Source organism: Streptomyces sp. CC208A (assembly GCF_030010625.1).
Classification (GTDB): domain Bacteria; phylum Actinomycetota; class Actinomycetes; order Streptomycetales; family Streptomycetaceae; genus Streptomyces.
In genome coordinates this window covers 1-56,485 of the sequence record NZ_JASCXN010000029.1, presented here as the reverse complement: position 1 = coordinate 56,485, position 56,485 = coordinate 1, and the positions used below count along the sequence as shown (strand labels likewise).

52 protein-coding genes and 1 pseudogene (1 of these 53 cut by a window edge) are annotated in these 56,485 nt (G+C 73.2%); 34 read left to right on the top strand and 19 right to left on the bottom strand.

The genetic code is table 11. The annotated features are described in order from the left end of the window. Window positions 1-470: the beginning of an ATP-binding cassette domain-containing protein gene (locus tag QK442_RS27035; protein WP_282696686.1), read on the bottom strand. It extends 559 nt beyond the left edge of the window; 470 of the gene's 1,029 nt are visible here — the first part of the coding sequence; its start codon is at window positions 468-470; its stop codon lies beyond the left edge, outside the window. 173 nt (window positions 471-643) lie between these two features. On the opposite strand from QK442_RS27035, the gene QK442_RS27030 reads away from it, so the two are divergent. The 5 genes from QK442_RS27030 to QK442_RS27010 all read left to right on the top strand — a co-directional run bounded on the left by QK442_RS27030 (window position 644) and on the right by QK442_RS27010 (window position 4,877). Then, a complete protein-coding gene (locus QK442_RS27030) occupies window positions 644-1,330 on the top strand; it encodes an ABC transporter permease (RefSeq protein ID WP_282696685.1) in 687 nt (228 codons plus the stop codon). A 1-nt stretch (window position 1,331) separates the two neighbouring features. Then, window positions 1,332-2,000 carry an ABC transporter permease gene (locus QK442_RS27025; protein ID WP_282696684.1) on the top strand — a complete coding sequence of 223 codons (669 nt, stop codon included), beginning with the start codon at window positions 1,332-1,334 and terminating at the stop codon, window positions 1,998-2,000. Window positions 2,001-2,101: 101 nt separating this feature from the next. Next, window positions 2,102-3,076, top strand: coding sequence for an ABC transporter substrate-binding protein (locus QK442_RS27020; RefSeq protein ID WP_282696683.1), 975 nt, complete (start codon window positions 2,102-2,104; stop codon window positions 3,074-3,076). Between the two features lie 131 nt (window positions 3,077-3,207). Next, window positions 3,208-4,380 (top strand): hypothetical protein, encoded by a 1,173-nt coding sequence (locus QK442_RS27015; protein WP_282696682.1) that lies wholly within the window; start codon window positions 3,208-3,210, stop codon window positions 4,378-4,380. A gap of 11 nt (window positions 4,381-4,391) precedes the next feature. Then, on the top strand, window positions 4,392-4,877 hold the full coding sequence (locus tag QK442_RS27010; RefSeq protein ID WP_282696681.1) for a GNAT family N-acetyltransferase: 486 nt from the start codon (window positions 4,392-4,394) through the stop codon (window positions 4,875-4,877). Between the two features lie 19 nt (window positions 4,878-4,896). On the opposite strand, the gene QK442_RS27005 is transcribed toward QK442_RS27010, so the two are convergent. Together QK442_RS27005 and QK442_RS27000 are read right to left on the bottom strand one after the other, a co-directional pair. Continuing rightward, the gene (locus QK442_RS27005; RefSeq protein WP_282696680.1) at window positions 4,897-6,039 is read right to left on the bottom strand and encodes an NADH-quinone oxidoreductase subunit D; all 1,143 of its coding nucleotides are present in this window, start codon (window positions 6,037-6,039) and stop codon (window positions 4,897-4,899) included. Between the two features lie 91 nt (window positions 6,040-6,130). Then, window positions 6,131-7,129, bottom strand: a complete 999-nt coding sequence (locus QK442_RS27000; protein ID WP_282696734.1) for an SAM-dependent methyltransferase — start codon at window positions 7,127-7,129, stop codon at window positions 6,131-6,133. A gap of 108 nt (window positions 7,130-7,237) precedes the next feature. Here QK442_RS27000 and QK442_RS26995 point away from each other — a divergent pair, with 108 nt between their 5' ends. The 3 genes from QK442_RS26995 to QK442_RS26985 are packed head-to-tail and all read left to right on the top strand — an operon-like array spanning window position 7,238 to window position 9,750. Continuing rightward, on the top strand, window positions 7,238-8,440 hold the full coding sequence (locus QK442_RS26995) for a sensor histidine kinase (RefSeq protein ID WP_282696679.1): 1,203 nt from the start codon (window positions 7,238-7,240) through the stop codon (window positions 8,438-8,440). 31 nt (window positions 8,441-8,471) lie between these two features. Next, a complete protein-coding gene (locus tag QK442_RS26990) occupies window positions 8,472-9,140 on the top strand; it encodes a response regulator transcription factor (protein WP_282696678.1) in 669 nt (222 codons plus the stop codon). Window position 9,141: 1 nt separating this feature from the next. Next, a complete protein-coding gene (locus QK442_RS26985; RefSeq protein WP_282696677.1) occupies window positions 9,142-9,750 on the top strand; it encodes an AAA family ATPase in 609 nt (202 codons plus the stop codon). A 20-nt stretch (window positions 9,751-9,770) separates the two neighbouring features. Here the strand turns inward: QK442_RS26985 and QK442_RS26980 are convergent, their stop codons facing one another. Continuing rightward, window positions 9,771-10,856 carry a DUF5937 family protein gene (locus QK442_RS26980; RefSeq protein WP_282696676.1) on the bottom strand — a complete coding sequence of 362 codons (1,086 nt, stop codon included), beginning with the start codon at window positions 10,854-10,856 and terminating at the stop codon, window positions 9,771-9,773. A gap of 98 nt (window positions 10,857-10,954) precedes the next feature. Between QK442_RS26980 and QK442_RS26975 the strand changes: the two genes are divergently transcribed. Further along, window positions 10,955-11,194, top strand: coding sequence for a hypothetical protein (locus tag QK442_RS26975; protein WP_282696675.1), 240 nt, complete (start codon window positions 10,955-10,957; stop codon window positions 11,192-11,194). Here the strand turns inward: QK442_RS26975 and QK442_RS26970 are convergent. After that, window positions 11,142-12,314: a beta-eliminating lyase-related protein gene (locus tag QK442_RS26970; RefSeq protein WP_282696674.1), complete on the bottom strand. Its 1,173-nt coding sequence runs from the start codon at window positions 12,312-12,314 to the stop codon at window positions 11,142-11,144. The two genes, QK442_RS26975 and QK442_RS26970, sit on opposite strands and share 53 nt — an antisense overlap. 126 nt (window positions 12,315-12,440) lie before the next feature. Here QK442_RS26970 and QK442_RS26965 point away from each other — a divergent pair, with 126 nt between their 5' ends. From QK442_RS26965 to QK442_RS26920, 10 genes are all read left to right on the top strand, one after another. Further along, on the top strand, window positions 12,441-13,418 hold the full coding sequence (locus tag QK442_RS26965) for a DUF2520 domain-containing protein (RefSeq protein WP_282696733.1): 978 nt from the start codon (window positions 12,441-12,443) through the stop codon (window positions 13,416-13,418). Next, entirely contained in the window at window positions 13,415-14,485 is a 1,071-nt protein-coding gene (gene panC / locus QK442_RS26960) for a pantoate--beta-alanine ligase (protein WP_282696673.1), read from the top strand. Before QK442_RS26965 ends, panC begins: the two co-directional genes overlap by 4 nt. Beyond that, entirely contained in the window at window positions 14,482-16,182 is a 1,701-nt protein-coding gene (locus QK442_RS26955) for an L-aspartate oxidase (RefSeq protein WP_282696672.1), read from the top strand. The genes panC and QK442_RS26955 overlap by 4 nt, the downstream gene beginning before the upstream one ends. Then, window positions 16,179-17,204, top strand: a complete 1,026-nt coding sequence (nadC, locus tag QK442_RS26950; RefSeq protein ID WP_282696671.1) for a carboxylating nicotinate-nucleotide diphosphorylase — start codon at window positions 16,179-16,181, stop codon at window positions 17,202-17,204. The genes QK442_RS26955 and nadC overlap by 4 nt, the downstream gene beginning before the upstream one ends. Then, a complete protein-coding gene (locus tag QK442_RS26945; protein ID WP_282696670.1) occupies window positions 17,204-18,010 on the top strand; it encodes a type III pantothenate kinase in 807 nt (268 codons plus the stop codon). The genes nadC and QK442_RS26945 overlap by 1 nt, the downstream gene beginning before the upstream one ends. A gap of 187 nt (window positions 18,011-18,197) precedes the next feature. After that, window positions 18,198-18,773 (top strand): hypothetical protein, encoded by a 576-nt coding sequence (locus QK442_RS26940; protein ID WP_282696732.1) that lies wholly within the window; start codon window positions 18,198-18,200, stop codon window positions 18,771-18,773. A gap of 14 nt (window positions 18,774-18,787) precedes the next feature. Further along, the gene (locus QK442_RS26935; protein WP_282696669.1) at window positions 18,788-18,964 is read left to right on the top strand and encodes a hypothetical protein; all 177 of its coding nucleotides are present in this window, start codon (window positions 18,788-18,790) and stop codon (window positions 18,962-18,964) included. A gap of 124 nt (window positions 18,965-19,088) precedes the next feature. Then, window positions 19,089-19,502 carry a BlaI/MecI/CopY family transcriptional regulator gene (locus QK442_RS26930; protein ID WP_282696668.1) on the top strand — a complete coding sequence of 138 codons (414 nt, stop codon included), beginning with the start codon at window positions 19,089-19,091 and terminating at the stop codon, window positions 19,500-19,502. A 15-nt stretch (window positions 19,503-19,517) separates the two neighbouring features. Beyond that, window positions 19,518-20,027 (top strand): amino-acid N-acetyltransferase, encoded by a 510-nt coding sequence (locus tag QK442_RS26925; protein WP_282696667.1) that lies wholly within the window; start codon window positions 19,518-19,520, stop codon window positions 20,025-20,027. 156 nt (window positions 20,028-20,183) lie between these two features. Further along, a complete protein-coding gene (locus QK442_RS26920; RefSeq protein WP_282696666.1) occupies window positions 20,184-20,519 on the top strand; it encodes an Lsr2 family protein in 336 nt (111 codons plus the stop codon). Here QK442_RS26920 and QK442_RS26915 read toward each other — a convergent pair. Then, complete coding sequence (locus QK442_RS26915; RefSeq protein ID WP_282696665.1) at window positions 20,498-21,091, bottom strand: SCO3374 family protein; 594 nt, start codon at window positions 21,089-21,091, stop codon at window positions 20,498-20,500. The two genes, QK442_RS26920 and QK442_RS26915, sit on opposite strands and share 22 nt — an antisense overlap. A 473-nt stretch (window positions 21,092-21,564) precedes the next feature. Between QK442_RS26915 and QK442_RS26910 the strand changes: the two genes are divergently transcribed. After that, window positions 21,565-24,084 (top strand): ATP-dependent Clp protease ATP-binding subunit, encoded by a 2,520-nt coding sequence (locus tag QK442_RS26910; protein WP_282696664.1) that lies wholly within the window; start codon window positions 21,565-21,567, stop codon window positions 24,082-24,084. Window positions 24,085-24,157: 73 nt separating this feature from the next. Here QK442_RS26910 and QK442_RS26905 read toward each other — a convergent pair whose 3' ends face one another. Continuing rightward, a complete protein-coding gene (locus QK442_RS26905) occupies window positions 24,158-27,085 on the bottom strand; it encodes an NACHT domain-containing protein (RefSeq protein ID WP_282696663.1) in 2,928 nt (975 codons plus the stop codon). Window positions 27,086-27,572: 487 nt separating this feature from the next. Between QK442_RS26905 and QK442_RS26900 the strand changes: the two genes are divergently transcribed. Further along, window positions 27,573-28,301, top strand: a complete 729-nt coding sequence (locus QK442_RS26900; protein WP_282696662.1) for a M23 family metallopeptidase — start codon at window positions 27,573-27,575, stop codon at window positions 28,299-28,301. Between the two features lie 32 nt (window positions 28,302-28,333). Here QK442_RS26900 and QK442_RS26895 read toward each other — a convergent pair whose 3' ends face one another. Beyond that, complete coding sequence (locus tag QK442_RS26895; RefSeq protein ID WP_282696661.1) at window positions 28,334-28,888, bottom strand: helix-turn-helix domain-containing protein; 555 nt, start codon at window positions 28,886-28,888, stop codon at window positions 28,334-28,336. Between the two features lie 106 nt (window positions 28,889-28,994). On the opposite strand from QK442_RS26895, the gene QK442_RS26890 reads away from it, so the two are divergent. Beyond that, window positions 28,995-30,599, top strand: coding sequence for an MDR family MFS transporter (locus tag QK442_RS26890; protein WP_282696660.1), 1,605 nt, complete (start codon window positions 28,995-28,997; stop codon window positions 30,597-30,599). A gap of 174 nt (window positions 30,600-30,773) precedes the next feature. Next, window positions 30,774-30,923 (top strand): annotated as a pseudogene (locus QK442_RS26885) (VOC family protein); the annotation flags it as partial. A gap of 137 nt (window positions 30,924-31,060) precedes the next feature. On the opposite strand, the gene cseC reads toward QK442_RS26885, so the two are convergent. From cseC to QK442_RS26855, 6 genes are all read right to left on the bottom strand, one after another. Then, window positions 31,061-32,377, bottom strand: coding sequence for a two-component system sensor histidine kinase CseC (cseC, locus tag QK442_RS26880; protein WP_282696659.1), 1,317 nt, complete (start codon window positions 32,375-32,377; stop codon window positions 31,061-31,063). A 3-nt stretch (window positions 32,378-32,380) separates the two neighbouring features. Beyond that, on the bottom strand, window positions 32,381-33,091 hold the full coding sequence (gene cseB / locus QK442_RS26875; RefSeq protein WP_282696658.1) for a two-component system response regulator CseB: 711 nt from the start codon (window positions 33,089-33,091) through the stop codon (window positions 32,381-32,383). A gap of 70 nt (window positions 33,092-33,161) precedes the next feature. Next, window positions 33,162-33,989 carry a hypothetical protein gene (locus QK442_RS26870; protein WP_282696657.1) on the bottom strand — a complete coding sequence of 276 codons (828 nt, stop codon included), beginning with the start codon at window positions 33,987-33,989 and terminating at the stop codon, window positions 33,162-33,164. Continuing rightward, window positions 33,977-34,573 carry a SigE family RNA polymerase sigma factor gene (locus tag QK442_RS26865; RefSeq protein ID WP_282696656.1) on the bottom strand — a complete coding sequence of 199 codons (597 nt, stop codon included), beginning with the start codon at window positions 34,571-34,573 and terminating at the stop codon, window positions 33,977-33,979. The genes QK442_RS26870 and QK442_RS26865 overlap by 13 nt, the downstream gene beginning before the upstream one ends. 304 nt (window positions 34,574-34,877) lie before the next feature. Further along, window positions 34,878-35,885, bottom strand: a complete 1,008-nt coding sequence (locus tag QK442_RS26860; protein WP_282696655.1) for an A/G-specific adenine glycosylase — start codon at window positions 35,883-35,885, stop codon at window positions 34,878-34,880. Window positions 35,886-35,918: 33 nt separating this feature from the next. Beyond that, the gene (locus QK442_RS26855; protein WP_282696654.1) at window positions 35,919-36,596 is read right to left on the bottom strand and encodes a phosphatase PAP2 family protein; all 678 of its coding nucleotides are present in this window, start codon (window positions 36,594-36,596) and stop codon (window positions 35,919-35,921) included. Window positions 36,597-36,822: 226 nt separating this feature from the next. Between QK442_RS26855 and QK442_RS26850 the strand changes: the two genes are divergently transcribed. Then, a complete protein-coding gene (locus QK442_RS26850; RefSeq protein ID WP_282696653.1) occupies window positions 36,823-37,746 on the top strand; it encodes a hypothetical protein in 924 nt (307 codons plus the stop codon). Window positions 37,747-37,824: 78 nt separating this feature from the next. Here the strand turns inward: QK442_RS26850 and disA are convergent, their stop codons facing one another. Then, window positions 37,825-38,949 carry a DNA integrity scanning diadenylate cyclase DisA gene (gene disA, locus QK442_RS26845; protein WP_282696652.1) on the bottom strand — a complete coding sequence of 375 codons (1,125 nt, stop codon included), beginning with the start codon at window positions 38,947-38,949 and terminating at the stop codon, window positions 37,825-37,827. Window positions 38,950-39,448: 499 nt separating this feature from the next. Next, window positions 39,449-40,855 (bottom strand): DNA repair protein RadA, encoded by a 1,407-nt coding sequence (radA, locus tag QK442_RS26840; protein ID WP_282696651.1) that lies wholly within the window; start codon window positions 40,853-40,855, stop codon window positions 39,449-39,451. A 205-nt stretch (window positions 40,856-41,060) separates the two neighbouring features. Here radA and QK442_RS26835 point away from each other — a divergent pair, with 205 nt between their 5' ends. Further along, a complete protein-coding gene (locus tag QK442_RS26835; protein ID WP_282696650.1) occupies window positions 41,061-42,905 on the top strand; it encodes a hypothetical protein in 1,845 nt (614 codons plus the stop codon). Between the two features lie 20 nt (window positions 42,906-42,925). Here QK442_RS26835 and QK442_RS26830 read toward each other — a convergent pair whose 3' ends face one another. Further along, complete coding sequence (locus tag QK442_RS26830; protein WP_282696731.1) at window positions 42,926-43,732, bottom strand: hypothetical protein; 807 nt, start codon at window positions 43,730-43,732, stop codon at window positions 42,926-42,928. 137 nt (window positions 43,733-43,869) lie between these two features. On the opposite strand from QK442_RS26830, the gene QK442_RS26825 reads away from it, so the two are divergent. The 4 genes from QK442_RS26825 to ilvD all read left to right on the top strand — a co-directional run bounded on the left by QK442_RS26825 (window position 43,870) and on the right by ilvD (window position 48,602). After that, complete coding sequence (locus QK442_RS26825) at window positions 43,870-44,811, top strand: Ppx/GppA phosphatase family protein (protein WP_282696649.1); 942 nt, start codon at window positions 43,870-43,872, stop codon at window positions 44,809-44,811. A gap of 238 nt (window positions 44,812-45,049) precedes the next feature. Next, on the top strand, window positions 45,050-45,874 hold the full coding sequence (locus QK442_RS26820; protein WP_282696648.1) for a sugar phosphate isomerase/epimerase: 825 nt from the start codon (window positions 45,050-45,052) through the stop codon (window positions 45,872-45,874). Next, window positions 45,871-46,479, top strand: a complete 609-nt coding sequence (locus tag QK442_RS26815; protein WP_282696647.1) for a TetR family transcriptional regulator — start codon at window positions 45,871-45,873, stop codon at window positions 46,477-46,479. Before QK442_RS26820 ends, QK442_RS26815 begins: the two co-directional genes overlap by 4 nt. 269 nt (window positions 46,480-46,748) lie before the next feature. Continuing rightward, window positions 46,749-48,602: a dihydroxy-acid dehydratase gene (gene ilvD / locus QK442_RS26810; RefSeq protein WP_282696646.1), complete on the top strand. Its 1,854-nt coding sequence runs from the start codon at window positions 46,749-46,751 to the stop codon at window positions 48,600-48,602. Between the two features lie 150 nt (window positions 48,603-48,752). Here ilvD and QK442_RS26805 read toward each other — a convergent pair whose 3' ends face one another. Continuing rightward, window positions 48,753-50,984 carry a serine/threonine-protein kinase gene (locus QK442_RS26805; RefSeq protein ID WP_282696645.1) on the bottom strand — a complete coding sequence of 744 codons (2,232 nt, stop codon included), beginning with the start codon at window positions 50,982-50,984 and terminating at the stop codon, window positions 48,753-48,755. A 363-nt stretch (window positions 50,985-51,347) separates the two neighbouring features. Between QK442_RS26805 and QK442_RS26800 the strand changes: the two genes are divergently transcribed. From QK442_RS26800 to proC, 5 genes are all read left to right on the top strand, one after another. Continuing rightward, window positions 51,348-51,602 carry an SH3 domain-containing protein gene (locus QK442_RS26800; protein ID WP_282696644.1) on the top strand — a complete coding sequence of 85 codons (255 nt, stop codon included), beginning with the start codon at window positions 51,348-51,350 and terminating at the stop codon, window positions 51,600-51,602. A gap of 49 nt (window positions 51,603-51,651) precedes the next feature. After that, window positions 51,652-52,158, top strand: a complete 507-nt coding sequence (locus tag QK442_RS26795; RefSeq protein ID WP_282696643.1) for a hypothetical protein — start codon at window positions 51,652-51,654, stop codon at window positions 52,156-52,158. A 95-nt stretch (window positions 52,159-52,253) separates the two neighbouring features. Further along, window positions 52,254-53,057 carry an ABC transporter ATP-binding protein gene (locus QK442_RS26790; RefSeq protein WP_282696642.1) on the top strand — a complete coding sequence of 268 codons (804 nt, stop codon included), beginning with the start codon at window positions 52,254-52,256 and terminating at the stop codon, window positions 53,055-53,057. Further along, a complete protein-coding gene (locus QK442_RS26785; RefSeq protein ID WP_282696641.1) occupies window positions 53,054-53,791 on the top strand; it encodes an ABC transporter permease in 738 nt (245 codons plus the stop codon). Before QK442_RS26790 ends, QK442_RS26785 begins: the two co-directional genes overlap by 4 nt. A gap of 86 nt (window positions 53,792-53,877) precedes the next feature. Next, window positions 53,878-54,687 carry a pyrroline-5-carboxylate reductase gene (proC, locus tag QK442_RS26780; protein ID WP_282696640.1) on the top strand — a complete coding sequence of 270 codons (810 nt, stop codon included), beginning with the start codon at window positions 53,878-53,880 and terminating at the stop codon, window positions 54,685-54,687. A gap of 17 nt (window positions 54,688-54,704) precedes the next feature. Here proC and trpS read toward each other — a convergent pair whose 3' ends face one another. Further along, the gene (trpS, locus tag QK442_RS26775; protein ID WP_282696639.1) at window positions 54,705-55,703 is read right to left on the bottom strand and encodes a tryptophan--tRNA ligase; all 999 of its coding nucleotides are present in this window, start codon (window positions 55,701-55,703) and stop codon (window positions 54,705-54,707) included. Window positions 55,704-56,485: the final 782 nt, after the last annotated feature.

The window sequence follows — 56,485 nt, the reverse complement described above, 5'->3', positions numbered from 1 at the left end:
ACCGGCGGGTCGGCGGCGAGGGCGCGGGCCACGCCGACGCGCTGGCGCTGTCCGCCGGAGAGCTGGGCGGGGTAGCGGGGGCCGTGGACGGCGGGGTCGAGGCCGACGAGTTCGAGGAGTTCAGCCGCACGCGCGCGTGCGGCGGCCTTCTTCCAGCCGAGCAGGGCGGGGACGGTCGCGGTGTTGTCGAGGACCGTGCGGTGGGGGAAGAGCCCGACCTGCTGGATGACGTATCCGATCTTGCGGCGCAGGGCGACCGGATCGGTCCCGGCGACGTCGCGGCCGTCGACGAGGACCCGCCCGGAGGTCGGTTCGACCAGCCGGTTCACCATCATCATCGTGGTCGTCTTGCCGCATCCGGAGGGGCCGACGAGCGTGACGAGCTCGCCCTCGGCCACCTCGAAGGAGAGGCCGTCGACCGCGGTGGTGCCGTCCGGATAGCGTTTGGTCACCTGTTCGAACCGGATCATGGGGCCATTCTGTCCCCCGCCTCTGTCACTCCGTCACCCGGTGGGTGTGAAGACGGTGTTGCGGAGGCGTGGCGAACCGGCGGTGCGGGACCGGGGGCCGCCCCGTTGTCGGTGGCGGGGGTTAGGGTCGTCAGACGTACGTTCTAGCGGCGGCGGCCTGGGGGGAGGTCCGGATGAACCCGTCGAACTGTCTGGTCGCCAACGACTGGATCTGCGGTGAGTATCTGCGCACCCGCCGCGAGGAGCTGACCGACGCCCTGGTCCAGCACGTCGGCATCACCGCCGCCTCCGTGGCGATCGCGCTGCTCGTCGCCGTGCCGCTGGCCCTCCTCGTGCGGGCCCGGCCGCGCCTGGCCGCCCCGGTCCTCGGGCTGACGACCCTGCTCTACACGGTGCCGTCGCTCGCCATGTTCTCGCTGCTGCTGCCCGTCTTCGGGCTCTCCTCGGCGCTCGTCGTCACCGGCCTGGTGCTGTACGCGCTGACGATCCTGGTGCGCAACACGCTGGCCGGTCTCGAAGCCGTCCCCGCCGAGACCCGGGAGGCCGCCCGCGGCCTCGGCCTCGGCCCCTGGCGGCTGCTCTGGCAGGTCGAACTCCCTCTCGCGCTCCCGGTCCTGATGGCCGGCGTCCGGATGGCCACCGTCTCCACGGTCGCGCTCACCACCGTCGGCTCGGTCGTCGGCCGCGGCGGCCTCGGCAACCTCATCGAGGACGCCCTGCCCACCTTCTTCAAGGCGCAGGTGCTCGCCGCCTCGGTGCTGTGCGTGCTGCTCGCCGTCACCGCCGACCTGTTGCTCCTGGGCGTCCAGCGGCTGCTCACGCCCTGGACCCGGGCCACGCGCGCACCGGGGGGTGAGTGAGGTGGGGGTCGTGACGGACGCGTGGACCTGGCTCACCACCGGTGCGCACTGGACCGGCGAGGAGGGCGTCGGCGCCCGCCTCGCCGAGCACGTGTACGTGAGCGGCCTCGCGCTGCTGATCGCCGGCGCGGTCGCGCTGCCGCTCGGGCTCTGGCTCGGCCACCTCGGGCGCGGCGGTGCCCTCGCGGTCAACGTGTCGAACGTGGGGCGGGCCGTCCCGGTCTTCGCCGTCCTCGCCCTCTTCATGGTCTCCCCGCTGCGGAACGCGGGCCAGGTGCCGACCGTGGCCGCGCTCGTCCTCTTCGCGATACCGCCGCTGCTGACCAACGCGTACGTGGGCGTGCGCGAGGTGGACCGGGCCGCCGTCCGGGCCGCCCGGGGGATGGGCATGACGGGCGGTCAGGTCTTCCGCCGGGTCGAACTGCCGCTGGCGGCCCCGGTGGTGATGACCGGGGTCCGCTCCGCCGCCGTGCAGGTCGTCGCCACCGCGACGATCGCCGCCATGGCAGGGCAGGGCGGTCTCGGTCGGATCATCACGGCCGGCTTCGCGCTCTACGACACCGCCCAGGTGGTCGCGGGCGCCGTGCTGGTGGCGCTCCTCGCCCTCGTGGTGGAGGGCCTTCTCGTCGGCCTGGACCGCCTGATGGTCCCCCGGCCGCCCCGGACCTGACAGGGATCCGGAGCCGACGTGGACACCGGGCAGCGGCATCTGACGTGGATAACAGACATCGGACATCGGACATCGGATACCGAAGGCGAAGGACTGATCTCGTGAACAGGATCTCGCGCGCCACGGGCGCGCTGCTCGGCACCGTAGCGCTGGCCGTCTCGCTCGCCGCGTGCGGCGGCGACAGCCTGGAGCAGGGCAAGGAGAAGGCGTCCGGCGGCTCCGGCGGCGGCAAGGGCTCCCTGGTGGTGGGCGCGGCGGCCTTCACCGAGTCGAAGGTGCTCGCCGAGCTGTACGCGCAGCTGCTGCGCGACGCGGGCTACACGGCCTCGGTCACCACGGTGAAGAACCGCGAGCTGTACGAGCCCGCCCTGGAGAAGGGCGAGATCGACGTCGTACCGGAATACGCGGCGACGCTCGCGGAATTCCTCAACGCGAAGGTGAACGGGCCGAAGGCGCCCGAAGAGAAGCCGGTCGCCTCGGGTGACGTGAAGGCCACCGTGGACGCGCTCCGCGCGCTCGCGGAACCGCGTGGACTGAAGGTCCTGGAAGTCGGGGAGGCGGTCGACCGGAACGCCTTCGCGGTGTCGAAGGAATTCGCCGAGAAGAACGGCCTGAAGACCCTTTCCGATCTCGGCGCGGCGAAGCTGAAGGTGAAGATCGCGGCGGGCGACGAATGCGCGGTCCGCCCCTTCTGCGCCCCCGGCCTGAAGAAGACCTACGGGATCGACGTGACGGGCGTCGACCCCAAGGGCGTCGGCACCCCGCAGGCCAAGCAGGCCGTCAAGGACGGCGTCGACCAGCTGGTCCTGACCACCACCACGGACGCAACGGTCGAGAGCTTCGGCCTGGTCTTCCTGGAGGACGACAAGCACCTCCAGAACGCCGACAACGTGCTTCCGGTGGTGAACGCGAAGGAGGCCGGGACGCCCGAGGTCGCCGCCGCCCTGGACAAGATCACCAAGGTGCTGACCACGCGGGATCTCGCCGAACTCAACCGCAAGGTCGACGCCGAGCGGGCGAAGCCCGAGGATGTCGCCGCCGCGTATCTGAAGGAGAAGGGGCTGGTCGGCAAGTAGGCGCCGGAGTAGGGGAAGTCGGCCCGAAGCGGAAGCGGAACGCGGTCTCTCCGATTTCGTTGCCGAGAAGTGGCCAAGAGATTGCCGGGCCGACCCCCCACACCGTGCCTACGCACGGTAAATTTCAGGCCATGCCACGTGGACGTCACCGCCATTCCCCGCCTCTGCACAAGCTGCTGCCGCCCTCCGCGGTCGCCGGCACCGCGGTCGTCTGCGCCGCGGCCGCCTGGATCCCCGGGGAACTCGTGGTCGTGCGGCTGCTGGCCGCCGCGGCGGCGGCCGCCGCCGTCACCGGTGCCGTCCTCATGCGCGGCTGGGACCGCGGCGCCGGCCGCCAGGTCGCCGAGCTGACCCGGGCCCGCGCCGCCGACCAGTGGAAGGCCGAGGAGCGCCTCGCCGAACTGGAGGCGGACCTGGAGGAGTCCCGCGCCCTGCGCATCCGCCTGGACGCCAAGCTCCGCGCCAAGCGCGTCGAACTGGCCGGACTGCGCGGCGAGCACGCCGACCTGCTGCGCCGCTACGCGACCGCCGAGACCGAGCGCGCCAGCGCCCTGGAGACCGGCCGCGTCCTCGCCCGGGCGAGCGCCGAGGCCCCCAAGGAGCTGCCCGCCGCCGGTTCCGCGCCCACCCCGGAGGCGTACCGCCGCGCCGCCGAGGCCCTGCGCGACCTGCCCCGCAACGCCGCCGCCCAGCAGGCCCGGCGCACCGCGGAGGCGGCCCGCGCCCGCGACCTCGCCGAGCGCGCCGCCGAGACGGAGGAGCTGCGCGGCCGGCACGCCGCCGAGCAGCACGCCCGCCCGGCGGCTCTGGGCCCGGCCGCGGCCCCCGCCGCACTGCCCCCGGCGGCGAGCCCGGCGGCCCCGACCGCCCCGGCGACCCCGGCGGCCCCGACCGCCCCGGCGGCCCCGACCGCCCCGGCGGTTTCGTCGGTTTCGGCGCAGGCCCTGACCCCGGTGGTCCCGGCGGCCAGCGCGATCGTCCCGTACGCGGCCCGTCGGCCCGTCCCGCGCACCGAGGGCGGCTTCGACTTCTTCGGCACGCAGAAGGCGGCGGCCATCGAGGCCGCCCTCGACACCGACCTCGCCGACGTGGTGGGCGAGGAGGTCCTGGAGGAGGCCCGCGCGGCAGCCGCCAGGAACGCCCTCCCGGCCTCCGCCCCCGCTCCGGCCCCGGCCGGTGACGACGAGCCCGCCGTGGCCCGCCCGGCGGCCGCCGGCGCGATCGGTCAGGTCATCGACCTGACCGCGCACGACGAGACCGAGCAGCTCGACGTCGCCGAACTGCGCGGCGCCGTCAACCAGTGACCCGTCACCCCGTGACCCACCGCCTCGGCCTCCTCCTCCCGGAGGAGGCACGGGCCCGCCGCGACGAGCTGATCGCCCTGTGCGCCCAGGCCTTCGCCGGCGCTCCCTGGCACGAGCCGCCGCTCGGCGCCGTACGGACCGTGGACCGGCTCCTCCAGGCCGCCGGGCGGCACCCGGACTTCCACGCCGTCGCCGCCCTCGACGCCGACGGCGCCCTCCTCGGCCTCGCCGCAGGCTGGACCGACACGGCCCTCTCCGGCGGCGCGCCCGCCTTCGAACTCGCCGAACTCGTCGTCGCCCCCGCCCACCAGGGCCGCGGCCTCGGCCGCTCCCTCCATGACGCCCTCCTGGTCGCCGCCGGGGCCGGGCCCGCGCTTCTGATGACCCTCGACGTCCCGGAGCTGACGGACCGGTACGCGCGCTGGGGATGGACGGTCACCGACCGCCGCCGCCCCGACGGCGAGGACCGCGACTACGTCGTGATGCGCAACCCCTGAAAGAAGGCGGGCGCGGCCGTCACTTGTCGATGTCGCCGACGACGAAGAAGAACGACCCCAGGATCGCGACCATGTCCGCGACCAGCGTCCCCGGCAGCAGCTCCACCAGCGCCTGGATGTTGTTGTACGAGGCCGAGCGCAGCTTCAGCCGGTACGGCGTCTTCTCGCCCTTCGACACCAGGTAGTAGCCGTTCAGGCCGAGCGGGTTCTCGGTCCAGGCGTACGTGTGCCCCTCCGGCGCCTTCAGCACCTTCGGCAGCCGCTGGTTGACCGGGCCCTGCGGCAGCTCGGCCAGCCGGTCCAGGCAGGCGTCCGCCAGCGCCAGGGAGTTGTGCGTCTGCTCCAAGAGGCACTCGAAGCGGGCCAGGCAGTCGCCGTCCTCCCGGACCACGACCTTCAGCACGTCCGCCAGCTCCCCGTACGCCAGGTAGGGCTCGTCGCGCCGCAGGTCGAAGTCGACGCCGGAGGCGCGGGCGATCGGCCCCGACACCCCGAAGGCGTGCACGGTCTCCCGGCTCAGGACACCGATCCCGCGCGTGCGGCCCCGGAAGATCTCGTTGCCGAGGACCAGCCGGTCGTACACGTCCATCCGCGAGCGGACGTCCGCGACCGCCTGCCGGGCCCGGCCCTGCCAGCCCGCCGGCAGGTCCTCCTTGAGGCCGCCGACCCGGTTGAACATGTAGTGCATCCGGCCGCCGGAGACCTCCTCCATCACCGTCTGGAGCTCCTCGCGCTCCCGGAAGGCGTGGAAGACGGGCGTGATCCCGCCCAGCTCCAGCGGGTACGACCCCAGGAACATCAGGTGGTTGAGGACCCGGTTCAGCTCCGCGAGCAGGGTCCGCAGCCACACGGCCCGCTCCGGCACCTCCATGCCGAGCATCCGCTCGACGGCCATCACCACGCCGAGCTCGTTGGAGAACGCCGACAGCCAGTCGTGGCGGTTGGCCAGCATGACGATCTGCCGGTAGTCGCGCGCCTCGAAGAGCTTCTCGGCGCCCCGGTGCATATAGCCCACGACCGGCTCGGCGTGCCGGATCACCTCGCCGTCGAGGACGAGCCGCAGCCGGAGCACGCCGTGCGTGGAGGGATGCTGCGGGCCGATGTTCAGCACCATGTCGGTGCTCTCCGCCGCGCCGCCGATGCCGACCGTGGTCTCCGTCATGCCGGACAGTATCCCCCGCGAGGCGCCCCACCGACGGGCCAGGTCCCCGCCTGTGGACAACCCGCCGTGGACCTGTGGACGGCCCCGCCCGTCACACCCGCTGGCTCAGCCACAGGAAGTCGCCGAGCCCGCCGCGCGCGGTCAGCTCGGCCGCCTCCCCGGCGGCGGCCAGCGCCCGCACGTACGCCGCGGGATCGGTCGAGGCGAGCGCGAGCGGCGGCCGGCCGCCGGAGACCCCCAGCCGGCGCAGGGCCTCCCGCTGGGTCGTCAGCTCGGCCGGCACGCGCGCGTGGACCGCCGCCGCGCAGGCGTCCAGGGCCACGTGCGAGGTGAGGTCGCCGTTCCCGTCCGGGACCGGGGCGACCTCGCGGCCCGCCCGGAAGCCGGTCAGCGTGCCGAAGGGCGGCCGGGAGCCCCGTACGTGCCCGTAGTCCACGGCCACCGCCAGACCCGCCGCGAGCGAGCCGACCGCCGCCGCCCACGCCTCGTCCCGGGGCCTGCCGATCTCGGCCCGCTCGCCGGGCCCTGACAGCGGCCACCAGCGGGCCAGCCACTCCGCGTCCGCGCCCCCGACCGGGGCGCCGAGCCGCTCCGTACCGTCGGCGCGGACCTCCACGTACCGGACGGTGCCGTCCTCGTCGGCCTCGGCGACGTCCACCGGCACGTTGTCGAGCCACTCGTTCGCGAACAGCAGCCCGCGCACCCCCTCGGGCGGCCGGCCGGTCCACTCCACCCGGGGGTCGAGCCCGTCCGGCCGGGCGGCCCGCTCCACGGCGTACGCCCGCACCCGCAGCCCCGCGGGGACCGCCGCCAGCACCCCGGCCGGCAGCTCGCCCCGGCCCGCGCCCACGTCCACCAGGGCGACCTCGTCCGTGTCCAGCTCCTCCGCCGTCGCCGCGAGCAGCCGCGCCACCGCCGCCGCGAAGAGCGGCGAGGCGTGCACCGAGGTGCGGAAGTGGCCCGCCGGGCCCTCCGGGCGCAGGAAGAAGCCGCCGGGCCCGTACAGCGCCCGCTCGGTCGCCTCCCGCCAGCCCAGCCAGCCCCGCCACCCCCGGCCGTCCCCCGGCGGCCGACCCGTCCCGTCCGTCACGTCATCCGTCACGTGCCCCAGTCTCCACCCCGGGGTGTACGGGTCCCGCCGCAAGGATCGACCACACGGTTGATCCCCCAGCCGTACCCGTTCCCTACTCTGGGTTACGTGCAGCGCCTCTACGACTTCCTCCGCAGCCACCCGACGGGCGTCGACGTCTTCTGGGCCGTCGTCCTCCTCGGGCTCTCCGCGCTGTGGATGCAGTCGGTGTACCCGCCCCTCGGCAACGTGGTCGCCTACGCGGCGGTCGCCGCGCTGTTCTCCCTGGTCGTCGCCCTGCGGCGGCGGGCGCCCGAACGGATGCTGGTCCTGGCCGTCGTCCTCGGCGTCGCCCAGCTGGCCCTCGACGTCATGCCGTTCATGGCGGACTTCGCCATGCTCGTCGTCATCTTCACCGTCGCCGCCCACGACGGCCCCCGCTGGGCCTCCCGGCTCGCCCTCGTCGGCGGCCTGTGCGCGGCCCCGCTCTCCCAGCTGAGATGGCCCCTGGAGGGGAACGTCTCGGTCCCCGCCCAGGTCTTCTTCACGGTGATCATGGCGGTGCCGTTCGCCCTCGCCTGGGTCCTCGGCGACTCGCTGCGCACCCGCCGCGCCTACTTCGCGCAGCTGGAGGAGAAGGCCGCCCGCCTGGAGCAGGAGCGGGAGGCGCAGGCCAAGGTGGCGGTGGCCGCCGAGCGGGCCCGGATCGCCCGCGAGCTGCACGACGTCGTCGCGCACAACGTGTCGGTGATGGTGGTGCAGGCCGACGGCGCCGCCTACGTCATGGACTCCTCCCCGGAGACCGCCAAGCAGGCCCTGGAGACCATCTCCACCACCGGCCGGCAGGCGCTCGCCGAGATGCGCCGGCTGCTCGGCATCCTGCGCACCGGCGAGCACCAGGAGGCGGGGGAGTACGTGCCCCAGCCCGACGTGGAGCAGATCGAGGAGCTGGTCGAGCAGGTCAGGGGCGCCGGCCTGACCGTCGACCTCACCGTCGAGGGCACCCCGCGCGAGCTGCCCACCGGCGTCGGCCTGACCGCCTACCGGATCGTGCAGGAAGCCCTCACCAACACCCGCAAGCACGGCGGCCCCGACGTCGGCGCCACCGTCCGGCTCGTCTACTTCGACGACGGCCTCGGCCTGCTCGTCGAGGACGACGGCCGGGGCGCGCCCCAGGAGATGTACGAGGACGGCGGCGCCGACGGCCGCGGCCACGGCCTGATCGGCATGCGGGAGCGGGTCGGCATGGTGGGCGGCACCCTGGACGCGGGCCCCCGACCGGGCGGCGGTTTCCGGATCAGCGCCCTGCTGCCGCTCAAACCCGCACACTGAGAGCTTCCGTCCCCCTCACCGAAGGAACCGCATGTCCATCCGCGTGATGCTCGTCGACGACCAGGTACTCCTCCGTACCGGTTTCCGCATGGTGCTCGCCGCCCAGCCGGACATGGAGGTCGTGGCGGAGGCGGGAGACGGGGCGGAGGCTTTGGAGGTGCTGCGGACCACCCAGGTCGACGTGGTCCTCATGGACGTCCGGATGCCGCGCCTCGACGGCGTGGAGGCGACCCGCAGGATCTGCGCCGAGCCCGACGCCCCGAAGGTGCTCATCCTGACCACCTTCGACCTCGACGAGTACGCCTTCTCCGGGCTCAAGGCGGGCGCGAGCGGCTTCATGCTGAAGGACGTGCCGCCGGGCGAGCTGCTGGGCGCGATCCGCTCGGTGCACAGCGGCGACGCCGTGGTCGCCCCCTCGACCACCCGCCGGCTCCTCGACCGCTTCTCCCCGATGCTCCCGTCCTCCGGACGGGAGCCCGAACACCGCGAGATCGAGAAGCTGACCGACCGCGAGCGGGAGGTCATGCTCCTCGTCGCCCAGGGCCTCTCCAACGGCGAGATCGCCGCCCGCCTCGTCCTCTCGGAGGCCACGGTCAAGACCCACGTGGGCCGCATCCTCACCAAGCTGGGCCTCCGCGACCGCGTCCAGGTCGTCGTCCTCGCCTACGAGACGGGCCTGGTCCGCGCGGGCGGCCGCTGAGGTGCTGGTCTGGCTGAACGGCCCCTTCGGCGGCGGCAAGACCCAGACCGCGTACGAGCTGCGCCGCAGGCTGCCGGGCAGCGTCGTCTGCGACCCGGAGCACATCGGCTTCGGGCTGCACCGCGCCCTCCCGGCGGGGCTGCGCGGCGACTTCCAGGACCTGCCGGCCTGGCGGCAGGGCGTGTACGAGGTCCTTGACCTGGCGCTGCGGCGGCACGACGGACCGGTCCTCGTGCCGATGACGGTCGTGGACCCCCGCTGCTTCGCGGAGACCGTCGGACGGCTGCGGGAGGCGCACGGCGAGGAACGCGTGCGGCACGTCTCGCTGCTCGCCGAGCGGGAGACGGTGCTGCGACGGCTCGCGGAGCGGGGCCTCGGGCGCGGCCTCAAACGGGAGAGCTTCGCCGTGGCCCGCCTCGACGGCTGCCTGGCCGCCCTCGCCGCCCCGGAGTTCGCCCACCACCTCCGTACCGACGACCTCACCGTCCCGCAGGTCGCCGACCGGGTCGCGGACCTCGCCGGCCTGCGGATCGCGCCGGACACCGACGGCCCGCTGCGGCACCGGCTGCGCCGGATCCGGGTGGGGCTCGCCCACATCCGCTTCGACTGACACGGTCCGACTGACACGGTCTAACGGAGCACCGACTCCAGGAAGTCGCTGCCCAGGCGGGCGACGACGGAGAAGTCCAGCTGGTGGAGGACGTAGCGGCCCCGGCGGCGGGTGGTGAGGAGGCCGGCCTTGCGGAGGACGGCGAGGTGGCGGGAGACCTCGGGGGCGGTGATGCCGTACGCGTCGGCCAGCTCGCTCGTCGAGTACGGGCCGCGCGCCAGGCTGCGGCACATGCGCATCCGGACCGGGTGGGCGAGTGCGTCGAGCCGGCGCTCCACGGTCTCGACGGACTCGGTGCCGCCGACCTCGCGGCTCGCCGCCGGGTACATGATCACCGGCTGCCAGCCGGGCGCGTACAGGGCGATGAGGTGGGGCCGGCCGAAGGCACTCGGCAGCAGGGTCAGGGCCCGGCCGCTCGTGCGGGCCTCCAGCAGCTTGTCGACCACGATCCGGGTGCCGTCTCCGTCCTCCTCCAGGCGCAGCGCCCCCGAGGCGTCCGCGAGGGCGGCGGCCAGACCCTTGCGGCGCATCAGCTCCGTCTTGTGGCGGGCGTCGGCGGCGAGCTGGAACCGGACCCGGCGCCAGGTCTCGGCGAAGAACGCCTCGTCGCAGTCCTCCAGGAGCCGCCGGATCCACGCGCGCGTGGCGGTCGGCGCGGCGAGCATCCGCTCCACGAACGCGGCCTGGCGCGGACCGCGCGCGGCGGCCAGATCGAGGGCGCGCCGCCGGGCTCCCTCGTCGACCAGCGGGGACGGGACGCCGCCCCGGGCATAGAGGGCGCTGCACGAGATCTCCAGGGCGGTGTCGACGAACTTCTCGTCGTCCATGCGGTCGAGGTCGTCCAGCTCCTCTGCCAGGGTCTCGCGGGGCCGCGCGGGCAGCAGGAAGTCGGAGCGCGCCGACCGCCACATGAAGTCGGCCTCGAGGAGCCGGTCGGCGAGGCCGGGGTCGAGCGCGGCGGCGGTCGCCGCCGCCCACGCGTGGTGCCCGGGATGGTGGCCCGGCTCGGCCAGGACGTGCACGGCGTTGCCGAGCTCGGCCAGCGGCGAGGGGCTGAAGACGATCCGCTCGGCCGGCACTCCGGTGATGTCGATGGTCACGCTCACGCCCCCATGGTGCGGGACGCCCCGGGGAGGCCGTCGCCCGATTGACGAGGCCCGTCAATCGGGGCGCGGACGGGCCGGTACGCGCCCAGGGTGGGTGCATGGACGCCTTGCAGCAGCACCTCTTCGACAGCTACCGGGCGGCGCGGCGCGGCGAGCCCGCGCCGCCCGCCCCCGGCACCCACGACGCGGCCGTGCTGCGGGGACTCCGCGACCGCCGCCGCTTCGAGCGGGTGGTGGCCGGCCGCCCCGCGACCGGCCGCCTGGGCACGGCCCTGGGCCGTCGGCTCAGGACCCTGGGTTCCCGACGAGCGTCAGGAAGTCGCGTACGGCCGTCCTGACCTCCTCGGCCGTCCACTCCAGGCCCGCCGCCGCCACCGTCACCTCGGTGACGGCGACCCCCGGCGGGCCGCCCGCACCCGGGGCGAACCAGCGGCGGAAGAGGCAGACCCCGGTCCGCTCGGTCTGGGCGACGGCGGCGGCCGTGAGGACGTCCGGCTCGTACGGGAGCCACACCTGGAACTGGTGGGTGTGCGGCACCTCCGGGTGTACCCGGAACCAGCCGGGCCCGTCCTTCCCGGCGAGCGCCTCCCGCAGGGCGTCGGCCACCACGCGCGCGTGGGCCACGTACGACGGCAGCCGGGGCAGCTCGGTGTCCAGGCCGCGCAGGGCGGCGAGCGCGGCCGGGTACTGCTGGAAGAGCAGGCCCCCGTACCGGTGGAGCCAGACCCTGGCCTCCTCCACCAGGTCCTCGGGCCCGGCGAGCGCGGCGCCGGAGATCCCGTCGAGGGACTTGTAGAACGAGACGTACACGCTGTCCGCGAGCCCGGCGATCTCCGCGAGCGGACGGCCGAAACGCGTCGGGGACTCCCACAGCCGGGCGCCGTCGAAGTGGACCACCGCGTCCCGCTTCTGGGCCGCGTCGACGGTCGCGGTCAGCTCCTCCCAGGTCGGCAGCACGAAGCCCGCGTCCCGCAGCGGCAGCTCCAGCATGAGCGTCCCGAAGGGCTCCGGGTGGTCCCGTACCTCCTCGGCCGTCGGCAGCCGGGGCGCGTCCGTCGGGTGGACCGTCCGCAGCCCCGACACGGCCCCCAGGGCGCCGCCCTCGTGGACCTCGGGGTGGGCGAGCGGATGGAGGGCGACGACCGGGCTGCCGGTGCGCCCGGCCCAGCAGCGCAGCGCCACCTGCTGGGCCATGGTGCCGGTGGGGAAGAAGACGGCGGCGGGCATGCCCAGCTCCGCGGCGACCCGCTCCTCCAGGGCCTCCACGAGGCCGGTGCCGTACGTGTCGAGGGCCGCGTCCGCGAGCCCGGCCGTCTCCGCCCAGTCGGCGAGCGCGCGCAGGCGGCCGCCCACCGTGCCCTCCGCGGAGGGGCGCCACAGCGAGCGGGCGGCCCCGCCCCACACACGGCTCCGGTGCTGCCGGGCCGCCTCCTCCGCCGACGGTTCATCCACATCCATGGACAGATCATCACACCGCCGCCCGCTGCCTGTGGACAGCCAGGGGGAGGGGCGAAACGCTGGCGTAGCATGACCAGAAATCGTCCGGTACCCGCCGAGGACTGGAACGGGAAGGCCGTACCCACCGTGAACGCACCAGCAGCGCCAGAGCCCAGGGCCGAGGACCGGCCCGCCCGGCTCACCGTCGGAGTCGTCGGCGCGGGCCGCGTCGGCCCCGCCCTCGCCGCCTCCCTCCAGCTCGCAGGGCACCGCCCCGTCGCCGTCTCCGCGGTCTCCGACGCCTCCCGGCGCCGGGCCGCCGAGCTGCTGCCGGGCGTGCCGGTGGTGGAGCCCGCGCGCGTGCTCGCCCTCGCCGACCTCGTGCTGCTCACCGTCCCGGACGACGCCCTGCCGGGCCTCGTCGAGGGACTCGCCGGGACCGGCGCCGTCCGGCCGGGACAGCTGATCGTCCACACCTCGGGGCGGTACGGGGCACGGGTCCTGGACCCGGCCCGCCGCGCGGGCGCGCTCCCGCTGGCCCTGCACCCGGCGATGACCTTCACCGGCACCGCCGTCGACGTGCAGCGGCTCGCCGGCTGCTCCTTCGGGGTGACCGCGCCCGAGGAGCTGCGGCTCGCCGCCGAGGCGCTGGTCATCGAGATGGGCGGGGAGCCCGAGTGGATCGCGGAGGAGGCCCGGCCGCTGTACCACGCGGCCCTCGCCCTCGGCGCGAACCACCTGGTCACCCTGGTGGCCCAGTCGATGGAGCTGCTCCGCACGGCCGGGGTCGCCGCTCCGGACCGGATGCTCGGCCCCCTCCTGGGCGCCGCCCTCGACAACGCGCTGCGGTCCGGCGACGCGGCCCTGACCGGCCCCGTCGCGCGCGGCGACGCCGGCACGGTCGCCGCCCACGTGGCCGAGCTCCGCAAGCACGCGCCCGGCACCGTCGCCGGCTATCTGGCGATGGCCCGCACCACCGCCGACCGGGCGCTCGCGCACGGCCTGCTCAAGCCGGAGCTGGCCCAGGACCTGCTGGGCGTTCTCGCCGCCGACCCGCCGGCGGGCGCGACCGGCACCACTGGTACCACCGGGCCCGCCGACGGGCCGCAAGGAGACGACCGATGAGCCTGTTCGACCGGAAGGGCCCCGCGCGCCACGAGCCCGCGGAGCTGATCTCCACGGCCGAGGAGCTGGAGGACACGCGGTCCCACTTCGGCGGCAAGTCGGGCGAGAACGCCGTCGTCATGACCATGGGCGCCCTCCACGAGGGTCACGCCACCCTGATCCGGGCCGCCCGCGAGCGGGTCGGCGCGAACGGCTTCGTCGTCGTCACCGTCTTCGTCAACCCGCTCCAGTTCGGCGCGGGCGAGGACCTCGACCGCTACCCGCGCACCCTCGACGCCGACCTGGAGCTGGCCTTCGCCGCTGGCGCCAGCGCCGTCTTCGCCCCCTCCGTCGACGAGGTCTACCCCGGCGGGCAGCCGCAGGTCCGGATCACCGCGGGCCCCATGGGCGAGCTCCTGGAGGGCGCCTCCCGGCCCGGGCACTTCGACGGCGTCCTCACCGTCGTCGCCAAGCTGCTCCACCTCACCGGGCCCGACCTGGCCTTCTTCGGGGAGAAGGACGCCCAGCAGCTGGCCGTCATCCGCCGCATGGTGACGGACCTGAACTTCCCGGTGGAGGTCGTCGGCGTCCCGACGGTCCGCGAGACCGACGGTCTCGCCCTGTCCAGCCGCAACCGCTACCTGTCGCCCCGCGAGCGGCGCACCGCGCTCGCCCTGTCCCGGGCCCTGTTCGCCGCCCGCGACCGGCTCGCCGCGCAGGAGGCGCTGCACGCGCGTGCCGTCGCCCTGCCCGGCGCCCAGGGGCGGGCCGAGACCCGCGCGGAGGCGCTGTCCCGGCTCGGCGAGGCGCGGGCCGCCGCCGACGCGCACGCGGTCGCGCAGGCCGCCGAGGGCGGCGGCGCCGGAGCCGTACGGGCGGCCGCCAGGGCGGTCCTGGACGAGGCCGCGAAGGCCGAGCCGCCGCTGGTCCTCGACTACCTGGCCCTGGTCGACCCGGCCGACTTCACCGAGGTCGAGGACGCCCACCAGGGGGAGGCGATCCTCGCGGTCGCCGCGCGCGTGGGCACCACCCGGCTGATCGACAACATCCCGCTGACCTTCGGAGCCACCCAGGGAGCCGCCTCGTGACCGGAATACGGCTGCACGCCCCCGAGCCGGGCTGGGCCATCGACGCGGACGTGGTCGTGGTCGGCTCCGGCGTCGCCGGGCTGACCGTCGCCCTGCGCTGCACCGCCGCCGGGCTCCGTACGGTCGTCGTCACCAAGGCCGACCTGGACGCCGGCTCCACCCGCTGGGCCCAGGGCGGCATCGCCGCCGCGCTCGGCGAGGGCGACACCCCCGGCCAGCACCTCGACGACACCCTCGTCGCCGGTGCCGGGCTCTGCGACGAGCCGGCCGTCCGCCTCCTCGTCACCGAGGGCCCGGACGCGGTCCGCCGCCTGATGGCCACCGGCGCCGACTTCGACCGCACCGACGACGGCGAGATCGCCCTCACGCGTGAGGGCGGCCACCACCGCCGCCGGATCGCCCACGCGGGTGGCGACGCCACCGGCGCCGAGATCTCCCGCGCCCTGGTCGAGGCGATCCGCGAGCGGGGGGTGCGCACCATCGAGCACGCCCTCGTCCTCGACCTCCTCAAGGACGGAGAGGGCCGTACGGCCGGTGTCACCCTGCACGTCATGGGCGAGGGACAGCACGACGGCGTCGGCGCCGTCCGCGCCCCCGCCGTGGTGCTCGCCACCGGAGGCATGGGGCAGGTCTTCTCCGCCACCACCAACCCGGCCGTCTCCACCGGCGACGGCGTCGCCCTGGCGCTGCGCGCCGGGGCCGAGGTCTCCGACCTGGAGTTCGTGCAGTTCCACCCGACGGTGCTGTTCCTCGGCGCCGGCGCGGAGGGCCAGCAGCCGCTGGTCTCCGAGGCGGTACGCGGCGAGGGCGCCCACCTGGTGGACGCGGACGGCGTCCGCTTCATGGTCGGGCAGCACGAGCTGGCCGAGCTGGCGCCCCGGGACGTCGTCGCCAAGGCGATCACCCGCCGCATGCGGGAGCAGGGCGCCGAGCACATGTACCTGGACGCCCGGCACTTCGGCGCCGAGATGTGGGAGCACCGCTTCCCGACGATCCTGGCCGCCTGCCGGGCGCACGGCATCGACCCGGTCACCGCCCCGATCCCGGTCGCCCCGGCCGCGCACTACGCCTCCGGCGGCGTCCGCACCGACCTGCGCGGCCGCACCACCGTCCCCGGCCTGTACGCGTGCGGCGAGGTCGCCTGCACCGGTGTGCACGGCGCCAACCGGCTCGCCTCGAACTCGCTCCTGGAGGGCCTGGTCTTCGCCGAGCGGATCGCCGCGGACCTCGCGGAGCACGGCCCGCACCGCGAGGGCGCGCCGCGGACGGACGCCGAGCCGACGGTCCTCGCGCTGCTCGCGCCCGAGGTCCGCCGCGAGATCCAGCGGATCATGACCCGGTACGCGGGCGTGCTGCGCTCCTCCGCGAGCCTGACGGCCGCGGCCGACGCCCTGGAGGCGCTCCGGGAGGGCGCCGAGGAGGAGCGCAAGGCCGCCGAGCCGGGCGTGGAGGCCTGGGAGACCACCAATCTGCTGTGCGTGGCCCGGGTCCTGGCCGCGGCCGCCCTGGCGCGCGAGGAGACCCGGGGCTGCCACTGGCGCGAGGACCGCCCGGACCGGGACGACGAGCGGTGGCGCCGCCACCTGGTCGTCCGCCTCACGCCCGACCGCAGGCCGGTGGTGCGCACCACCGAGACCGCGGACTTTCCGCCCGTAACCCCCGCAACCCCCGAAGCCCCCAGGGAGCCGCAGCCGTGAGCACGCCCGAGGAAGCCCGTCCCGAGCCCGTGGACGTCCCTCTCATCCAGATCACCTCCTCCGAGGAGGAGGAGGAGTCCGCAGGCGGCTGCGGCGACGGCTGCGGCTGCGGCGACGCCGAGGAGTACGAGTGCGGGCTCGACCCCGCGCTCGCCCAGCTGCTCGCCGACGCCGGCCTCGACCCCGTACAGGTCGAGGACATCGCCCACCTGGCGATCGCCGAGGACCTCGACGGCGGGGTGGACGTGACGACCGTGGCGACCGTCCCCGAGGACGCCGTCGCGACCGCCGACTTCGTGGCCCGGGAGGCCGGTGTGGTCGCCGGTCTGCGGATCGCGGAGGCGGTCCTGTCGATCGTCTGCACCGAGGAGTTCGAGGTCGAGCGGCACCGCGAGGACGGCGAGCGCGTCGAGCCCGGCGACCTGCTGCTCAGCGTCACCGCCCGGACCCGCGACCTGCTCACCGGTGAGCGCAGCGCGCTGAACCTCCTGTGCCGACTCTCCGGCATCGCCACCGCCACGCGCGCGTGGGCGGACGCCCTGGAGGGCACGAAGGCCAAGGTCCGCGACACCCGCAAGACGACGCCGGGCCTGCGGGCCCTGGAGAAGTACGCGGTCCGCTGCGGCGGTGGCGTCAACCACCGGATGTCGCTGGCGGACGCCGCCCTGGTGAAGGACAACCACGTGGTGGCGGCCGGCGGGGTCGCCGAGGCGTTCCAGGCCGTCCGGGAGGCCTTCCCGGAGGTGCCGATCGAGGTCGAGGTCGACACCATGCACCAGGTCCGCGAGGTCCTGGACGCGGGCGCCGACCTGATCCTGCTGGACAACTTCACCCCGGACGAGACCGAGGAGGCCGTGGCCCTGGTCGACGGCCGCGCCATCCTGGAGTCCTCCGGCCGGCTGACCCTGGAGAACGCGGCGGCGTACGCGGCGACCGGCGTGGACTACCTGGCGGTCGGCGGCCTCACGCACTCCTCCCCGATCCTCGACATCGGCCTGGACCTGCGCGAGGTGCGCGGCTGATGCTGCTCACCATCAACGTCGGCAACACGTACACGGTTCTCGGGCTCTTCGACGGCGAGGAGATCGTCGAGCACTGGCGGATCTCCACGGATCCCAGCAGGACCGCCGACGAGATGGCGGTCCTGCTCCAGGGCCTGATGGGCACGCACCCCCTGCTCGGCGCCGAGCTGAGCGACGGCATCGAGGGGATCTCGATCTGCGCGGCGGTCCCCTCGATGCTCCACGAGCTGCGCGAGGTGACCCGCCGCTACTACGGGGACGTGCCGTCGGTCCTCGTGGGCCCCGGGGTGAAGACGGGCGTGCCGATCCTCACGGACAACCCGAAGGAGGTCGGCGCGGACCGCGTGGTCAACGCGGTGGCGGCGGTGGAGCTCTACGGCGGCCCCGCGATCGTGGTCGACTTCGGCACGGCGACGACGTACGAGGCGGTCACCGCGCGCGGCGAGTACGCGGGCGGCGCGATCGCCCCGGGCATAGAGATCTCGGTCGAGGCGCTCGGCGTGAAGGGCGCGATGCTCCGCAAGGTCGAGCTGGTCCGGCCGCGCAGCGTGATCGGGAAGAACACGGTGGAGGCGATGCAGTCCGGCGTCGTCTTCGGCTACGCGGGCCAGGTGGACGGGGTGGTCGCGCGGATGAGGCGCGAGCTGGTCGGCCCCGACGGCGACCCCTCGGACGTCACGGTGATCGCGACGGGCGGGCTCGCGCCGGTGGTCCTCGGGGACGTGAAGGAGATCGACGAGCACGAGCCCTGGCTGACCCTGATCGGCCTGCGTCTGGTGTACGAGCGGAACGCCTCCCGTATGTGACCGTTCGCGATCGTTCGCGACCGCGTATGACCACTCATGGTCGTGCGCTGTCCGCGATCTTTTCGGGGCGGGAATCCGCAGGTGAGGGGGTGTTCCGGGCCGACGCGCCGGATGATCGCTAAGCGAAAATTGTCCGATTAGCGCGTATCGTCGGCCCATGCCCACGCCATACGGAACCCGCGGCGGCATGGCGTTCAGCGCGGTCGAACTGCGTGTGCTCCGCCGTGCCCTCGCCAACGCCCTCCACCCCGCCCCCCTCCCGGATGAGGACGTCCGCGACGCCCTCCGTCTGGCCGATTCCGTGGACGAGGCCGTGCGCGAGGCCGCCCGGCTGCGCGCCTTCCTCCTCGACGACCTGGCCCGCTACCGCGCGGCCCTCCCCGGCTCGCTCGGCGGCTACCTGGAACTCCTGGAGGGCGCCCTGGCCGACGGGTACGACCCCGGGGCCGACGACCTCGCCGCCCTGCGCGCCCTGCGCGGCAACCCCGCCGCCGCCCGGCTGCTCGCCCGCTGCCAGGTCCTCGCCGAGCGTTCCGTACGCGCCCGCCTCGCGCGGGTCTCCCCGGCCGGTACGGGCACCCCGGCCGCCGCCTCCCGGGCCCGACTGCTCGCCCTGCCCGGCGGCCGCGCCGGCCAGGAGCCCCGGCCCAAGCCGTCCACCCCCGCCCCGACCGAACGCCCGGTGCCCAAGCCCTCCGAGGTCTTCCCGCCGCGCCGCCGCCCCGTACCTCCGCCCCCGCCCGAGGAACGGGCCGCGGGCTAGCTACTCTGGTCGGCATGGACTACGTATCCGCGCTTTTGCCCCCCGTCGTGATGGCCGCGTTCTTCATCGGTCTCATCGTCGTGATCGTCAAGAGTCAGGGCGGCCCCAACAAGGCCAAGGAGGACGCGGTGGTCGACGCCGCGCTCGCCCGCGCGGAGGCCGCCCGCCAGGCGGACGGCTCCTCCTCGTAGCAGCCGCGCTCGTAGCATCCGCAGGACCCCGAAGGGCGTGCGACCGTCACGGTCGTACGCCCTTTTTGTCAAGTTATCGCCCTCAATATCCCTAATCTCCCTCTTCTCCCACTAGGGTGGGCCCGTGCCCCGCCCCTTGGGAGAACTCGAAGACGCCGTCATGACGCGCGTCTGGCAATGGAACCGCCCGGTGACCGTCCGGGAAGTCCTGGAAGACCTCCAGCAGGAACGCTCCATCGCCTACACCACCGTCATGACCGTCCTCGACAATCTCCACCAGAAGGGCTGGGTGCGCAGGGAAGTCGAAGGCCGCGCCTATCGATATACGGCGGTCTCCACCCGCGCCGCCTACTCGGCGGCACTGATGAACGAAGCCTGGGCACAGAGCGACAACCCCGCGGCCGCCCTGGTCGCCTTCTTCGGGATGATGTCCCCGGAACAGCGCGAGTCCCTGAACGACGCCATCCGGATCGTCCAGCACGACAGCCCGCTCCCCCCCGACCCGGAGGAGGGCGGAGAGGAACCGGCGGCCTCCTAGCGGTACCGTCCCCCCATGTCGAAAGCCGTCACCGTACGCCGTGCCCGCACCTCCGACGTCGCCGCCGTCCGGCGACTGGTCGACCCCTACGCGCGCCGCGGCATCCTCCTCGACAAGGCCACGGTGACCCTTTACGAGGACATCCAGGAGTTCTGGGTCGCGGAACGCGACACGGACGCCGAGGTCGTCGGAGTCGGCGCCCTGCACGTCATGTGGGAAGACCTCGCGGAAGTCCGCACCCTCGCCGTCGATCCCGAGTTCAAGGGCGCCGGCGTCGGCCACCAGCTGCTCGCCAAGTTGTTGGAGACCGCCCGCTGGCTCGGCGTGCGCCGGGTTTTCTGTCTCACCTTCGAAGTGGACTTCTTCGCGAAGCACGGCTTCGTCGAGATCGGCGAGACCCCGGTCGACGGAGATGTCTACAGCGAGCTCCTCCGCTCCTATGACGAGGGCGTCGCCGAGTTCCTCGGTCTCGAACGAGTGAAGCCGAACACCCTGGGCAACAGCCGCATGCTTCTCCACCTCTGAGCGGAAGCCCCGGGGGGGAAGCCGCACGGAACCCTATGTCCGAATCGCGCACGTTTCCCGCGTTGCCGGGGTTCCGAACCTCTCCCAGGGGTTTGTGTTTTTCCGGGAAAAGCGGTTTCCTTTCCGCGTACTGCATTTTCGATGAAAGGAAATCCGGTGGCACAGAAGGTTCAGGTCCTTCTTGTCGACGACCTCGACGGTGTCGAGGCGGACGAGACCGTGACGTTCGCTCTGGACGGCAAGACCTACGAGATCGACCTCACCACCGCCAACGCGGAAAAGCTCCGTGGCCTGCTCGAGCCGTACACCACGAACGGGCGTCGTACCGGCGGCCGTGCCGCCACGGGCCGCGGAAAGGGCCGGGCCGCCGCCGCGGGCAGCCCGGACACGGCGAAGATCCGCGCCTGGGCCAAGGAGAACGGCATGGAGGTCAACGACCGCGGCCGCGTCCCCGCGCACGTGAAGGCGGCCTACGAGGACGCGAACCGCTGAGGCGTCCCCCGCTGAGCCGCCGGTCCTCCGGCACGGGCGCTCAGCAGTCGCAGCCGATGGCACTCCACCGCGGCCGCGGCCACCAGGCGCGTCAGACACGGGGCCCCCGCACGGCCCCACGGCCCGGACCGCGGAGCCGGCAGCGAGGACTCCACCTCGCGGCCCGGCTCGGGGGCCCGCAGCCACATGGCGGCGCCCGGCGCGCCGGAACCGCCCCGCCCCGGCGGTGGGGGAGCGGTCATCCGGCCGCCGGCGCCCAGCACCGCGAGATCCAGTGAGATCCCGCCCCATTCCAGCCACTCCAGCAGACCCGGCAGCTCCTCCGCGCTCCCCGCGGCCACCAGGAGCCGCATACGGCGCCCCATCAGGGCCACCGGCCCCGTCGCCGCGCCCACCCGGCGCAGCACCCCCCGGCCGGCCGCCGCGGGCAGCTCCAGGACGTCGAAGCGGAGCCCCGTCACCAGCTGCACCGGCGGCCCCGGCACCGTCGCCCAGCCGAGCTCCCGCTCGTACCAGAGCACGGACTCCCCGCCGCCGAGCGGCGACCGGGGAAACGGGACGGTGAAGGCCATGCCCGGGGAACTCCCGCGGAGCCGAGGAGGTTACGGCCCCGGGCGCGACCGGTGACGTAACGTTCCGGTCCGGGGACCCGAGGTGTCCGGTAATGGGGTGTACGAGTGCATTCGACGCCGGGATGTTGTTCGCTGGTAGCGGAGGGACCCCGGGTGCGCCGCATGGAGTGTCGGACCCTACGGGTAAGACATTCCTAGTGGAGAGGGGTGACTCGCCGGACCGAGCCGTCTCACGTTCGCCATCGGCGTACTCAAGGCGGGGGTAACTACTTGGCCTGCGGGAACATCGTCTCGCACCATCGAGTTGGAGCATTTGTCGGCTGTTCGGCAGCGGACCACCCCACCGACAAGGGGGTGATCCGGACGGATGTCGGCAGTTGGAATGAGCGGTCCCCGCTTGCGGGACTAAGCTGCGGAAGGACAGGGAGGGGATCGACCCCTAACTGACTGACCGCTCTGAGGAGCGATTAACGATGTTCGAGAGGTTCACCGACCGCGCGCGGCGGGTTGTCGTCCTGGCTCAGGAAGAAGCCCGGATGCTCAACCACAACTACATCGGCACCGAGCACATCCTTCTGGGCCTTATCCACGAGGGTGAGGGTGTCGCCGCTAAGGCCCTGGAGAGCCTCGGGATTTCGCTCGAGGCGGTCCGCCAGCAGGTGGAGGAGATCATCGGCCAGGGCCAGCAGGCCCCGTCCGGCCACATCCCCTTCACCCCTCGTGCCAAGAAGGTCCTGGAGCTGTCGCTCCGCGAGGCCCTCCAGCTCGGCCACAACTACATCGGCACGGAGCACATCCTGCTCGGCCTGATCCGCGAGGGCGAGGGCGTCGCCGCCCAGGTCCTCGTGAAGCTGGGCGCCGATCTCAACCGGGTGCGGCAGCAGGTCATCCAGCTGCTCTCCGGCTACCAGGGCAAGGAAGCCGCCACCGCCGGCGGCCCCGCCGAGGGCACCCCCTCGACGTCCCTCGTCCTCGACCAGTTCGGCCGCAACCTCACCCAGGCGGCCCGCGAGTCCAAGCTCGACCCGGTCATCGGGCGCGAGAAGGAGATCGAGCGGGTCATGCAGGTGCTGTCCCGCCGCACCAAGAACAACCCGGTCCTCATCGGCGAGCCCGGCGTCGGCAAGACCGCCGTCGTCGAGGGCCTGGCGCAGGCCATCGTCAAGGGCGAGGTGCCCGAGACCCTCAAGGACAAGCACCTCTACACCCTGGACCTCGGCGCGCTGGTCGCCGGCTCCCGCTACCGCGGTGACTTCGAGGAGCGCCTGAAGAAGGTCCTCAAGGAGATCCGCACCCGCGGCGACATCATCCTGTTCATCGACGAGCTCCACACCCTGGTGGGTGCGGGCGCCGCCGAGGGCGCGATCGACGCCGCCAGCATCCTCAAGCCGATGCTGGCCCGCGGTGAGCTCCAGACCATCGGCGCCACCACGCTCGACGAGTACCGCAAGTACCTGGAGAAGGACGCCGCCCTGGAGCGCCGCTTCCAGCCCATCCAGGTCGCCGAGCCGTCGCTGCCGCACACCATCGAGATCCTCAAGGGCCTGCGCGACCGGTACGAGGCGCACCACCGCGTCTCCATCACCGACGAGGCCCTCGTCCAGGCCGCGACCCTGGCCGACCGGTACATCTCGGACCGCTTCCTCCCGGACAAGGCGATCGACCTGATCGACGAGGCCGGCTCCCGGATGCGCATCCGCCGGATGACCGCGCCGCCGGACCTCCGCGAGTTCGACGAGAAGATCGCCGGCGTCCGCCGCGACAAGGAGTCCGCGATCGACTCGCAGGACTTCGAGAAGGCCGCGTCCCTGCGCGACAAGGAGAAGCAGCTCCTCGCCGCGAAGGCCAAGCGGGAGAAGGAGTGGAAGGCCGGCGACATGGACGTCGTCGCCGAGGTCGACGGCGAGCTGATCGCCGAGGTCCTCGCGACCGCCACCGGCATCCCGGTCTTCAAGCTGACCGAGGAGGAGTCCTCGCGTCTGCTCCGCATGGAGGACGAGCTCCACAAGCGCGTCATCGGCCAGAAGGACGCCGTCATCGGCCTCTCGCGGGCGATCCGCCGCACGCGCGCCGGCCTGAAGGACCCGAAGCGTCCCGGCGGCTCGTTCATCTTCGCCGGCCCGTCCGGTGTCGGTAAGACCGAGCTGTCCAAGGCGCTCGCCGAATTCCTCTTCGGCGACGAGGACGCGATGATCTCCCTCGACATGTCGGAGTTCAGCGAGAAGCACACGGTCTCCCGTCTCTTCGGTTCGCCGCCCGGATACGTCGGCTACGAAGAGGGCGGCCAGCTCACCGAGAAGGTGCGCCGCAAGCCGTTCTCCGTCGTCCTCTTCGACGAGGTCGAGAAGGCCCACCCCGATATCTTCAATTCCCTGCTCCAGATCCTGGAGGACGGTCGCCTGACCGACTCCCAGGGCCGGGTCGTGGACTTCAAGAACACGGTCATCATCATGACGACCAACCTCGGGACCAGGGACATCTCGAAGGGCTTCAACCTGGGCTTCGCGGCCCAGGGCGACACGAAGTCCAACTACGAGCGGATGAAGGCGAAGGTCAGCGAGGAGCTGAAGCAGCACTTCCGCCCCGAGTTCCTCAACCGTGTGGACGACATCATCGTCTTCCCGCAGCTGACCCAGGACGACATCCTCCAGATCGTCGACCTCATGATCAGCCGCGTGGACGAGCGCCTGAAGGACCGGGACATGGGCATCGAGCTCTCCCAGTCCGCGAAGGAGCTCCTGGCGAAGAAGGGCTACGACCCCGTCATGGGCGCCCGGCCGCTGCGCCGGACGATCCAGCGCGAGATCGAGGACAGCCTCTCGGAGAAGATCCTCTTCGGCGAGCTGCGCCCCGGCCACATCGTGGTCGTGGACACGGAGGGCGAAGGCGAGGAGCGCAAGTTCACCTTCCGCGGCGAGGAGAAGTCGGCCCTGCCGGACGCGCCTCCGGTCGCGGCGGGCGAGACGGGACCGAACCTGTCGAAGGACGCGTGACGCACGCGCTGAGCGTGTAGCGGTCAAAGGGGCGGCCCCGGAACCAGCACGGTTCCGGGGCCGCCCCTTTTCGTCATACCACCGGGGTGACCTGGACGTGTGGCGGCAGGTGCTCGGCTCCTTCGAGGGGCGGGCGGAGCGCGGTGACGAACCGCAGGCAGGGAAAGATGCGAGCCAGGGGGGCTGTGGGGGTGATGGAGTGGAGGTAAAGGTGTGTGACCGACGGCAGCGTGACGTCATCGGGGCAGGAGACGGCGAGGGAGGTGTCGAGGTACAGGGATTCCAGGTGGGGCAGTTCCGTCAGCGCTCGCCAGCCCTCCTCATTCCTGGGATCCGACCACGGTGAGAGATGCCGCAGCTCCGGGAACCGGGCGAGGCCCGCGAGACCGTCGCTGGGGGAAGACTGGAGGTACAGCTCCCTCACAGGCGCCGTCGGCAGGTCGGTGAGCCTCCATGGCACCTGAGCGGGCAGCATGAGCGAGAGTTCTTCGAGGTTCTCCTGCGAGCTCAGAGCAGCCGGGAAGACACTTCCGGGCGCACGGGTGAGGGCCAATGTCTTGAGGTCACAACGAGTGAGCAGCGCGGCCACTCGGCCGTCTGAGACTTCTTCATAGATCTCCAGGCGCTCGGGTGCGAGCCCGAGGCGGAGGAGTTCGTCCGCCTGGCCGTCGTCGCTGACGATGTAGCGCAGCTCCGCCGGGTCCAGACGGGCTATGACCGCCTCCGCGTACGGCCGGGTCTCGAAGCGCTGCCACGCCCAGACGAGCTGGGCCCGTACGTCCAGCTTCGGGTGATCGGCGAAACGCGCCAGATAGGGGACGGCTGCGTCCACCGTGACGTGACTCGCCGCGATCACCACCATCTCCGCCGCTTCGCCGCTCAGTCCCTCAGGGCCCGGCAGCAGGTCCAGAACCATGCGCCCCACCCCCGCCAGCTCCCTCGCCTCGTCCGGCGTACGGGGCGGGATGACCTCCCCCGTACGCCGCACGATCTCCTCCCGGACCTCCGCGGAGACCTCCGTCGCGTGGTCCAGGGCCGTCGCAGCCAGGAGGACCAGGCGCAGCCGCGTACGGCGGTCGGCGGCGGCGTCCGCCGCCTTCAGCAGCTCCCGCAGGATCTCCGCCGCCTCGCGGGGGCGGGCGTGGCCGACGGCCATGCGGATGACGTCCTCCCAGCGGTCGTCCGTCGCGTGGCGGACGAGGACGCCGATGTCCCAGTGGTCTACCAGGGCCTTGGCCGCCAGGTAGTCCTGGAAGGTGCGGTGGACGAAGTCGACGGTGTCGGCGGTGGGCTCACGGAGGAGGCCGCTGCGGTGGAGGAGGTGGGTGAAGACCTGGTCTGGTGGGGCATCACGGAGGCCCATCGCCGGGAGGGCCTCCGTGACCAGGGACTCCGCGTGGGCGCGGTCCATGACGAAGCGGTCGTTGAGCGTGAGCCAGTACGCCAGGCGCTGGACCAGCTGGATCTGGGGGGCCTCGTCGAGGGCGACGCCGTAGGGGGCGCCCATGCCGCGTTCGCGGTCGCGGCGGGAGAGCAGCATCGCGAGAGCGGCCTCGTACAGCGGCTTGCGGCCCCGGGGGAGGTAGCCGCGGCGGTCGCGGTGGAGGGCGCAGATCAGGCCGCACATGAGGGGGTTCGTCGCCAGTTGGGCCACGTGTTCCGTCGTACGGAGGGAGTCCAGGAGCTGCTGTTCGTACGGTGCCGCCGACGGGCCCGCCGCGCGGTGCCAGCGGCGTACGAAGGTGGCGACTTCGGCGGGGGACATGGGGGAGAGGGTCAGCTCGGTGAAGCCGTCGCGGGCCAGCCAGTCGTCGCGTACGGCGGTGGGGCGGGAGGTCACGAGCCAGCGGTTGCCGCCGTCGTACGCGGCGAGCAGCCCGCGCAGCCAGTCGCGGGCCCGGCCGCGCTCGGCCTCGGGGATCTCGTCGATGCCGTCGACGAGGACCAGGCCCCGGCCGGCGGCGAGGACGCGGTCGGCCCAGCCGTCGGGCGGGGTGAGGGGGCAGCCCGCGGCGGAGAGGAAGCGTCCGGCGTCGGGGAGGCGTTCGCCGTGGCGGGTGAGGGTGCGCAGGGGGAGGACGAAGGGGATGCGGCCGTAGAGGTACGCCGTCCCGTCGTCGCCGCCCTCCCCGGCGTTCGCCGCGCACGCCGCGACCGTCAGCCACTGGACGAGGGTCGTCTTGCCGGAGCCCGCCTGGCCCCGGAGCAGGATCCGGTCGTGGGCGGCGGGGGCGAGGTCGGCGCGGAGGGACACGTACTCCTGGTGGTCGGGGCGGTGGCCGCGGGGCTCGCCGGTCGCCTCCAGGGACAGGTAGGCCACGTCGAGCGGCCAGTCCTCCTCCGTGTCGTGCAGGTCGATGCCGTAGATCGTCAGGTGGCCGTGCTTCTTCGCCAGGTGCGCCAGGTAGCGGCGCTCGAAGGCGGCGTCCTCGGCGAGCGGGCCCGGGTTCGCCGCCGCCACCGCGTCGAGCTTCGCGGCAAGCCCGGCCTGGGCCCGGGTCTGCTCCACGAGGGTGCGGGCGACGAAGGAGGGGCGCTGGGCGAAGAACTCCAGGATGTGGCGGCAGGCCCCCTCGGTGGCCGTCTCCAGGTAGAGGACCGCGTCCGCGGAGAGGCCGTCGGGGGCGGGGGCGGCTTCGCGCAGGCGCCGGGCGAGGTCGCGGTGGCCGAGGTGGACGGCCTGGACGTCGTCCATGTCGAGGTCGCCGAGGGCCAGCAGGTTCGCGGCGAGGGCATCGGTGACGGCCTCGGTCTCGTCGGTGGGGAACGGCCGCTCGCCGGGGCCCTCGCAGGTCCGGGCCACCAGCGTCGCCGCCAGCTTCCGCACGTCCTTCTCGGTGAGGGTGCGCTTCTCGCCTCGGAAGGAGAGGAGCGAGGCGAGCCGTACGGGGCGGTCGGCGCCCGTGAGGCCGGCGCCGGGAGCGCCTTGGGCCAGCAGTCTCCTCAGCAGCGGGCCGATCGCCGCCGACGCGAGCCGGGTGCCGATGAGTGCCGGTTCCATACCTGTCCCCCCGTACGTCCCTGATGTACGTCCCCGATCGGTCAGCGTAGTGCGGGACGGCCTTTCGGCGGCTCCGGTTGCGTGACCCAGGTCGCAATGGCAGGCCCCGCGTGGTGACAAGGCGCACAGGGGTTTCGAGGGGTACTAGAGGTGGTCGTAGTACCGATGTCGGATGAATCTGGACGTTTAGGGGTCAACCACCGGGACCTTGGTCCCGACCGGGTCGAATCGGGCGTCGCGCTGCCTTTCCGGCCTTTTCCGGCCCCATCGGCAGGCGACTCAACCTGAAAACTTGAGCCCTTATGTCCGATTTCGCAGGTGGGCTCCCGGGAGGACGAGGGGTGTGTTCCGGCGGAGATCGCTACGACCTTCTGTCGTAGATGGGGTGTTTTGGGATGGCCTGGGTGGCGGGTTACCAAGGAACAGCCAGCCCGGCGCAACGCACCGATCGCGTCGGGTCCCGTTCTGTCCGGAGGTCTTCCCCCGTATGTCGAAGCGCGTCATGAACCCCGCCGTCCGAGTCACCGCCGTCGCCCTCGCCACCGCGGGTCTGGGAGCGTCGCTGGTGGCCGGAGCCGGGTCCGCCTTCGCCGCCGAGAGCAAGGCCGTCCCGGTCACCGGCACCGCGGCCGCCGTCATGGCCCAGGCCGAGACCCAGGCCAAGGTCGCCGCCCAGGTCAAGGCCGCCGCCCAGGCGCAGGCCGCCAAGGCTCAGGCCGCGAAGGCCGCGAAGGCCGCTCAGGTGAAGGCCGCGGCCAAGAAGGCCGCCGCCAAGCCGGTCGCCGCGAAGAAGGCCAAGGGCTGGGTCAAGCCGGTCACCTCGTACACCCTCACCGCCAGCTACAACCAGGGCGGCGCCATGTGGGCCCACAAGCACTCCGGCCAGGACTTCGCCGTCCCGGTCGGCACCCCGGTCAAGGCCGCCGGCGCCGGCACCGTCGTGAAGGCCGGCCCGAACGGCGGCGGCGACGGTCCCGCGTACGGCAACGCCATCGTCGTGAAGCACGCCAACGGCACGTACTCGCAGTACGCCCACCTGTCGAAGATCAAGGTGTACGTCGGCCAGAAGGTCGCCGCCGGTCAGCAGATCGCCCTCTCGGGCAACACCGGCAACTCCTCCGGCCCGCACCTGCACTTCGAGATCCGTACGACCCCGAACTACGGCTCCGCGGTCAACCCGGCCGCCTTCCTGCGGACCCACGGCGTCTCCATCTGACGCTGAGCGTGTCCGGCCGAGGCCGGCGGGTGTCAGGCCCGCCGGGCCTGTTCGATCAGATCGAGGGCGACCTCGAGGACGGCTTCCTGCTTTTCCTCGGGGTCGCCCTCGACGTTCTGCATGAAGAAGGTCCCGGCGTGCAGCGCGAAGATCGCGCTCACGGCGCGGACCTTGTTCTTCATCGGGTCGTCCGGCTCCTGGATGAACTCGTTGAGCGCCATGAAGCGCTCCTTGAAGGTCAGGCCGATGCTCAGGTCGCGCACGGTCGCCTGGTTCTCGTGCATGAAGCGGAACAGCGGGGCCGCGGCGAGCAGCGCCCGGTGGTAGCGGCGCAGGATCTCCTGCTTGGTCTCCAGGGTGCGCGGCTGCTCGGCCGCCCAGGCCACCAGCTCGTCGATCGGCCGGGCCAGGTCCTGGAAGATCCCGATGATGATGTCTTCCTTGGTCTTGAAGTGGTAGTAGAGCGCCGCCTTCGTGACGTCGAGGCGTTCGGCGATCTCGCGCAGCGAGGTCTTCTCGTAGCCCTGCTCGGCGAAGAGTTCGAGGGCCACGTCCTGGATGCGCTGCCGGGTGTTGCCTCGGGCCATGGCTGTTCACTCCCACTTTCCACAAAACTTACTTGACGACCGGCAAGTGACACCCCTACCGTCCCCAGTGTAGTAACTAGCCGGTCGGCAAGTAAGGGGACGGCTCGTGACGGACGCCGCGTCATCGACCACGCGACAGGCCCAGGGGGAGCCGGAGGCGCCGCGCAGCGTGCGGGTGGTCCTCCTCGCCCTCATGATCGCGATGCTCCTCGCGATGCTGGACAACATGATCATCGGCACCGCGATGCCGACGATCGTCGGCGAGCTCGGCGGCCTGGAGCACCTCTCCTGGGTCGTCACCGCCTACACCCTGGCCACCGCCGCCTCCACCCCCGTCTGGGGCAAGCTCGGCGACATGTACGGCCGCAAGGGCGTCTTCCTCCTCTCGATCGTGATCTTCCTGATCGGTTCGGCGCTCAGCGGCATGGCCCAGGACATGGGCCAGCTCATCGGCTTCCGGACCGTCCAGGGCCTCGGCGCCGGCGGCCTCATGGTCGGCGTGATGGCGATCATCGGCGACCTGATCCCGCCCCGGGAGCGGGGCAAGTACCAGGGCATGATGGCCGGCGTGATGGCCCTCGCCATGATCGGCGGCCCGCTGGTCGGCGGCACCATCACCGACCACTGGGGCTGGCGCTGGTCCTTCTACATCAACCTGCCGCTGGGCGCCGTCGCCCTCGCCATGATCACCACCGTCCTCCACCTGCCGAAGAAGCGGCGGGCGGTCGGCACCCGGATCGACTTCCTCGGCGCCGGGCTGCTGACCGTCGGTATCACCGCGATCGTCCTCGTCACCACCTGGGGCGGCACCGAGTACGCCTGGGGCTCGGCCACCGTCGTCGGCCTCGCGGTCGGCGGCGCGGCCGCCCTCGCCGCCTTCCTGTACGTGGAGACCCGCGCGAGCGACCCGATCGTGCCGCTGCGCATCTTCCGCAGCCGCAACTTCACCCTGATGTCCCTGATCGGCTTCATCACCGGCTTCGTGATGTTCGGCGCGGTCCTCTACCTGCCGATCTTCCAGCAGTCGGTGCAGGGCGCCTCGGCCACCAACTCCGGGCTGCTGCTCCTGCCGATGCTGCTCTCGATGATGGTCGTCTCGCTGGTCGTCGGCCGCGTCACCACCAGCACCGGCCGGTACAAGGCCTTCCCCGTCGCGGGCGGCGCGCTGATGACCGCCGGCCTGTTCCTGCTCTCCACGATGGACACCGGCACCTCCCGCCTGGTCTCCGGCCTCTGGATGGCCCTCCTCGGCGCCGGCATGGGCTTCCTGATGCAGATCACCATGCTCGTCGCGCAGAACAGCGTCGAGATGAAGGACATGGGCGTGGCCTCCAGCTCCACCACCCTCTTCCGGACCCTCGGCTCCTCCTTCGGCGTCGCCGTCATGGGCGCGCTCTTCACCGGCCGGGTCCAGGACGAGATGGCCGCCCGCGGCGGCTCCGCCCTCACCGAGCGGACCGCCCAGCTCGACGCGGCGAGCCTGGCCAAGCTGCCGGAGGCGCTGCGCGAGGCCTACCAGCACGCGGTCGCGGCGGGCACCCACTCCGCCTTCCTCGTCGGCGCGGCGGTCGCGGTCCTCGGCTTCGTCCTCGCCTTCTTCGTCAAGGAGGTGGCGCTGCGAGGCGCCGGCCCGGCGCCGGAGAAGCAGGTCGGGGAGAAGCAGGCCGACGCCGACGCCGACGGCACGGCGAAGGTCGCCGAGACGGTCTGACCGGTCCTGGTCCTGGCCCGGTGCCCGGTCCTGGTCCGGGCCCGACGGCCCCTGCCGCCCCCTCCCCGGGGACGGCAGGGGCCGTTGTCGGTGCCGCGTGCGACGCTTTCGTACGTGGAGACCAACAGCCCCGAGGGGGCGCGGCAGGCCCTGCTCCGACGGCTGCCGGGGGGCTACGAGGCCTTCCGGGCGAAGGGGGTGGAGTTCGTCCAGGAGCCGCAGGAGCGGCCGTACGGCATCGAGGCGATCTTCCGCGACGACAACGGCAACTGGTACTCGCTGACCCAGCGCAACGAGGAGCTGGACTTCTCCAAGGAGTTCGGAAACCCCGGGCGAAGTGACCGGCGACGGCCGGCCGGGCCGGTGGCTGTGGGCCGGCAGGCCCGGTGGGCGCGGTGGCTCTGGTGGCTACCGGTCGGCCCGGCCCCTCCGGGGGTCGACGCCGCTCCGGTGGCCGTCGGTCAGTTCGGCGGTCGCAGGATCGGGAAGCTTCCCGTGTTCGTCGGGGCGTGGTCCGGGAGCCACAGCACCGCCACCGCGCCGCCGACTCCCTCCGGGGCGGTCTCCGAGGCCACGTTGCGGAAGGTCAGGCGGGCGCCGAGGACCCGCGCCTGGCCGGCCGCGATCGTCAGGCCCAGGCCGTGGCCCTGGCCCGCGCGGTCGCTCGTGCCCGTACGGAAGCGGCTCGGGCCCTCGCGGAGGAGCGCCTCCGGGAAGCCGGGGCCGTGGTCCCGTACGCGTACCACGCGGCCCTCGACGGTGACTTCCACCGGGCCCTTGCCGTGCTTGGCCGCGTTGGCCAGCAGGTTGCCGAGGATCCGCTCCAGGCGGCGCGGATCGGTCGACACCCACGACTCGTGCACGACCCGGACCTCCACCTCCGGGGCCACCGACCGCACCCGCCGCTCCACGAACTCGCCGAGCGCGATCTCCTGGAGCTCGGCCCGCTCCGAGGCCCCGTCGAGCCGGGCCACCTCAAGCACGTCCTCGACCAGCGTCCGCATCGCCTGCGCCCGGTCCCTCACCAGCTCGCTCGGGCGGCCGGGTGGCAGCAGCTCGGCCGCCGTGAGCAGCCCGGTCACCGGGGTGCGCAGCTCGTGCGCGATGTCCGCGGTGACCCGCCGCTCGGCCTCGACCCGTTCGTTGAGCGCGTCGGTGAGCGCGTCGATCGCCCACGCCAGGTCGTCGGTCTCGTCCCGTACGACCCCGCCCACGGCGTCCCGGACCCGGACGTCCCCGTTGCCCTGGGCGACCCGCCCGGCCGCCGCCGCGGCCTTCCGCAGCCGCCGGGAGAGCTGTCCGCCGACGAGGATGCCGAGCGCGGCCCCGCCGAACACCACCGAGACCGAGCCGATGACCAGCGCCCGGTCGAGGTCCTTCATGATCGTGGCGCTGCGGTCGGCGAAGGGGATGTGGAGGGAGAGCACGTCGCCGTTGGCCAGCGGCACCGCCGCCCACACGTCCGGCGGCCCGCCGTGCGGGTGCTCCTGCACGTACGTGCCCCGCCGCTGGGCGCGCATCAGCCGGTCGAGCTGGTCCGGCAGCGCCGGGTCGTTGAGCTTCGCGCCGAAACGCGGCTCCTTCGGCTTCGAGGTCTCGTACAGGCGCTGGGCGAAGAGCAGACGCTCCATCTGCACCTCGCGCGCGTTGTCCAGCATCGAGATGCGCGCGGCGTTGTGCACGACCACGCTGAGCGTGACCGCGATCAGCGCGCCGACCCCCGCGATGGCCAGGGCGATCTTCCAGCGGACGCCGGTGCGGAGCGGAAGCGCTCTCACCGATCAGCCCCTGAGCTTGTAGCCGAAGCCGCGGACCGTCTCGATCCGGTCCTGGCCGATCTTGGCCCGCAGTCGCTGCACGTGCACGTCGACGACCCGGGTGTCGCCGCCCCAGCCGTAGTCCCAGACCCGCTCCAGGAGCTTGTCGCGGGAGAGCACGGTGTTCGGCGCGGAGGAGAACTCCAGGAGCAGCCGCATCTCGGTCGGCGTCAGCGCCACCGGCTCGCCGTCCCGGCGCACCTCCATGCCCTCGGTGTCGACCTCCAGGTCCCCGTCGCCGAAGACCAGCAGGCCGCCGTCGGCGCCCGGCCCCTCCGCCTCGGCGCCCGCCCCGTTGCCGGCGGCGTGTCCGAAGCGGCGCAGCACGGCCCGGATGCGGGCCATCAGCACGGCGCCGTCGAAGGGCTTGGTCACGTAGTCGTCCGCCCCGGCCTCCAGGCCGAGGACGACGTCGATGGAGTCGGCGCGCGCCGACAGCATGATCACCGGCACGGTCGACTCGTCACGGATCCGGCGGCACAGGCTCACCCCGTCCATGCCCGGCAGCATCACGTCGAGCAGCGCGATGTCCGGCCGGTGGGCGCGGAAGGCGTCGAGGCCGGAGAGCCCGTCGGGCATCGCGGTGACACGGAAGCCGTCCCGCTCCAGGGCGAGCTGGGTGGCCTCACGGATGACGTCGTCGTCCTCGACGAACAGGACATGGGTCTCGGCCATCGTGCGGTCCTTCGGTGGTGGGTGCGGGGTGTGCGTGCGGGGGAGGAGGCGGCGGTGGGCGGCGGTGGGCTCAGCCGGCGTCGGACCGGCCCGGCACCGGCTGGGGCAGTCCGGCGGTCCCGTCGACCTCGCCGACGGCCCGGCTGTACTCGTTGTGCACCCAGTCGTGCTGGACGAACCGGCTCCCCGACCAGCGGTACGTGAGCACGTCCTCGCCCGACGGGTACGCGACCGGGTCGTTCTCCGCGTACACCTGCTTCGTCACGACCAGCTCGCCGCGGTCGATCGTGCCGAAGACGGCCGCGTCCTCGGCCATGAACACGTTCTCGTAGCCGTCGGCGGAGGCGCCCCCGCCGGACTGCTTGCGGTACACGTACGTACCGATGCCGACCGCGTCGCCGCAGGTCATCACATTGACGACCACGTCGGGCGCGGCGCCGTCGGTGAGGTTGCCGTACGAGGTGTCCACCGGGTACGCGTCGGCCGCGCAGGGCTTCAGATCGGCCTTCAGGCGGTCGCCGATCTTCGGATCGCCCTTGAGGAGCGCGATCGGATCCACCCACTCGACCGCCTTCTCCGAACCGGAGACCGCGGTGGACGGGGTGGGGGCGGCGGCCGTCGTCGAGTCGGCGCGCGCCGCGCCCTCGTCGCGCGAGCCCGTACCGCCCGTGGAACAGGCGGCCACGAACAGACCGAGGGCGGCGAGCCCGGCCACCGCCGTGACACCCGCCGCCGTGCTACCGGTTCCCCAGGGCGTCCCGCCCCGGCCACCGCCGGTCACGCCGTCCCCGCCGACGCCGTCCTTGGGCCAGGGGCCGCCGGTTCTGGCGTCTCCGGCGTCTCCGGCGTCTCCGGCGTCTCTGGCGTCGTCGACTTCGCCGTCGTCTAGGCCGCGCACCGCTGGTGCCCTCCCTCGTCACCTCGCACGGCCGCCGCAGCCGACCGCTGTCCACCGGTCCGCTCCCCGGGCCGCCCCAGGGCGAGGGCGTTCAGATCGCGGCTCTCCAGCTCCTGGCGGAGCCGGGCGAGCGCGCGGTGGAGCGTGGACTTCACCGTACCGGTCGACATGCCGAGCGCCGCAGCCGTCTCCTCCGTGCTCATCTGCTCCCAGTGCCGCAGCACCACGACGCTGCGCTGCTTGGGCGCCAGCACCTTCAGGATGTCCATGAGCAGGGCCCGGTCGGCGTGCTGCTCGGTCGCGTCCTCCACGCTCGCGTCCGGAAGCTGCTCGGTGGGCACCTCCTCCAGGCGGCGTGCCCGCCACCACTCCGTCCGCGTGTTGATCATGACCCGGCGCAGGTACGCGTCGGCCAGCGACTTGTCCGCGATCCCGTCCCACCGGCCGTACGTCCGGACCAGGGCCGTCTGCAGCAGGTCCTGCGCGTCGACCGGATCCGGGACGAGCCGGCGGGCGCTGCGCAGCAGCGCGTCCTGCCGTGTGCGTACGTACTCCTCGAAGTCGAGCACCTCGCCCTGGCTCATCCCAGCCGCCTCCGCATCCCCGTGACCTGCTTGTTCTCCGTGTCGACGACGACGCTACGGAGCGGTTGTCACGGGGTTGTGCGGGGCAGCCGTCGGTGGACGCACGGCTACCCATCGGTTGTGTAACAGCCGGGAGATCGGATCCAGGACATCGGATCCGGGATGTTGGATCCAGGACATCGGATCCAACGGACTGGATCCAGGCGATTGGATCCGATATCCCGGACATGGGATCCGGCCTCGGGATATCGGATGCCGGATATGGGATATCGGATCCAAGCGGCGGATATCGGATCCAATCGCCTCAGGTCAGCGGGAGCCGATACCGCCCGCCGTCCAGCGGTTCCACCAGGCCGTCCGAGACCAGGCCGTCGAGGGCCCGGCCGCGCTGGACGGGTTCGTCCCAGACGGCGTCGAGCGCGGACTGGGGGACGGGGCCGGGGGCGTCGCGGAGGACGGCGAGGAGCCGGCCGCGGACCTGCCGGTCGGTGCCGGCGTACGTCTGGCCGCGGCGCGGCGGGCCGTCGTGCGCGGGCTTGCCGGAGAGCAGCCAGTTGCACCGGTCGGCGATCGGACAGCGGGCGCAGTCCTCGTTCTTCGCCGTGCAGACCAGGGCGCCCAGCTCCATCGAGGCGGCGGCCCAGCGGGCCGCGGTGCCCTCGTCGTCGGGGAGCAGTGCGCGCGCGAGCCGCCGCTCGGCGGCGGTGGTGGCGTTCGGCGGGTACTGGACGCCGCTCGCCGCGCGGGCGAGGACCCGGCGCACGTTGGTGTCGAGGACCGCGTGGCGCTGCCCGTACGCGAAGGAGGCGACGGCCGCGGCGGTGTACTCGCCGATGCCGGGGAGGGCGAGGAGCTGCCCGTGGTCGCTCGGCACGTCACCCTGGTGCCGGTCCCTTATGGCCACGGCCGCCGCGTGCAGCCGCAGGGCCCGGCGCGGGTAGCCGAGCCGACCCCAGGCGCGGACGGCCTCGCCGGGCGGCTCGGCGGCCAGGTCGGCCGGGCGAGGCCAGCGTGCCAGCCACTGCTCGTACACCGGGAGCACCCGGACGACGGGCGTCTGCTGGAGCATGAACTCGCTGACCATGACGCCCCAGGCACCGGCCTCGGGGCGGCGCCAGGGCAGGTCACGGGCGTGCCGGTCGAACCAGGCGAGGACCGGCCCGTGCAGCTCGGCCGGGACGACGGACGAGCCCGTGACGGACGAGCCCGCCGCAGGGCCCGGGGCGACGGACGAGCCCGGGACGGAGCTCGCTGCGGACGGGGCCGTACCAGCGGGGACGGACAGGGAGGCGGGGGCATCGATGGAAGTCATGGCACCTCCGATCCTGGCACGTCCGGGGAGTGATCAGCGCGCGCCGTGACGCGCCCGCGAACGGCGCACGGGGCGCGCGGAGGTGTGTTCCGGGGTCGCGGGCCCCCTTCCCGCGCACCACACGACCGCCGCGCTCCGGCTGGAGCGGGCCGTCTCCACCAGCGCGCACACCGGCTTACGCCCGGCCCGGACCGCCACGAAGGCGACGAGGCCGCCGATCAGCAGGCCCGCGGTCACGTCGTGCGGGTAGTGGACGCCGACGAAGACGCGGGAGAAGGCCATGAGGATCGCCATGGGGACGGTCAGCCAGACGATCCCGCGCCAGGAGAGGGCGAGCGCGACGGCGGCGGCGCCGGCGATGGCCGAGTGGTTGCTGGGGAAGGACCAGTCGCCGTACACGGGGCAGTCGATGAGCGCGGCCGGCGCCCCCGCGACGGCCCGGCACGGACGTTCCTCGTCGATCAGCGACTTCAGGCCCTCGCTCACCACGTATCCGAAGGCGGTGGCGAGCGGGGCGAGGAGGGCGAGGGTCATCGCCTGGCTCGATCCGGTCCGTGAGCGCCACCAGCCGGCCAGGAACAGCGCCCCGAAGAGCAGCAGTCCGAGCTCTGTCCAGACTTCCGCGAGCCACTGGAACCAGTGCGGTGTGGTGTGTGCGAAGCCGAGGACGTCGAGGTAGAGACGGTCGGAGAGGTCGAGGAGGTTGTCCATGGTGCATGACGCTAACCGGAATCCGGACCGCCGTGCCCGGCGCCGGGGGACGACGAGCGCCTGACGAAAAGGGGAGAGAGATGCGGAGAGGGGTGATTTCCGGCCGCCGCAGGGGGAGTTCCCGCTCTCGCGGGAATGCGAGCGGGATGTGATCATCGGCAAAACTTGGCCTCTCGGGCGGCGGGTGGGGCGGGAGTTGGGCCGGATCTCTCGTAAGGTTCGGGGCGTGGGATCTTTGCGCAATCCGGTCGGGCCGCTTCCCTCCACCATCTACTGGCGACGGAGGGCGGTCGCGCTGTGCCTGATCGTGCTCCTCGCCCTGCTCACCGTGTGGGCTCTCACCTCCGGTGACGGCGGCGGGAAGAAGACGAACGACGCCGCCAACGGCTCGTCCCCCGCGCCCTCCATCACCCCCGGCCCCTCCGGAACCGGCGAGGCCATCAGCCAACAGCCGGGCGGCCGCGACGAGTCGGACGACTCCGGAGACTCCGATGACGGGGCCGCGGGCTCGGGCTCGGGCGGCACCTCCGGCTCCGGTTCCGGTTCCGGTACGGGCGGGGGCGCGGATTCCGGCGGCTCCGCCACGGCCGGTTCGGGTACGACCGGTTCCGGCACGGAGGGTTCCAGCACGGAGGGTTCCAGCACGGAGGGTTCCGGTACGGCGGGGAAGAACGGCGACACCGACGGCGCGGGCGGCGACGGGGGCGCGGGCAACGGCGCAGGACAGCGCGTCCCGGCCGACTCGCCGCTTCCGAACTGCCCCGCCGGATCGCTGGAGTTCACGCTGCGCAGCGCCAAGCTCGAGTACGAGCCCGGCGAGAAGCCCCGCTTCCACCTCGTGGCCGAGAACACCTCGGGCACCGACTGCAAGGCCGACCTCGGCCCCCGCAACGCGGTGCTGACGATCAGCGATCCGCAGACCGGCCGGCTGTGGGCCTCCGACGATTGTCCGAGCGCCGGCGACCCGGTGCTCCTGAAGATCCCCGCGCACACCACGATCACCCACACCGTGGAGTGGGACCGCAGGCGCAGCGCCCCGCGGTGCGCCACCGCCCCCGCGGGCGAGGCGGGCCCGGGCAACTACCTGGTGGAGGCGTCCGTGTCCGGAGGCAAGGTCGTCGCGGCGCCGTTCACCCTCGCCAAGGACTGACCCGAGGACTGCCCCAAGGACTGGCCCAAAGGCTGCCCCAAGGACTGACCCAAGGACCGATCCAGGGGCAAGGGCTGATCAGACGTACCGCTCCAGGATCGACGACTCCGCCAGGCGCGACAGGCCCTCGCGGACGCTGCGCGCCCTGGCCTCGCCGACGCCGTCCACGGTCTGGAGGTCGTCCACGCTCGCGGCGAGGAGCTTCTGCAGCCCGCCGAAGTGCTCCACCAGACGCTCGATGATCGCGCCAGGCAGCCGCGGCACCTTGGCGAGGAGCCGGTAACCGCGCGGGGAGACGGCCGAGTCGAGGGTCTCGGGCGAGCCGCTGTAGCCCAGGGCCCGCGCCACGACGGGCAGTTCGAGGAGCTCGGTGTGGGTCAGCGCGTCCAGCTCGGTCAGCGCCTCCGCGACCGTGCGGGAACGCTTCGCCGTCGGCTCCGGCACGTAGTCCCGGATCACCAGTTCGCGCTCCGGCTCCACGCCCGCGATCAGCTCGTCGAGCTGGAGCGAGAGGAGCCGGCCGTCGGTGCCGAGCTCGACCACGTACTCCGCGATCTCGGTGGCGATCCGGCGGACCATCTCCAGGCGCTGGGCGACGGCGGTGACGTCCCGGACGGTCACCAGGTCCTCGATCTCCAGGGCGGAGAGCGTGCCGGCCACCTCGTCGAGGCGGAGCTTGTACCGCTCCAGGGTCGCGAGCGCCTGGTTGGCCCGGGACAGGATGGCCGCCGACTCCTCCAGGACCCGCCGCTCGCCGTTCACGTACAGCGCGATCAGGCGCATCGACTGCGAGACGGAGACGACGGGGAAGTTGCACTGCTTGGAGACCCGGTCCGCGGTGCGGTGCCGGGTACCGGTCTCCTCGGTGGGGATGGAGGCGTCCGGGACCAGCTGCACGCCGGCCCGGTGGATCTTGGAGATGTCCTTGTCGAGGACGAGCGCCCCGTCGAGCTTGCACAGCTCGCGCAGGCGCGTGGCGGTGAACTCGACGTCGATCACGAAGCCGCCGGTGCACATCGAATCGACCGTCTTGTCCATGCCGAGGACGATCAGACCGCCGGTGTTGCCCCGGAGGATGCGCTCCAGGCCGTCGCGCAGGGCGGTGCCGGGCGCGACCGCGCTCAGGGCCGCGCGCATCAGCGCTTCGTTGCCGGAGCCCGCGCCGGACTTTCCAGGAGCTGCTGCCCCGTCCTTGGCTGCCACTGCACTCCTCCGGCTCGTACGGATGGGCGAGACCAGGGCAAAGTCTAACGACACCGCCCCGCCGCCCTGGGCCGCACGCCGGTTCCGGCTGCTCCGGACGGGCGCCCGCCGGGACGACCCGGTCGCGATCCGCCCTACCCGCCCGACCGTCCGCCTACCCCTTCACCGCCCTACGGGGTACCTCCCGCACGCGCGGCCGGAACCGCCCCCGGGGCCGTTCCGCGGTCGGTCCCGAACCGCCCCGCGGCCGATCCGGCCGCCGCCTTTCGCCCGTCCCGGAACCTGCTCACGCCCGTCCCGGAACCTGCTCACGCCCGTCCCGGAACCTGCTCACGCCCGTCCCGGAACCTGCTCACGCCCGTCCCGGAACCTGCTCACGCCCGTCCCGGAACCTGCTCACGCCCGCCCGGAGCCGTCTCCCGACCGCCCCGAAACCGTTCCGCAGCCGGCTCCGAGCCGCTTCGCCACGGGGGTCCGTTCAGCCCCCTGACTCCTCCCCTCAGCCCCCGGCCTCCTCCGTCCGCCGCTCCGCGCGCTTGCTGCGCGGCAGCACTCGCAGGGCGTCGCCCATGTCCGCGACCTCTGTCACCTTCATGCCCGGCGGCACCTTCCCCGGGTCGCCGGGGACCAGGGCGTGGGTGAAGCCCAGGCGGTGCGCCTCGGCGAGACGGCGCTGTACGCCGGTGACCCGCCGCACCTCGCCCGCGAGGCCGACCTCTCCGATCGCGACCAGGTTCTTCGGCAGCGGGGTGTCGCTCGCGGCGGAGGCCAGGGCGAGCGCGATGGCCAGGTCGGCGGCGGGCTCGGAGAGCTTCACGCCGCCCACGGTGGCGCTGTAGATGTCCCGCTTGCCGAGCGCGCTGATCCGGCCCCGCTGCTCCAGGACCGCCAGCATCATCGAGACCCGGGAGGTCTCCAGGCCGGAGGTGGTCCGGCGCGGGGACGGGATCTGCGAGTCCACGGTCAGCGCCTGCACCTCGGCGACCAGCGGCCGGCGGCCCTCCAGGGTGACGGTGAGGCAGGTGCCCGGCACGGCCACGTCACGGCGGGTCAGGAACAGCCCGGACGGGTCGGCGAGCCCGGTGATCCCTTCGTCGTGCAGCTCGAAGCAGCCGACCTCGTCCGTCGCCCCGTACCGGTTCTTCACGCCCCGGACCAGCCGCAGACGCGCGTGCCGGTCGCCCTCGAAGTGCAGGACGACGTCCACCAGGTGCTCCAGGAGCCGGGGACCGGCGATCGCCCCGTCCTTCGTGACGTGGCCGACGAGCAGCGTCGACATCCCGCGCTCCTTGGAGGCCCGGATCAGCGCGCCCGCGACCTCGCGGACCTGCGCCATGCCGCCGGGGGCGCCGTCGATCTCCGGCGAGGCGACGGTCTGCACCGAGTCCAGGATCAGCAGCGAGGGCTTGACCGCGTCCAGATGGCCGAGGACCGCCGACAGGTCGGTCTCCGCCGCCAGGTACAGGTGGTCGCTGAGCGCGTTGATCCGGTCCGCGCGGAGCCGGACCTGGCTGGCGGACTCCTCGCCCGTCACGTACAGCGTGCGGTGCTCGTCGCTGGCCGCCTTCGCCGCCACGTCAAGGAGCAGCGTGGACTTGCCGACGCCCGGCTCGCCCGCGAGCAGCACGACCGCGCCCGGCACCAGACCGCCTCCCAGGACCCGGTCCAGCTCGTCGACGCCGGTCGAGCGGGCGGTCGCCTGCCGGCCGTCGACCTGGCCGATGGGGAGGGCGGCGGTGGAGACCCGGCCGGCGGCGGTGGTCCGGACGGCGGGCGCGCCGTACTCCTCGACCGTCCCCCATGCCTGGCACTCGGGGCAGCGGCCGAGCCACTTGGCCGTCTGCCAGCCGCACTCGGTGCAGCGGTAGGACGGACGGTCCTTGGCGGTTTTCGTACGGGCAGCCATGTCCCCCACCGTAGCCGCCGCCACCGACAGCGGACCGCCGCCCGTCCCCGGCCTGTGGACGGAGCCCCGCGACCTGTGGACAGTCCGCCGCCACGGCAGCGGAACACCACCCTCCTGTCCCCTTTCGAGTGACGCCTTCACTCGTAAGGCTGAGAAGAGCGGATCCGGTATGAAGAGTGCGCCCCTCCGCGCCTACGGTCGCCCAGTGACGAGCAGCAGGCTGGAATCCTCCCGCACCCCGGGCGCCCACCGGGCGCGCCGCGGCCCGCAGCAGGGACCGCGCACGCTCGGCCAGCGTCCCCCCGCCCGCTACGAGGCCGCTCTCGACGGGCTCTTCACGTACTGCCTCTCGGTCCTCTGCGACCACGACACGGCCACCGCCGTCCTCGGCGACGTCCTCGCCGCCGCCGAGCGCCACCACCATCGCTGCCCCTCCGACGAGGAGGGCCGCACCGCCTGGCTGTACGCGCTGGCCCGCTGGGCCTGCCTGCGCAGCCTCGGCGAGCGCCGCCGTCGGCGCCGGGGCGCCCACACCGGCCGCCCCGCCGCCACCCCGCCCGGGCCGCCGCCCGTCTCCGCCGAGACCGCCGAGCGCCGCCGCGCGGAACTGGCCACCCTCGCCTGGCCCGAGGCCGCCGGCACCACCCCCGAGCAGCGCGAGGCCCTGGAGCTCTCCGTCCGGCACGGCCTGAGCCCGCGCCAGGTCGCCGCCGTCCTCGCCCTCGACCCGCAGGCCGCCCGCGACCTGCTCGCCACCGCCGGCTGCGAGGTCGAGCGCACCCGGGCCGCGCTCGCCGCCGTCTCCGCCGGCGGCTGCCCCACCGTCGCCCGGCTCCTCACCGGCGACCAGCAGGTGATCCTCTCGGCGGCCCTGCGCGCCGAACTCGTCCGGCACGTCGACGACTGCCCCGTCTGCCGCCGCACCGCCGAAAGGGTCGGCGCCACCGCCCCCTGGCCCGGCGGCGGACCGCGCGCCGTCCAGGACCGCCTGCCGCTCGTCGAAGCCCCCCGGGCCGCCGCCTACATGGCGATGCTGCACGTCCCCCGCGCGCGTGCCGGCGCCCCCCGCTTCGCCCCGACCGGCTTCCCGATCGACCCCAAGGACCTCGTCGCCCGGCGCGACCGGATGCGGGCCCGCGCGGTCACCACCACCGTGGTCGCCGCCGTCGTCGCCGCGCCGGTGCTCGCCCTGTGGACCTCCTACCGCGGCGTCCCGGCGGGCGCCGATACCGGCAGGGACGGCTCAGGCGTCAGCGCCAGCGAGAGCAAGGACGGTACGGGCGGCGCCGACCGCTCCTACGACCGGTACGAGAACGCCGGCAACGCCCGTACGAGCCCCGACCCCCGCTTCACGCGGGGGAGCCGGGCCCCCGACGTCTCCGTCGAGGTCGTCACCCCCGCCCGGCCCGCCGCCCCGGCCGCCCCCGTGCGGTCCGGCGCCCCGGTCCCCGGCTGGATCGACGTCACCGCGCGCTGCCTCGGCGACGTCACCCTCATCACCCTCACCGGGCAGGGCGGCACCCCGGCCGAATGGTCGCTGTGGACGGACGCGCCCTGGCTGTACGTGAGCCGCGCCTCCGGCACCCTGAACCCCGGCGAGACCGTCACCGTCGCCGTCCACGTCGACCGCGCCCGTGAACCGCGCGGTCCGTGGAGCGCCCGGATCGGCGTCCACCCCACCGGGGCGGTGCTCCGGATCAGCGGCCAGGGGCCCGTCGCCCCGATCGACGACCGGGTCATCCCGCCCCCGCCCGTCACCACGGACCCCACCACCCCGCCGACCGCGCCGCCCCCCACCGACGGGCCGGTCGATCCGCGGCCGACCGACCCGACCGGTCCGGCGGAACCCACAGAGCCGACCACGCCACCCCCGACGGAGAACCCCACCACCCCGCCGCCGACCACGGACCCCACGACCCCGCCGCCGACGCCCGACCCGACGGACCCCCCGCCGCCCACGGACCCGCCCCCGACCACGGAACCGGGCACCCCGGACCCCGGCACACCCCCGCCGGGCAGCGGTGAACCGGTGCCGGAACCCTCCTCCTGAGCTCCTCCTGAAAGGAGGAGCTACGGCTTCGGGTCGGCCGGGTGCGGCGCCACCATCGGCAGCGTCGAGGCGAGCCGCGCCTCGCAGAACCCGACCAGCACGTCGTACGCCTCCTCGCCCATCATCTCGATCAGCTCCGGCCGGTACGAGACGTAGACCGGCTCCCCGCCACCGTGCGCCGAGGTCGCCGAGGTGCACCACCAGTGCAGGTCGTGACCGCCGGGACCCCAGCCCCGCCGGTCGTACTCGCCGATCGACACCTGGAGCACGCGCGTGTCGTCGGGGCGGTCGATCCAGTCGTACGTCCGGCGCACCGGCAGCTGCCAGCACACGTCCGGCTTCGTCTCCAGCGGCTCCCGCCCCTCCCGCAGGGCCAGGATGTGCAGCGCGCAGCCGGCGCCGCCCGCGAAGCCCGGCCGGTTCTGGAAGATGCACGAGCCCTTCCAGCGGCGGGTCTGCCGGTCGCCGTCCTCGTCGGTCTGCGTCCACCCCGTCTCGCTGCCGATGTCGTGGAACTGCCACAGCTCCGGCGTCAGCCGCGCCACGTGCTGCGCGACCCGCTTCTCGTCGTCCTCGTCGGAGAAGTGGGCGCCCAGCGTGCAGCAGCCGTCCGCCGCCCGGCCCGCCCGGATGCCCTGGCAGCCGCTGCCGAAGACGCACGTCCACCGCGAGGTCAGCCAGGTCAGGTCGCAGCGGAAGACCTGCTCCTCGTCGGCCGGGTCCGGGAACTCCACCCACGCGCGCGGGAAGTCGAGCCCCTGCTCGTCCGGCTCCGCGCCCTTGCGCTGCTTCCGCACGCCCTTGACGGGCGGCTTCTCGCCCTCCACATCCCGCGCGTACTTGACGTCCCGCACCTCGTGGACGGCCCCGTCACCGCCCACGGCGCTGTCTTTGTCCGGCTTCGTCTTTTTCGTCTTTGGCACAACGCCAAGCGTATGCGGGCGGGAGCAGTAGCGTTTCCGCCATGAGACTCGGAGTCCTCGACGTCGGTTCGAACACTGTGCACCTGCTCGTGGTGGACGCCCACCCCGGCGCCCGCCCGCTGCCCGCCCACTCCCACAAGGCGGAGCTGCGGCTCGCCGAGCTCCTCGACGGGCGCGGCGCCATCGCGCCCGGCGGCGTCGAGCGGCTCATCGGGACCGTCCGGGACGCCCTCCAGGCCGCCGAGGACAAGGGCTGCGAGGAGGTCCTGCCGTTCGCGACCTCCGCCGTCCGCGAGGCCACCAACGCCGATGACGTCCTCGCCCGGGTCAAGGCCGAGACCGGCGTCGACCTCCAGGTCCTCACCGGTGAGGAGGAGGCCCGGCTCACCTTCCTCGCCGCCCGCCGCTGGTTCGGCTGGTCCGCGGGCAAGCTGCTCCTCCTCGACATCGGCGGCGGCTCCCTGGAGGTCGCGTACGGCATCGACGAGGACCCCGACGCGGCCGTCTCGCTGCCGCTCGGCGCGGGCCGGCTCACCGCCGGCTGGCTGCCCGGCGACCCGCCGGACATGGACGACGTCAAGGCGCTGCGCCGCCATGTGCGCGCCCAGATCGCCCGCACCGTCGGGGAGTTCAGCCGCTTCGGCAAGCCCGACCACGTCGTCGCCACCTCCAAGACCTTCAAGCAGCTGGCCCGGATCGCCGGCGCGCCCGGCTCCAGCGAGGGCCTGTACGTGGAACGGCTCCTCACCCGCGCCTCCCTGGAGGAGTGGGTGCCGCGGCTCGCCGCCATGACCGGCGGCGAGCGCGCCGCCCTCCCCGGCGTCTCCGAGGGCCGCGCCGCCCAGCTCCTGGCGGGCGCCATGGTCGCCGAGGGCGCGATGGACCTGCTCGGCGTGGAACAGCTGGAGATCTGCCCCTGGGCCCTGCGCGAGGGCGTCATCCTGCGCCGCCTCGACCACCTCCCGGAGCCGACCGGCGCGTGACCGGAGGACGTGCGAGGGGGTCACGCCCGTGCGGCCGGCGCGTGACCGGAGGTGTACGGAGGGAACCACGCGCGCGTGCGACCGAAGCGTGACCGCAGGGCTCACGAAAGGGACCACGCGTGTGCGGCCGGAGCCGCCTGCGCGTGACCGCGGGGCGTACGAGGGGCCGCGCCGCGGCGTGCGGAGGGTGACCGGAACCACCCTCCCGCGCCCAGGTGCGCCCCGTACCCTGTCTGTCGTGGCAGAACCAGTGGTGCGCGTCCCGGATGCGAAGGTCGCCCTGTCGACGGCCTCGGTCTACCCGGAGTCGACGGCGACGGCCTTCGAGGTCGCCGCGCGCCTCGGTTACGACGGCGTCGAGGTCATGGTGTGGACCGACCCGGTCAGCCAGGACGTCGAGGCGCTGCGCCGGCTCTCCGACTACCACCAGGTCCCGATCCTCGCCGTCCACGCCCCCTGCCTGCTCATCACCCAGCGCGTCTGGTCCACCGACCCCTGGGTCAAGCTCCAGCGGGCCCAGTCGGCCGCCGAGCGGCTCGGCGCGTCCACGGTCGTCGTCCACCCGCCGTTCCGCTGGCAGCGCCAGTACGCCCGCGACTTCGTGACCGGCATCTGGCGGATGGCCGACGAGACCGATGTCCGCTTCGCCGTCGAGAACATGTACCCGTGGCGGTACAAGGACCGCGAGATGCTCGCGTACGCCCCCGAGTGGGACGTCACCAAGGACGACTACCGCCACTTCACCCTCGACCTCTCGCACGCGGCGACCGCCCGCACGGACACCCTCGCGATGATCGACCGCATGGGCGACCGGCTCGGCCACGTCCACCTCGCCGACGGGCGCGGCTCCGCCAAGGACGAGCACCTGGTGCCGGGCCGGGGCACCCAGCCGTGCGCCGAGCTCCTGGAGCGGCTGGCCGTGAGCGGCTTCGACGGGCACGTCGTCATCGAGGTCAACACGCGGCGCGCGATGTCCGCCGCAGAACGGGAGGCCGACCTCGCCGAGGCCCTGGCCTTCACCCGGCTCCACCTCGCCTCGGCGGCCCGGGGCACGCGCGCGTGAACGAGGTCTTCCCCCGGCGCCGGGGCCGCCCCGCGCGCGACGGCGGCAGCGGCCCGGGCGCGCGCGAGCGGATCCTGGAGGCCGCGCGGACACAGTTCGCGGAGCGTGGCTACGACAAGACCTCGGTCCGCGGCATCGCCAAGGCCGCCGGGGTCGACCCGGCCCTGGTGCACCACTACTTCGGCACGAAGGACGAGGTCTTCGCGGCGGCGATCGAGGTCTCCTTCGAACCGGCGCTGGTCCTCCCGGCCATCCTCGACGGCCCGCGCGAGGAGGTCGGCGAGCGGCTGGCCCGCTTCTTCATCGGGGTCTGGGAGAGCCCGGCGACCCGCGCCCCGCTGCTCGCGGTCATCCGCTCCGCGGTGACCCACGAGGCGGCGGCGAAGGTACTGCGCGGCTTCGTCCTGCGCCGCCTCCTGGAGCGGATCGCCGGCGACCTGGCCGTACCGGACCCGAAGCTCCGCGCCGAGCTGGCCGCCTCGCAGATGATCGGGATCGCGATCCTGCGGTACGTGATCCAGGTCGAGCCCCTGGCCTCGGCCGACCCCGAACGGATCGTGGCGGACGTCGCCCCTACGCTCCAGAGGTACCTGACGGAGGCGTGAACGGGCGCCCCGCGCCCCCCGGCCGGGCCCCGCGCCCCGCGCCCGCCCCCCGGCCCCGCCCCCCTGACCGACCCCGACCAGCCCCGCGGCCAACCCCGACCGCCCCCTGATCGAACCCGGACCGGACCCCGAAGCGCCGCCCGGGCGAACCTCGGCCGAACCCCGACCGAACCCTGAAATCACGTCCCGTATAGCGGACAGGCTGTCCAGATCTTGGAGCGGCAGCGTACGCTCGAAGCAAGCACACCCGTCACGAGGAGCGAGCGACGATGCCCGAGCTGAGGTCCCGCACTGTCACCCACGGCCGCAACATGGCGGGCGCCCGCGCCCTTATGCGCGCCTCCGGTGTACCGGGCGCGGACATCGGACGGAAGCCGATCATCGCCGTCGCCAACTCCTTCACCGAGTTCGTGCCCGGCCACACCCACCTCCAGCCGGTCGGCCGGATCGTCTCCGAGGCCATCACGGCCGCCGGCGGCATCGCCCGCGAGTTCAACACGATCGCCGTCGACGACGGCATCGCCATGGGCCACGGCGGCATGCTCTACAGCCTGCCCTCCCGCGACCTGATCGCGGACAGCGTGGAGTACATGGTCGAGGCCCACTGCGCCGACGCCCTGATCTGCATCTCCAACTGCGACAAGATCACCCCCGGCATGCTGATGGCCGCCCTGCGCCTCAACATCCCGACGGTCTTCGTCTCCGGCGGCCCGATGGAGTCCGGCCGCGCCACCCTCGTCGACGGCACCGTCCGCACCCTCGACCTGGTCGACGCGATCTCCGACGCCGTGAACGACAAGATCTCGGACGAGGACATCCTCCGCATCGAGGAGAACGCCTGCCCGACCTGCGGCTCGTGTTCCGGCATGTTCACCGCCAACTCGATGAACTGCCTGACCGAGGCCATCGGCCTCTCCCTGCCCGGCAACGGCTCGCTGCTCGCCACCCACACCGCCCGCCGCGCCCTGTACGAGGCCGCGGCCCGGACGGTCGTCGAGATCACCCACCGCTACTACGACGAGGACGACGCCTCGGTCCTGCCGCGCTCCATCGCCACCCGCGCGGCCTTCGAGAACGCCATGGCGCTCGACATCGCCATGGGCGGCTCGACCAACACGATCCTGCACCTGCTCGCCGCCGCCCAGGAGGCCGAGCTGGACTACGGCCTGTCCGACATGGACGAGGTCTCGCGCCGGGTCCCCTGCCTGGCCAAGGTCGCCCCGAACGTCGCCCCGCGCGGCACGTACTACATGGAGGACGTGCACCGGGCCGGCGGCATCCCCGCCATCCTCGGCGAGCTGTACCGCGCCGGACTGCTCAACGAGGACGTCCACTCGGTTCACTCCCGCTCCGTCAAGGAATGGCTGGGCACCTGGGACGTGCGCGGAGGCTCGCCCTCCGCCGAGGCCGTCGAGCTGTTCCACGCGGCTCCCGGCTGCGTCCGCTCCGCCTCCGCCTTCTCCCAGTCCGAGCGCTGGGAGAGCCTCGACCTGGACGCGGCGGGCGGCTGCATCCGCGACGCGGCCCACGCCTACTCCAAGGACGGCGGCCTCGCCGTCCTGCGCGGCAACATCGCCGCCGACGGCTGCGTGGTGAAGACCGCCGGCGTCGACGAGTCGATCTGGACCTTCGAGGGCCCGGCCGTCGTCTGCGAGTCGCAGGAGGAGGCCGTCGAGAAGATCCTCAACAAGCAGGTCAAGGACGGCGACGTGGTCGTCATCCGGTACGAGGGCCCCAAGGGCGGCCCCGGCATGCAGGAGATGCTCTACCCGACCTCCTTCCTCAAGGGCCGGGGCCTGGGCAAGACCTGCGCCCTGGTGACCGACGGCCGCTTCTCCGGCGGCACCTCGGGCCTCTCCATCGGCCACGCCTCCCCGGAGGCGGCCTCGGGCGGCACCATCGCCCTCGTCGAGGACGGCGACCGGATCCGCATCGACATCCCGAACCGCTCGATCGAGCTGCTCGTCGACGACGAGACCCTCGCCGCCCGCCGCGAGGCGCTGGGCGGCGTGTACGCGCCGAAGAACCGCGAGCGCAAGGTCTCGGCGGCGCTGCGGGCGTACGCGGCGATGGCGACGAGCGCCGACAAGGGCGCGGTCCGGGACGTGTCCAAGCTGGGCTGACGCCCCCGCCCCTCCCCGGAATCTCCCCCCACGCGCGTGGGGAGCGGCCCGAGAAGCCCGCTCCCCACGCGCGTGCCGGTCCGGTGCGAAGACGGTGCTCTCCACCGGCCCGTAGCCGCCGCTCCCCGCGCGCGTGCCGCCGCAGCGCGGCTACCAGGCCTCCGCCACGCGCGCGTCCACCGCGAAGACCGAGCCGTCCGGGGCCGTCCCGAACACCCGGTCCCCGGCGACCAACGGCGCCGGCACCAGCGTCGCGTACCCGAGCCGCCCGTTCCGCAGCCGGGGGCGGGTCTGCCCGACGACCGCGCCGCGCGCGGTGTCCACGGCGAACAGCCGCCCGTCCGCCGAGGAGAGGTAGAGCCGGTCGTCGGGGCCGAGGACCGGCGCCGAGACGTTCGACGCCCCCGTCACCAGGTCCCACAGCCGGCTGCCCTTCTCCGCCGCCGTGTCCAGGGCCACCAGCCGCCCGTCCAGGGAGAGCAGGTACGCGACCGAGCCCCGTACGGCGATGCCGCCGAGCTGCATCCGCTCCTGGATCTCGACCCGGCGCTCCGCCCCGGCCGCCGGCCCGCCGGCCGGGTCGCCGGGGTCGCCGGGCGCGAGCAGCACCAGCGCGTCGACCAGGCCGCCCTGGTAGAGCGAGGCGAGGACCAGCGTCCCGTCGCCGGTGCGGCCGACCGGAGAGACGTCCCCCGTCACCACCCGGCTCCAGACGACCTCGCCGGTCGCGGGCAGAATCGCCCCCACGCGCGTGCTGCGCCCGTCCGCCGCCGTCTCGGAGACGGTGAGCAGCCCGCCCGGAGCGTCGTACGAGCCGATCTGCGGCACGTCGAACCCGTCCAGGCGGTGGGCCCACCGCTCCGCCCCGGTCCGCGCGTCGAGCGCCCGGAAGCCGCCGTGGCCGTCGGACAGGACCACCACCTCACCCGCGGGGCGGTACGTCTCGGGCACGTCCGCCCGCGCGGTCCAGCCGGGCGTCCCGTCCTCGGCGGCGTACGCGCGCAGGGGACCGGGCTCCGCCGCCGCACCCACCATCGGCCTCGCCCCGCCGGCCAGGGGCACGGGCGCGCCCGGCGGCTCCGACGTCACCGGCCCTGTCCGTTTCCACAGCACCTCGCCGGTCATCGGATCGAGGCGGGCGAGCGCCACTCCCCGGGCCGCGCAGTAGAGGGAGCCTGCCTCGTGGAGACAGGCGGGCGCGGCGGAGCCGCCGTGCTCCTGGAGGGGGGTGTGCCAGCCGTCGAAGGCGGTGGCGACCTCGGCGGGGCGGGCGGGCCCCTCGACCGGGGGCCGGGCCGGCGGCCGCAGCGCCGCGTACACCCCGGCCCCGGCGAGGACGAGCACGACCGCGGCGGAGACCGTGAGCCGCGACGCCAGCCGGGAGCGACCGCGCCGCGCGGGCACGGAAGCCCCGGCGGGCCGGGTCGTGGTGTCACCGCGGGCGAAACCGTCCCCGATGTCTCCGGCGGAGTCGCCGGTCCGGCCCTCCGGCGCGAAGGGGTCCGCGGGCAGCGAGGGCCGCCTCCGCTGGGACGGTATGAAGGCCTCGGCCTCGTACGAGGGCGGGAGCAGGGCCGCCATGATCTCGGCCGGCGTCGGCCGCTCGGCCGGCTCCTTCGCGAGGCAGCGCGCGACCAGCGGGGCCAGCTCGGCCGGTACCCCGGTCAGGTCCGGCTCGTCGTGGACCACCTGGTACGCCACGATGTACGGGCTGTCCGAGTCGAAGGGCCCGTGCCCGGTCGCCGCGTGCACCAGGACCGAGCCGAGCGCGAAGACGTCGGCGGACGGCCCGACCTCGCGCGGCCGCTGGAACTGCTCGGGCGCCATGAACGGCGGCGAACCGATCAGCTTCCCGGTCTCCGTGTGCAGGTCGCTGTCGACGGGCCGGGAGATCCCGAAGTCGATGACCTTGGGCCCGGCGTCGGTGAGCAGCACATTGCTCGGCTTGAGGTCCCGGTGCACGACCCCGGCCCGGTGGATGTCGCGCAGCGCCTCGGCGAGCCCGGCGGTCAGCCGGCGCAGCTCGGCGGGGGAGAGGATGCCGCGCTGGCGGACCTGGTCGGCGAGGGTGGGGCCGGGGACGTAGAGGGTGGCCATCCAGGGGCGCTCGGCGTCCGGATCGGCGTCCACCACGGGCGCGGTGAAGGCGCCGCTGACCCGGCGGGCGGCGGCCACCTCCTGCCGGAACCGGGCCCGGAAGTCGGGATCCTCGGCATAGCGCGCGTGCACCACCTTCACCGCGAGCCGCAGCCCGGACGGCGAAGAGGCGAGGTGGACGACGCCCATGCCGCCCGCGCCGAGCACCGCCTGCAGCCGGTACTCACCGGCGTACTCGGGCCCCTCGGCGCCCCGGCCGGCGTCGGTACTGCTCAACGGCGGCATCTCCCACCCCCGTGTGGTTCCGCGTCCACGCGCGCGTGCGCGACGCGACGGAGCCTAGTCGATGGGGGCTGCGATGTCGGAGGGGCTTGCTAGCGTCTCTGATCGGCTTGATGGTTCCCTGTTGCTCAGGGACGTGAGCCGATCGCCTCGTGCCCTGGTGCCGATGACAGAAGCCATCAGTCCTCGTGACACGTCCCCCCGGACGCCGGTCGGCGAGGTCATGTGAACCTGCCGAGGAGGGAACCCCGCGTCGCCTGGGCGCCGGGCCTGTGCGTCACAGACTGCCACAGGATCACTACGGATGGCGAATCGAATCGGGTAGCCTGCGCGCGTCGCACAGAGTGAAGCCAGGGGGAGAACAGCATGACGGTCAAGTACTACCCGGTCGCGCCCGGCTACCGGCTCAACGTCCGCTCCGGCCCGAGCACCCAGTACCCGGTCGTCCGGGTGCTCTCCGAGGGCGCGACCGTCCCCGTCTACTGCCAGAAGGCGGGCGAGTGGGTCTCGGGCCCGTACGGCACCAGCCGCATCTGGGACAACATAGCCCCGGGCCAGTACGTCTCCGACGCCTACGTCAGGACCGGCAGCGACGGCTACGTCGCGTCGCGCTGCGCCTGAGGACCTTCGCCCCGGCCGTCCGCGCGCCGCTCCGGGGATAATCGACCTCGTGAGCGAGGACAAGCAGACCCCTGAGAACGGCGCGAGCGGACCCCGGCCCGAGGAGATCCGTTTCTTCGGGACGACCTGGGTCGACCACAGCGCCCACTACGGCCTGCGCCGCGCCGGCCTCGCCGTCGGCGCGCTCGCCGCGGCCGTCGCGGGCGCCTTCGTCCTGCGCTTCGCCTACCAGGGGCTCCAGGTCGCCGCGGTGGGCGGCCTCGTGAACACCCTGGTGATCCTGATGTTCGCGATCTGCTCGGCCATCGCCTTCGCCAGGACCTGGGAGGGCTTCGGCCGCCGCCCCGTCGACCAGGCCCGCGAGGACTCCCTCAAGAGCCTCAAGGCCATCGGCTTCATCGGCGGACTCCTCGCCTACTTCCTCCGCTGCTTCCTGGAGGCCCCCGGCGAGAAGCTCCGCCGCGAGGAGTACGAGACGGCCCTCGCCCGCCACGAGAAGCGGCGCGGCACCCGCACCGGCAACCCGGCCCGCCGCAAGAAGCCCAAGCGCCCCTGACGCCACCGCCAGGACCCGCCCCACAGGCCGGTCCGCACGCCCGAAGCCCCCGTGGTCCTTGACGCGGGGGCTTCTCCGTCCCCACTATTCATCACATGATGAATTACGCGCCCGGGGCACCCGAACCCCCCGATCCGCACCCCGCCGTCACCGCCCGCGCCCTCACCGCCGTACGCGGCGACCGCACCGTCCTGCGCGGCCTCGACTTCACCGTCCCCGCCGGCCGCGTCACCGGCCTCCTCGGCCCCTCCGGCTGCGGCAAGACCACCCTCATGCGCGCCGTCGTCGGCACCCAGGCCAAGGTCACCGGCACCCTCACCGTCCTCGGAAGCCCCGCGGGCCACGCCGACCTCCGCCCCCGCATCGGCTACGTCACCCAGGCCCCCTCCGTCTACGACGACCTCACCGTCCGGCAGAACCTCGACTACTTCGCCGCCGTCCTCCTCCCCGGCCGCGCCCACCGCCAGGACCGCCGCACCGCCGTCGACCACGCCCTCGCCGACGTCGACCTCACCGACCACGCCGACGCCCTCGCCGGACGCCTCTCCGGCGGCCAGCGCAACCGCGTCTCCCTCGCCGTCGCCCTCCTCGGCACCCCCGAGCTGCTCGTCCTCGACGAACCCACCGTCGGCCTCGACCCCGTCCTCCGCCGCGACCTGTGGGACCTCTTCCACCGCCTCGCCGCCGACCGGGGCACCACCCTCCTCGTCTCCTCCCACGTCATGGACGAGGCCGAGCGCTGCCACCGCCTCCTGCTCATGCGCGAGGGCGAGATCCTCGCCGAAGGAAGCCCCGACGCCCTCCGCCGCCAGAGCGGCACGGACACCGTCGAAGAAGCCTTCCTCCACCTGGTCGACACCGCCGCGGCCCGCACCGCCCACGGGGAGTCCCGCCCATGACCACCGCACGCACCCTCGCCACCGCCGCCCGCGTCCTGCGCCAGCTCCGCCACGACCCGCGCTCGATCGCCCTGATGCTCCTCGTCCCCTGCGTGATGCTCTTCCTGCTCCGCTACGTCTTCGACGGCAGCCCGGGGACCTTCGACAGCATCGGCGCCTCGCTGCTCGGCATCTTCCCCCTGATCACCATGTTCCTGGTGACCTCCATCGCCACCCTCCGCGAACGCACCTCGGGCACCCTCGAACGCCTCCTCGCCATGCCCCTCGGCAAGGCCGACCTCATCGCCGGCTACGCCCTCGCCTTCGGCCTCGTCGCCGTCGTCCAGTCCGTCCTCGCCACCGGCCTCGCCGTCTGGTTCCTTGGCCTCGACGTCGTCGGCTCCCCCTGGCTCCTCCTCCTGGTCGCCCTCCTCGACGCCCTCCTCGGCACCGCCCTCGGCCTCTTCGTCTCCGCCTTCGCCGCCTCCGAGTTCCAGGCCGTCCAGTTCATGCCGGCCGTGATCTTCCCCCAGCTCCTCCTCTGCGGCCTGTTCACCCCGCGCGACAAGATGGCCCCCGCCCTCGAAGCGATCTCGAACGTCCTGCCCATGTCGTACGCCGTCGACGGCATGAACGAGGTCCTCCGCCACACCGACATGACCGCCGCCTTCGTCCGCGACGCACTTGTCGTCGCAGGCTGCGCCGTCCTCGTCCTCGCCCTCGGCGCCGCCACCCTCCGCCGTCGCACCGCGTGACCGCCTCTCGGACACCCCGCGCGCCGGCCGCCCCGCCGGTGCGAGGATGACGACACGTACCCCCCTCCGGCGAGGTGAACAGAGCCATGACCCAGACCGTCGCAGTCCTCGGCACCGGCAAGATCGGTGAAGCGCTCCTCAGCGGCATGATCCGCGCCGGCTGGCGCCCCGCCCACCTCCTCGTCACCACCCGCCGCAGCGAGCGCGCCGAAGAACTCCGCGACCGCTACGGCGTCGAGACCGTCACCAACGCCGAGGCCGCCAAGCGCGCCGACACCCTCATCCTGGCCGTCAAGCCCCAGGACATGGGCCGCCTCCTCGACGAACTCGCCCCCCACACCGCCCCCGACCGCCTCGTCATCAGCGCCGCCGCCGGCATCACCACCGCCTTCATCGAGGAACGCCTCAGCCCCGGCACCCCCGTCGTCCGCGTCATGCCCAACACCCCCGTCCTCGTCGACGAGGGCATGTCCGTGATCTCCGGCGGCAGCCACGCCACCGCCGACCACCTCGCCCACACGGAGGAGATCTTCGACGGCGTCGGCAAGACCCTCCGCGTCCCCGAGTCCCAGCAGGACGCCGCCACCGCCCTCTCCGGCTCCGGCCCCGCGTACTTCTACTACCTGGTCGAGGCCATGACCGACGCAGGCATCCTCCTCGGCCTGCCCCGCGCCCAGGCCCACGACCTCATCGTCCAGGCCGCCATCGGCGCCGCCGTGATGCTCCGCGACAGCGGCGAGCACCCCGTCAAGCTCCGCGAGGCCGTCACCTCCCCCGCCGGCACCACCATCTCCGCCATCCGCGAGCTGGAGAACCACGGCGTACGCGCCGCCCTGATCGCCGCCCTGGAAGCGGCCCGCGACCGCAGCCGCGAGCTCGCCTCCGGAAACGGCTGACCTACCCGGCTGCCCCCTCACACGGCGGGCAGCAGCCCGATCGCCCGATAGGCCCGGTCCACCAGCGGCCGCGCCATCCCCCGCGCCCGCTCGGCCCCGTCCCGCAGCACCCCGTCCACGAACCCGGGATCCGCCGCGAGCTCGGCATGCCGCGCCCGCACAGGCCGCAGCAGTTCGACGACCGCGTCCGCCGTGTCCTTCTTCAAAGCGCCGTACGACGCGTACGCACCGGCCAGCTTCTCCGGGTCCCCACCCGTCGCCGCCGCCAGCAGATCGAGCAGATTCGCGACACCCGGCTTGCCGTCCCGGTCGTGGACGACCTCCCGCCCGCTGTCCGTCACGGCCCGCATGACCTTCCGCCGCACGGTGTCCGCGTCGTCGAGCAGATAGACGATCCCGGCCCCGTTCTCATGGGACTTCCCCATCTTCGAGAGCGGGTCCTGCAGATCCATCACCCGCGCCGCCACCGCCGGCCGCGTCGCCCTCGGCACGGTGAAGGTGTACCCGTACCGCTGGTTGAACCGCACCGCCAGGTCCCGCGTCAGCTCCACGTGCTGCGTCTGGTCGTCGCCCACCGGCACCTCGTCGGCCCCGTAGGCCAGGATGTCCGCCGCCATCAGCACGGGATAGGTGAGCAACGACAGCCGCACGCTCTCCCCGGCCGCCCGGGCCCGGACGCTCTTCTCCTTGTACTGGATCATCCGCCGCAGCTCCCCGTCGGTGGCCGTGCACTCCAGCAGGTACGACAGCCGGGCGTGTTCGTCCACATGACTCTGCACGAACAGCGTGCAGACCTCCGGATCGAGGCCCGACGCCAGCAGCAGCGTCGCCGCCTGCCTGCTCAGCCGCCGCACCCGCGCCGGATCGTGCTCCACGGTCAGCGCGTGCAGATCCACCACGCTGAACAGTGCCTCGCCCCGGTACTGGTCCACCTCTGCCCACCGCCGTACGGCTCCGAGGTAGTTGCCCAGCGTCAGATGCCCCGTCGGCTTGACCCCGCTGAAGATCCTCGTCATCGCGTTCCGCTCCTTCTCCGTTCCGCGCCGACCCGACGGCCCGGCTCCCGGAGGGGGATACGCGAACGGCCGCCGAGGCGGCGGCCGTGTGCATGCGTCAGTACGGGCCGCCGTCAGGCGGCCCACCACTGGGTGGTGTGCGCATGCGTAGTCATGCGGTCAGGGTACGCGCCCGGGCCCGGGGTTGACATGGGTTTGCACGCTCCGTACTGTTCTCCGAGTTGTCCGACGTGAGCACCGACCCCGGTCGGCCCCGGACAGCCATTCCGCAAGATCCACTCAGCCTGACGGCCACGATTCTTCGTGCCGTTCTGCTTTCCGTGCGCTTTTGCGAAATGAGGAATCCGCGTTCGAAGTTCGGGCGCATGCCGCTCGATTCGCATCGGGGGCGGGGAATCCGCTAAAGTCTCACCCGTCGGAACGGCCCAACAGCCGCGAAGACAACCCCCTCTGACTGGGAATCAGACGCCGAAAGGATCTGATAGAGTCGGAAACGCCGGAAGGCCCCGAGGAAAGCAAGAATTCGGGACCGGAAAGCACCGGGGAAATCGGATCGGAAAGATCTGATAGAGTCGGAAACGAAGGAAGCGCCCGGAGAGCCTGGAAACAGGAACGAAGGAAGCGTCCGCACCTTGAGAACTCAACAGCGTGCCAAAAATCAACGCCAGATTAGTTGATACCCCGTCCATCTCCGGATGGTCGAGGTTCCTTTGAAACAAAACACAGCGAGGACGCTGTGGACGGCAGGTCACATTCCGACCTGTCCGTCCCGCTCAACGCGA

What these genes read in the sequence shown, in the direction of transcription:
- QK442_RS27030 (WP_282696685.1), top strand. Translation starts at nt 644, where the DNA reads ATGAACCCGTCGAACTGTCTGGTCGCCAACGACTGGATCTGCGGTGAG.
- QK442_RS27015 (WP_282696682.1), top strand. Translation starts at nt 3,208, where the DNA reads ATGCCACGTGGACGTCACCGCCATTCCCCGCCTCTGCACAAGCTGCTG.
- QK442_RS27005 (WP_282696680.1), bottom strand. Translation starts at nt 6,039, where the DNA reads ATGACGGAGACCACGGTCGGCATCGGCGGCGCGGCGGAGAGCACCGAC.
- QK442_RS26990 (WP_282696678.1), top strand. Translation starts at nt 8,472, where the DNA reads ATGTCCATCCGCGTGATGCTCGTCGACGACCAGGTACTCCTCCGTACC.
- QK442_RS26975 (WP_282696675.1), top strand. Translation starts at nt 10,955, where the DNA reads ATGGACGCCTTGCAGCAGCACCTCTTCGACAGCTACCGGGCGGCGCGG.
- QK442_RS26970 (WP_282696674.1), bottom strand. Translation starts at nt 12,314, where the DNA reads ATGGATGTGGATGAACCGTCGGCGGAGGAGGCGGCCCGGCAGCACCGG.
- panC (WP_282696673.1), top strand. Translation starts at nt 13,415, where the DNA reads ATGAGCCTGTTCGACCGGAAGGGCCCCGCGCGCCACGAGCCCGCGGAG.
- QK442_RS26945 (WP_282696670.1), top strand. Translation starts at nt 17,204, where the DNA reads ATGCTGCTCACCATCAACGTCGGCAACACGTACACGGTTCTCGGGCTC.
- QK442_RS26940 (WP_282696732.1), top strand. Translation starts at nt 18,198, where the DNA reads ATGGCGTTCAGCGCGGTCGAACTGCGTGTGCTCCGCCGTGCCCTCGCC.
- QK442_RS26935 (WP_282696669.1), top strand. Translation starts at nt 18,788, where the DNA reads ATGGACTACGTATCCGCGCTTTTGCCCCCCGTCGTGATGGCCGCGTTC.
- QK442_RS26925 (WP_282696667.1), top strand. Translation starts at nt 19,518, where the DNA reads ATGTCGAAAGCCGTCACCGTACGCCGTGCCCGCACCTCCGACGTCGCC.
- QK442_RS26915 (WP_282696665.1), bottom strand. Translation starts at nt 21,091, where the DNA reads ATGGCCTTCACCGTCCCGTTTCCCCGGTCGCCGCTCGGCGGCGGGGAG.
- QK442_RS26910 (WP_282696664.1), top strand. Translation starts at nt 21,565, where the DNA reads ATGTTCGAGAGGTTCACCGACCGCGCGCGGCGGGTTGTCGTCCTGGCT.
- QK442_RS26905 (WP_282696663.1), bottom strand. Translation starts at nt 27,085, where the DNA reads ATGGAACCGGCACTCATCGGCACCCGGCTCGCGTCGGCGGCGATCGGC.
- QK442_RS26900 (WP_282696662.1), top strand. Translation starts at nt 27,573, where the DNA reads ATGTCGAAGCGCGTCATGAACCCCGCCGTCCGAGTCACCGCCGTCGCC.
- QK442_RS26895 (WP_282696661.1), bottom strand. Translation starts at nt 28,888, where the DNA reads ATGGCCCGAGGCAACACCCGGCAGCGCATCCAGGACGTGGCCCTCGAA.
- cseB (WP_282696658.1), bottom strand. Translation starts at nt 33,091, where the DNA reads ATGGCCGAGACCCATGTCCTGTTCGTCGAGGACGACGACGTCATCCGT.
- QK442_RS26865 (WP_282696656.1), bottom strand. Translation starts at nt 34,573, where the DNA reads ATGAGCCAGGGCGAGGTGCTCGACTTCGAGGAGTACGTACGCACACGG.
- QK442_RS26860 (WP_282696655.1), bottom strand. Translation starts at nt 35,885, where the DNA reads ATGACTTCCATCGATGCCCCCGCCTCCCTGTCCGTCCCCGCTGGTACG.
- QK442_RS26855 (WP_282696654.1), bottom strand. Translation starts at nt 36,596, where the DNA reads ATGGACAACCTCCTCGACCTCTCCGACCGTCTCTACCTCGACGTCCTC.
- radA (WP_282696651.1), bottom strand. Translation starts at nt 40,855, where the DNA reads ATGGCTGCCCGTACGAAAACCGCCAAGGACCGTCCGTCCTACCGCTGC.
- QK442_RS26825 (WP_282696649.1), top strand. Translation starts at nt 43,870, where the DNA reads ATGAGACTCGGAGTCCTCGACGTCGGTTCGAACACTGTGCACCTGCTC.
- ilvD (WP_282696646.1), top strand. Translation starts at nt 46,749, where the DNA reads ATGCCCGAGCTGAGGTCCCGCACTGTCACCCACGGCCGCAACATGGCG.
- QK442_RS26805 (WP_282696645.1), bottom strand. Translation starts at nt 50,984, where the DNA reads ATGCCGCCGTTGAGCAGTACCGACGCCGGCCGGGGCGCCGAGGGGCCC.
- QK442_RS26800 (WP_282696644.1), top strand. Translation starts at nt 51,348, where the DNA reads ATGACGGTCAAGTACTACCCGGTCGCGCCCGGCTACCGGCTCAACGTC.
- QK442_RS26790 (WP_282696642.1), top strand. Translation starts at nt 52,254, where the DNA reads ATGATGAATTACGCGCCCGGGGCACCCGAACCCCCCGATCCGCACCCC.
- QK442_RS26785 (WP_282696641.1), top strand. Translation starts at nt 53,054, where the DNA reads ATGACCACCGCACGCACCCTCGCCACCGCCGCCCGCGTCCTGCGCCAG.
- proC (WP_282696640.1), top strand. Translation starts at nt 53,878, where the DNA reads ATGACCCAGACCGTCGCAGTCCTCGGCACCGGCAAGATCGGTGAAGCG.
- trpS (WP_282696639.1), bottom strand. Translation starts at nt 55,703, where the DNA reads ATGACGAGGATCTTCAGCGGGGTCAAGCCGACGGGGCATCTGACGCTG.